This is a genomic window from Nonomuraea sp. B5E05 (assembly GCF_039880665.1).
GTDB lineage: Bacteria > Actinomycetota > Actinomycetes > Streptosporangiales > Streptosporangiaceae > Nonomuraea.
The window spans coordinates 225313-280018 of the sequence record NZ_JBDPMJ010000007.1 but is presented as its reverse complement, the minus strand read 5'-3'; the positions used below and the strand labels follow the sequence as shown (position 1 = coordinate 280018).

At 69.6% G+C, this 54706-nt stretch carries 58 protein-coding genes, 2 tRNA genes and 1 pseudogene (2 of these 61 running past the window's edge); 34 read left to right on the top strand and 27 right to left on the bottom strand.

Annotated elements, in window-relative coordinates:
- Positions 1-726, top strand: partial view of a glycosyltransferase gene (locus tag ABGB01_RS16075; protein WP_347774099.1) — the 3' portion only. It extends 3 nt beyond the left edge of the window; only the last 726 of its 729 coding nucleotides appear in the window; its start codon lies beyond the left edge, outside the window; its stop codon occupies positions 724-726.
- Positions 653-1957 (top strand): annotated as a pseudogene (gene mptB, locus ABGB01_RS16070) (polyprenol phosphomannose-dependent alpha 1,6 mannosyltransferase MptB); the annotation flags it as partial. The gene ABGB01_RS16075 and the pseudogene mptB, both read left to right, overlap by 74 nt.
- A gap of 262 nt (positions 1958-2219) precedes the next feature.
- On the opposite strand, the gene ABGB01_RS16065 reads toward mptB, so the two are convergent.
- Positions 2220-4544, bottom strand: coding sequence for a hypothetical protein (locus ABGB01_RS16065; RefSeq protein WP_347774212.1), 2325 nt, complete (start codon positions 4542-4544; stop codon positions 2220-2222).
- 496 nt (positions 4545-5040) lie between these two features.
- On the opposite strand from ABGB01_RS16065, the gene ABGB01_RS16060 reads away from it, so the two are divergent.
- The 4 genes from ABGB01_RS16060 to serS all read left to right on the top strand — a co-directional run bounded on the left by ABGB01_RS16060 (position 5041) and on the right by serS (position 9022).
- Positions 5041-6231, top strand: coding sequence for a glycosyltransferase 87 family protein (locus tag ABGB01_RS16060; RefSeq protein ID WP_347774098.1), 1191 nt, complete (start codon positions 5041-5043; stop codon positions 6229-6231).
- A 22-nt stretch (positions 6232-6253) separates the two neighbouring features.
- Positions 6254-6673 (top strand): DUF4446 family protein, encoded by a 420-nt coding sequence (locus tag ABGB01_RS16055; RefSeq protein WP_347774097.1) that lies wholly within the window; start codon positions 6254-6256, stop codon positions 6671-6673.
- Positions 6674-6740: 67 nt separating this feature from the next.
- A complete protein-coding gene (pheA, locus tag ABGB01_RS16050) occupies positions 6741-7661 on the top strand; it encodes a prephenate dehydratase (RefSeq protein WP_347617568.1) in 921 nt (306 codons plus the stop codon).
- A gap of 98 nt (positions 7662-7759) precedes the next feature.
- The gene (gene serS / locus ABGB01_RS16045) at positions 7760-9022 is read left to right on the top strand and encodes a serine--tRNA ligase (RefSeq protein WP_347774096.1); all 1263 of its coding nucleotides are present in this window, start codon (positions 7760-7762) and stop codon (positions 9020-9022) included.
- 9 nt (positions 9023-9031) lie between these two features.
- On the opposite strand, the gene ABGB01_RS16040 is transcribed toward serS, so the two are convergent.
- The 3 genes from ABGB01_RS16040 to ABGB01_RS16030 form a co-directional block, all read right to left on the bottom strand.
- Positions 9032-10207, bottom strand: coding sequence for an FAD-dependent monooxygenase (locus ABGB01_RS16040; RefSeq protein WP_347774095.1), 1176 nt, complete (start codon positions 10205-10207; stop codon positions 9032-9034).
- 60 nt (positions 10208-10267) lie between these two features.
- Positions 10268-11593, bottom strand: a complete 1326-nt coding sequence (locus ABGB01_RS16035) for a hypothetical protein (RefSeq protein ID WP_347774093.1) — start codon at positions 11591-11593, stop codon at positions 10268-10270.
- A gap of 160 nt (positions 11594-11753) precedes the next feature.
- The gene (locus ABGB01_RS16030) at positions 11754-11957 is read right to left on the bottom strand and encodes a cold-shock protein (RefSeq protein WP_043619750.1); all 204 of its coding nucleotides are present in this window, start codon (positions 11955-11957) and stop codon (positions 11754-11756) included.
- Positions 11958-12207: 250 nt separating this feature from the next.
- Here ABGB01_RS16030 and ABGB01_RS16025 point away from each other — a divergent pair, with 250 nt between their 5' ends.
- The gene (locus tag ABGB01_RS16025; protein WP_347774092.1) at positions 12208-12978 is read left to right on the top strand and encodes an HAD family hydrolase; all 771 of its coding nucleotides are present in this window, start codon (positions 12208-12210) and stop codon (positions 12976-12978) included.
- On the opposite strand, the gene ABGB01_RS16020 is transcribed toward ABGB01_RS16025, so the two are convergent.
- Both ABGB01_RS16020 and ABGB01_RS16015 read right to left on the bottom strand, forming a co-directional pair.
- Positions 12969-13487 carry a bacterial proteasome activator family protein gene (locus ABGB01_RS16020; RefSeq protein ID WP_132505806.1) on the bottom strand — a complete coding sequence of 173 codons (519 nt, stop codon included), beginning with the start codon at positions 13485-13487 and terminating at the stop codon, positions 12969-12971. The two genes, ABGB01_RS16025 and ABGB01_RS16020, sit on opposite strands and share 10 nt — an antisense overlap.
- A gap of 5 nt (positions 13488-13492) precedes the next feature.
- A complete protein-coding gene (locus tag ABGB01_RS16015; RefSeq protein ID WP_347774091.1) occupies positions 13493-14449 on the bottom strand; it encodes an NAD(P)H-quinone oxidoreductase in 957 nt (318 codons plus the stop codon).
- Positions 14450-14563: 114 nt separating this feature from the next.
- Between ABGB01_RS16015 and ABGB01_RS16010 the strand changes: the two genes are divergently transcribed.
- Together ABGB01_RS16010 and dnaE are read left to right on the top strand one after the other, a co-directional pair.
- A complete protein-coding gene (locus tag ABGB01_RS16010) occupies positions 14564-16675 on the top strand; it encodes an AAA family ATPase (RefSeq protein ID WP_347774090.1) in 2112 nt (703 codons plus the stop codon).
- 93 nt (positions 16676-16768) lie between these two features.
- Positions 16769-20320: a DNA polymerase III subunit alpha gene (gene dnaE / locus ABGB01_RS16005; RefSeq protein ID WP_347774089.1), complete on the top strand. Its 3552-nt coding sequence runs from the start codon at positions 16769-16771 to the stop codon at positions 20318-20320.
- 60 nt (positions 20321-20380) lie between these two features.
- Here the strand turns inward: dnaE and ABGB01_RS16000 are convergent.
- A tRNA-Ser gene (locus ABGB01_RS16000) sits at positions 20381-20470 on the bottom strand.
- 24 nt (positions 20471-20494) lie between these two features.
- Between ABGB01_RS16000 and ABGB01_RS15995 the strand changes: the two genes are divergently transcribed.
- Complete coding sequence (locus tag ABGB01_RS15995; protein WP_347774087.1) at positions 20495-20848, top strand: STAS domain-containing protein; 354 nt, start codon at positions 20495-20497, stop codon at positions 20846-20848.
- A 79-nt stretch (positions 20849-20927) separates the two neighbouring features.
- Here the strand turns inward: ABGB01_RS15995 and ABGB01_RS15990 are convergent, their stop codons facing one another.
- From ABGB01_RS15990 to ABGB01_RS15965, 6 genes are read right to left on the bottom strand one after another with little or no spacing between them, the layout of a single operon-like run.
- Positions 20928-21773 (bottom strand): NUDIX domain-containing protein, encoded by an 846-nt coding sequence (locus tag ABGB01_RS15990; RefSeq protein WP_347774086.1) that lies wholly within the window; start codon positions 21771-21773, stop codon positions 20928-20930.
- Between the two features lie 10 nt (positions 21774-21783).
- Positions 21784-22515, bottom strand: a complete 732-nt coding sequence (locus ABGB01_RS15985; protein ID WP_347774085.1) for a M15 family metallopeptidase — start codon at positions 22513-22515, stop codon at positions 21784-21786.
- 29 nt (positions 22516-22544) lie between these two features.
- Positions 22545-22985, bottom strand: a complete 441-nt coding sequence (locus tag ABGB01_RS15980; RefSeq protein ID WP_347774084.1) for a universal stress protein — start codon at positions 22983-22985, stop codon at positions 22545-22547.
- Positions 22986-23034: 49 nt separating this feature from the next.
- The gene (locus ABGB01_RS15975) at positions 23035-23271 is read right to left on the bottom strand and encodes a hypothetical protein (RefSeq protein WP_347774083.1); all 237 of its coding nucleotides are present in this window, start codon (positions 23269-23271) and stop codon (positions 23035-23037) included.
- On the bottom strand, positions 23268-23678 hold the full coding sequence (locus ABGB01_RS15970) for a hypothetical protein (RefSeq protein ID WP_347774082.1): 411 nt from the start codon (positions 23676-23678) through the stop codon (positions 23268-23270). The genes ABGB01_RS15975 and ABGB01_RS15970 overlap by 4 nt, the downstream gene beginning before the upstream one ends.
- Entirely contained in the window at positions 23675-25483 is a 1809-nt protein-coding gene (locus ABGB01_RS15965) for an MDR family MFS transporter (RefSeq protein ID WP_347774081.1), read from the bottom strand. Before ABGB01_RS15965 ends, ABGB01_RS15970 begins: the two co-directional genes overlap by 4 nt.
- A gap of 108 nt (positions 25484-25591) precedes the next feature.
- Here ABGB01_RS15965 and ABGB01_RS15960 point away from each other — a divergent pair, with 108 nt between their 5' ends.
- The 3 genes from ABGB01_RS15960 to ABGB01_RS15950 all read left to right on the top strand — a co-directional run bounded on the left by ABGB01_RS15960 (position 25592) and on the right by ABGB01_RS15950 (position 28706).
- On the top strand, positions 25592-26158 hold the full coding sequence (locus ABGB01_RS15960; protein ID WP_347774080.1) for a TetR family transcriptional regulator: 567 nt from the start codon (positions 25592-25594) through the stop codon (positions 26156-26158).
- A 138-nt stretch (positions 26159-26296) separates the two neighbouring features.
- The gene (locus tag ABGB01_RS15955; RefSeq protein WP_347774078.1) at positions 26297-27628 is read left to right on the top strand and encodes a glycoside hydrolase family 6 protein; all 1332 of its coding nucleotides are present in this window, start codon (positions 26297-26299) and stop codon (positions 27626-27628) included.
- 91 nt (positions 27629-27719) lie between these two features.
- Positions 27720-28706, top strand: coding sequence for an LLM class flavin-dependent oxidoreductase (locus ABGB01_RS15950; protein ID WP_347774077.1), 987 nt, complete (start codon positions 27720-27722; stop codon positions 28704-28706).
- 8 nt (positions 28707-28714) lie between these two features.
- Here ABGB01_RS15950 and ABGB01_RS15945 read toward each other — a convergent pair whose 3' ends face one another.
- The 3 genes from ABGB01_RS15945 to ABGB01_RS15935 all read right to left on the bottom strand — a co-directional run bounded on the left by ABGB01_RS15945 (position 28715) and on the right by ABGB01_RS15935 (position 30656).
- Entirely contained in the window at positions 28715-29152 is a 438-nt protein-coding gene (locus ABGB01_RS15945) for a hypothetical protein (RefSeq protein WP_347774076.1), read from the bottom strand.
- Between the two features lie 10 nt (positions 29153-29162).
- Positions 29163-30233 (bottom strand): DUF6745 domain-containing protein, encoded by a 1071-nt coding sequence (locus ABGB01_RS15940; RefSeq protein ID WP_347774075.1) that lies wholly within the window; start codon positions 30231-30233, stop codon positions 29163-29165.
- Positions 30234-30308: 75 nt separating this feature from the next.
- Entirely contained in the window at positions 30309-30656 is a 348-nt protein-coding gene (locus tag ABGB01_RS15935; protein WP_347774074.1) for a MarR family transcriptional regulator, read from the bottom strand.
- A 250-nt stretch (positions 30657-30906) separates the two neighbouring features.
- Here ABGB01_RS15935 and ABGB01_RS15930 point away from each other — a divergent pair, with 250 nt between their 5' ends.
- Positions 30907-31293 (top strand): STAS domain-containing protein, encoded by a 387-nt coding sequence (locus tag ABGB01_RS15930; RefSeq protein WP_347774072.1) that lies wholly within the window; start codon positions 30907-30909, stop codon positions 31291-31293.
- A gap of 33 nt (positions 31294-31326) precedes the next feature.
- Here the strand turns inward: ABGB01_RS15930 and ABGB01_RS15925 are convergent, their stop codons facing one another.
- Positions 31327-31788, bottom strand: a complete 462-nt coding sequence (locus ABGB01_RS15925; protein ID WP_347774070.1) for a VOC family protein — start codon at positions 31786-31788, stop codon at positions 31327-31329.
- Complete coding sequence (locus tag ABGB01_RS15920; RefSeq protein WP_347774068.1) at positions 31785-32372, bottom strand: DinB family protein; 588 nt, start codon at positions 32370-32372, stop codon at positions 31785-31787. Before ABGB01_RS15920 ends, ABGB01_RS15925 begins: the two co-directional genes overlap by 4 nt.
- 60 nt (positions 32373-32432) lie before the next feature.
- Here ABGB01_RS15920 and ABGB01_RS15915 point away from each other — a divergent pair, with 60 nt between their 5' ends.
- On the top strand, positions 32433-33416 hold the full coding sequence (locus ABGB01_RS15915; protein ID WP_347774066.1) for a YafY family protein: 984 nt from the start codon (positions 32433-32435) through the stop codon (positions 33414-33416).
- Here the strand turns inward: ABGB01_RS15915 and ABGB01_RS15910 are convergent, their stop codons facing one another.
- Positions 33417-33890, bottom strand: coding sequence for a carboxymuconolactone decarboxylase family protein (locus ABGB01_RS15910; RefSeq protein ID WP_347774064.1), 474 nt, complete (start codon positions 33888-33890; stop codon positions 33417-33419).
- Positions 33891-34135: 245 nt separating this feature from the next.
- On the opposite strand from ABGB01_RS15910, the gene ABGB01_RS15905 reads away from it, so the two are divergent.
- Both ABGB01_RS15905 and ABGB01_RS15900 read left to right on the top strand, forming a co-directional pair.
- On the top strand, positions 34136-34540 hold the full coding sequence (locus ABGB01_RS15905; protein WP_347774063.1) for a hypothetical protein: 405 nt from the start codon (positions 34136-34138) through the stop codon (positions 34538-34540).
- Positions 34541-34566: 26 nt separating this feature from the next.
- On the top strand, positions 34567-34881 hold the full coding sequence (locus tag ABGB01_RS15900) for a hypothetical protein (protein ID WP_347774061.1): 315 nt from the start codon (positions 34567-34569) through the stop codon (positions 34879-34881).
- Positions 34882-34891: 10 nt separating this feature from the next.
- Here the strand turns inward: ABGB01_RS15900 and ABGB01_RS15895 are convergent, their stop codons facing one another.
- A complete protein-coding gene (locus ABGB01_RS15895) occupies positions 34892-35842 on the bottom strand; it encodes a helix-turn-helix domain-containing protein (protein WP_347774059.1) in 951 nt (316 codons plus the stop codon).
- 71 nt (positions 35843-35913) lie between these two features.
- Between ABGB01_RS15895 and ABGB01_RS15890 the strand changes: the two genes are divergently transcribed.
- Positions 35914-36246 carry a cupin domain-containing protein gene (locus ABGB01_RS15890; protein ID WP_347774057.1) on the top strand — a complete coding sequence of 111 codons (333 nt, stop codon included), beginning with the start codon at positions 35914-35916 and terminating at the stop codon, positions 36244-36246.
- A 65-nt stretch (positions 36247-36311) separates the two neighbouring features.
- On the opposite strand, the gene ABGB01_RS15885 is transcribed toward ABGB01_RS15890, so the two are convergent.
- Both ABGB01_RS15885 and ABGB01_RS15880 read right to left on the bottom strand, forming a co-directional pair.
- On the bottom strand, positions 36312-36713 hold the full coding sequence (locus ABGB01_RS15885; protein WP_347617544.1) for a hypothetical protein: 402 nt from the start codon (positions 36711-36713) through the stop codon (positions 36312-36314).
- A 150-nt stretch (positions 36714-36863) separates the two neighbouring features.
- Positions 36864-38048 carry a helix-turn-helix domain-containing protein gene (locus tag ABGB01_RS15880; protein WP_347774056.1) on the bottom strand — a complete coding sequence of 395 codons (1185 nt, stop codon included), beginning with the start codon at positions 38046-38048 and terminating at the stop codon, positions 36864-36866.
- A gap of 173 nt (positions 38049-38221) precedes the next feature.
- On the opposite strand from ABGB01_RS15880, the gene ABGB01_RS15875 reads away from it, so the two are divergent.
- Together ABGB01_RS15875 and ABGB01_RS15870 are read left to right on the top strand one after the other, a co-directional pair.
- Positions 38222-38938: a hypothetical protein gene (locus tag ABGB01_RS15875; RefSeq protein ID WP_347774055.1), complete on the top strand. Its 717-nt coding sequence runs from the start codon at positions 38222-38224 to the stop codon at positions 38936-38938.
- Between the two features lie 207 nt (positions 38939-39145).
- The gene (locus ABGB01_RS15870) at positions 39146-39538 is read left to right on the top strand and encodes an SHOCT domain-containing protein (RefSeq protein ID WP_347774054.1); all 393 of its coding nucleotides are present in this window, start codon (positions 39146-39148) and stop codon (positions 39536-39538) included.
- A 57-nt stretch (positions 39539-39595) separates the two neighbouring features.
- On the opposite strand, the gene ABGB01_RS15865 is transcribed toward ABGB01_RS15870, so the two are convergent.
- The gene (locus ABGB01_RS15865; RefSeq protein ID WP_347774053.1) at positions 39596-40225 is read right to left on the bottom strand and encodes a GAP family protein; all 630 of its coding nucleotides are present in this window, start codon (positions 40223-40225) and stop codon (positions 39596-39598) included.
- A gap of 324 nt (positions 40226-40549) precedes the next feature.
- Between ABGB01_RS15865 and ABGB01_RS15860 the strand changes: the two genes are divergently transcribed.
- The 7 genes from ABGB01_RS15860 to ABGB01_RS15830 all read left to right on the top strand — a co-directional run bounded on the left by ABGB01_RS15860 (position 40550) and on the right by ABGB01_RS15830 (position 46306).
- Positions 40550-41374: an FCD domain-containing protein gene (locus tag ABGB01_RS15860; protein WP_347774052.1), complete on the top strand. Its 825-nt coding sequence runs from the start codon at positions 40550-40552 to the stop codon at positions 41372-41374.
- On the top strand, positions 41367-42095 hold the full coding sequence (locus ABGB01_RS15855) for an amino acid ABC transporter ATP-binding protein (RefSeq protein WP_347774210.1): 729 nt from the start codon (positions 41367-41369) through the stop codon (positions 42093-42095). Before ABGB01_RS15860 ends, ABGB01_RS15855 begins: the two co-directional genes overlap by 8 nt.
- Before the next feature lie 19 nt (positions 42096-42114).
- Positions 42115-42972 carry a transporter substrate-binding domain-containing protein gene (locus tag ABGB01_RS15850; RefSeq protein WP_347774050.1) on the top strand — a complete coding sequence of 286 codons (858 nt, stop codon included), beginning with the start codon at positions 42115-42117 and terminating at the stop codon, positions 42970-42972.
- Positions 42973-42975: 3 nt separating this feature from the next.
- Positions 42976-43731, top strand: a complete 756-nt coding sequence (locus ABGB01_RS15845; protein WP_347774049.1) for an amino acid ABC transporter permease — start codon at positions 42976-42978, stop codon at positions 43729-43731.
- Between the two features lie 2 nt (positions 43732-43733).
- A complete protein-coding gene (locus tag ABGB01_RS15840) occupies positions 43734-44375 on the top strand; it encodes an amino acid ABC transporter permease (RefSeq protein WP_347617536.1) in 642 nt (213 codons plus the stop codon).
- 32 nt (positions 44376-44407) lie between these two features.
- Positions 44408-45391 carry an arginase family protein gene (locus ABGB01_RS15835; protein ID WP_347617535.1) on the top strand — a complete coding sequence of 328 codons (984 nt, stop codon included), beginning with the start codon at positions 44408-44410 and terminating at the stop codon, positions 45389-45391.
- Positions 45392-45490: 99 nt separating this feature from the next.
- Positions 45491-46306 carry a class I SAM-dependent methyltransferase gene (locus ABGB01_RS15830; protein ID WP_347774048.1) on the top strand — a complete coding sequence of 272 codons (816 nt, stop codon included), beginning with the start codon at positions 45491-45493 and terminating at the stop codon, positions 46304-46306.
- A gap of 100 nt (positions 46307-46406) precedes the next feature.
- On the opposite strand, the gene ABGB01_RS15825 is transcribed toward ABGB01_RS15830, so the two are convergent.
- A complete protein-coding gene (locus tag ABGB01_RS15825) occupies positions 46407-47402 on the bottom strand; it encodes an aldo/keto reductase (RefSeq protein ID WP_347774046.1) in 996 nt (331 codons plus the stop codon).
- Between the two features lie 128 nt (positions 47403-47530).
- Here ABGB01_RS15825 and ABGB01_RS15820 point away from each other — a divergent pair, with 128 nt between their 5' ends.
- Together ABGB01_RS15820 and ABGB01_RS15815 are read left to right on the top strand one after the other, a co-directional pair.
- On the top strand, positions 47531-47701 hold the full coding sequence (locus ABGB01_RS15820) for a hypothetical protein (protein WP_347774045.1): 171 nt from the start codon (positions 47531-47533) through the stop codon (positions 47699-47701).
- 37 nt (positions 47702-47738) lie between these two features.
- Positions 47739-48212 (top strand): tetratricopeptide repeat protein, encoded by a 474-nt coding sequence (locus tag ABGB01_RS15815; protein WP_347774043.1) that lies wholly within the window; start codon positions 47739-47741, stop codon positions 48210-48212.
- Between the two features lie 75 nt (positions 48213-48287).
- Here ABGB01_RS15815 and ABGB01_RS15810 read toward each other — a convergent pair whose 3' ends face one another.
- Positions 48288-48743, bottom strand: coding sequence for a GNAT family N-acetyltransferase (locus ABGB01_RS15810; protein WP_347774041.1), 456 nt, complete (start codon positions 48741-48743; stop codon positions 48288-48290).
- A gap of 805 nt (positions 48744-49548) precedes the next feature.
- Between ABGB01_RS15810 and ABGB01_RS15805 the strand changes: the two genes are divergently transcribed.
- The 3 genes from ABGB01_RS15805 to ABGB01_RS15795 all read left to right on the top strand — a co-directional run bounded on the left by ABGB01_RS15805 (position 49549) and on the right by ABGB01_RS15795 (position 51745).
- Positions 49549-50256, top strand: a complete 708-nt coding sequence (locus tag ABGB01_RS15805) for an SDR family oxidoreductase (protein WP_347774040.1) — start codon at positions 49549-49551, stop codon at positions 50254-50256.
- Between the two features lie 299 nt (positions 50257-50555).
- Positions 50556-51203 (top strand): hypothetical protein, encoded by a 648-nt coding sequence (locus ABGB01_RS15800; protein WP_347774038.1) that lies wholly within the window; start codon positions 50556-50558, stop codon positions 51201-51203.
- A 143-nt stretch (positions 51204-51346) separates the two neighbouring features.
- Entirely contained in the window at positions 51347-51745 is a 399-nt protein-coding gene (locus ABGB01_RS15795) for a DUF6247 family protein (RefSeq protein ID WP_347774036.1), read from the top strand.
- Positions 51746-52184: 439 nt separating this feature from the next.
- Here ABGB01_RS15795 and ABGB01_RS15790 read toward each other — a convergent pair.
- Together ABGB01_RS15790 and ABGB01_RS15785 are read right to left on the bottom strand one after the other, a co-directional pair.
- A tRNA-Arg gene (locus ABGB01_RS15790) sits at positions 52185-52257 on the bottom strand.
- Positions 52258-52313: 56 nt separating this feature from the next.
- Positions 52314-52859, bottom strand: coding sequence for a hypothetical protein (locus ABGB01_RS15785; RefSeq protein ID WP_347774035.1), 546 nt, complete (start codon positions 52857-52859; stop codon positions 52314-52316).
- A 134-nt stretch (positions 52860-52993) separates the two neighbouring features.
- Here ABGB01_RS15785 and ABGB01_RS15780 point away from each other — a divergent pair, with 134 nt between their 5' ends.
- Together ABGB01_RS15780 and ABGB01_RS15775 are read left to right on the top strand one after the other, a co-directional pair.
- Positions 52994-54130: a histidine kinase gene (locus ABGB01_RS15780; RefSeq protein ID WP_347774034.1), complete on the top strand. Its 1137-nt coding sequence runs from the start codon at positions 52994-52996 to the stop codon at positions 54128-54130.
- 28 nt (positions 54131-54158) lie between these two features.
- Positions 54159-54706 carry the 5' portion of a response regulator transcription factor gene (locus tag ABGB01_RS15775; RefSeq protein WP_347774032.1) on the top strand. The gene runs 82 nt beyond the window's last position, so 548 of the gene's 630 nt are visible here — the first part of the coding sequence; its start codon is at positions 54159-54161; the stop codon falls past the right edge of the window.

Here is a 54706-nt window from a genome sequence, read left to right as displayed (position 1 = left end):
GGCGGTGACACGGCGGCCGTCATCCCGGCCGCCAACGAGGCGGACCGCATCGCGGCCACCGTCAGGGCGGCGGCGGCGCTGCCCGGCGTCGACCTCGTCGTGGTCGTCGACGACGGCTCGTCCGACCAGACCGGCCGGGTCGCCCGCGCGGCCGGCGCCCGGGTGGTGCGCCACAGCCGCAACAAGGGCAAGGCCGCCGCCATGGAGACGGGTGCGGAGTCCGTACGCCTCCTCGACGAGGACGCCGCTCCCCGGCATCTCCTCTTCCTCGACGCCGATCTGGGCGACACGGCCCAGGCCGCCGCCCCGCTCATCGAGCCCGTACGCGCCGGCGAGGCCGACATGACCATCGCCGTGTTCACCACCCGGGTGCGGCTCGGCGGCCACGGCTTAGTCGTCCGCCTGTCGAAAGAGGGCATCCGCCGGGCGACCGGCTTCGAGCCCGTCCAGCCGCTCAACGGCCAGCGCTGCCTCACCAGAGCCGCTTTCGAGGCGGCCAGGCCGCTGGCGCACGGGTTCGGCGTGGAGACGGCGCTGACGATCGACCTGTTGCGCAAGGGGTTCCGGGTCACCGAGGTCGAGGTCGACATGGCACACCGCGCGACCGGGACCGACTGGCGGGCGCAACTCCACCGGGCCGTGCAGTTGCGCGATGTGGCGCGGGCGCTGGCCACGCGGGAGCCACTTGTCACGCAAAATCTGGACAAACTCCGCTTCAAGCGCTGACCACCTGTCGTACGGGAAACGTTCCGGCTCGTGTGCGTGCTCTGGGGCGTGCGGAGGGCTGCCCCGTCCGTCCGGAACCACCTGGCGAATGTGCTGGAATCTTCCGGTGACTTCGCAATCGTGGCGCGACAAGGCACGAGGCCGGCTCGCGTGGGCGGCCACGGCGGCGATCGGCGCCTCGATCCTGCTGACGCTCACCATCGGCCTGCTCGGTCCTTCGCCGATGGTCCCCGCATTGACCGGCCCTGCCTGGCAACCGCCCTACTCCTTCGAGGTCCGGCCCGACCCCCATCTCACGATCGCCATGGCCGCCGCCGCCCTCGTCCTCGGCGGCCTCGGCCTCCTGCTCGCCCTGTCCCTCACCCGCGGCCCCCGGGTCCCCCCTGATCTCGCGCGCACGGCGGTCATGATCGGCTGCCTGGCGGCGGGCCTGCTGGCGTTCCTGCCTCCCTCGGGTTCCGGTGACCACCTCAACTACGCCGTCTACGGCCGCATGGTGACGCTGGGCGTCGACCCCTACACCCACGGCGCGGTGGATCTTCCCGGCGACCCCATCGCAGATGCGGTCGAGGAGCCGTGGCGGGAGGAGCCGAGCGTCTACGGCCCGGTGGCTACGGCTCTGCAGGCGGTGGCGAGCTGGGTGGGCGGCGACTCGCTCCGGCTGACGATGTTCGTGCTGGCCCTGTTCAACGCCGCCGCCTTCATCGTGACGGGCCTGCTCATCGACCGGTTCGCCCGTGGCGACCCGGCGAGACGCCTGCGCGCCGCGTTGTTGTGGACGGCCAACCCGCTCCTGCTCTACCAGTTGGTGGCGGGCATGCACGCCGACACCCTCGCCATCGCCTGCATGGTCGCGGCCCTGCTGTCCAGGGCCCGGCCCGCGGGTTCGGGTGTCCTGCTGGGCCTCGGCGTGGCGATCAAGATCAACGCCGGTCTCGTCGCCCTGGGCCCGGCCTGGGAGTTGCGACGGCGCCCTGCCCGGCTGGCGCTCATGGCCGGGTGCGCCCTCGCCGTGGTGGTCGCCGGTTACGCGATCGTCGGCACGGCGGCGATCGAGCCGATGACCCGCACCAGCAAGGCCATCTCGCACGCCTCGTTCTGGAAGCTCGTCCAGGGCTGGCTGCAATCCGTCGTGGGCACCGGCAGCGCCTACCGAGGGGAGATCCAGGTGGGCTCGCTCCTGGTGCTCGCGCTCGTCGCCTGGTTCCTGTTCCGCCTCGCATCCCGTACGGCATCGCGTGCCGGTTCGGTGGCCACGGATGGAGGAGGTCTGGACGCTCCCGTCGTGGCGGCCGTGCTGGTGGTGGCGTACGTGTTCGCGACCCCCTACATCCTGCCGTGGTACGACGGGCTGGCGCTTGGCCTGCTGGCGCTCGTCACGGCGTCGGCCCTCGACGGGTTCGTGGTCGCGCACCTGCTGGTCCTGTCGCTGGCCTACCTGCCCGCCAGGGTGGAGGGCCAGCCACAGGACCTCGTGTGGCTCAGCACGGTGCTCAGACCCCAGCTCGGGTGGGCCCTGCTGGCCCTGACCGTGGCGCTGCTGGTGTGGGCGTGGCGAGCTGCAGGGCGCGCACGCACGCGGCCAGCGTCAGCGGCACGGCTACCGTCAACGCCATAGAGGGGATGGCGATGCCCGAGTCGTTCATGAGGAAGGCGACGAACGCGCACGTGAGCGTACCGAAAAGGCCCGCTCTGAGCACCGGGGCCAGCGCGTAGACCTGGCCCAGCGCGGAGGCGCCCCAGCGTGATGGGCGGGCGAGCACCAGGAAGAGAAAGGCCAGAGCGACCACGGAGAGGAGGGTCAGCGACCAGTTGCCGACGGTCACGCCGACCATGGCGGTGAGCTTGCGCCCGACCACCGTCCACGCCTGGCCGTCGATGATCTGCTGCACGAAGGTGCCCAGGTGGGTGCGTTCAGGCTCGGGCCGCAGCCAGTCGAACACCGACAGCGTCCCCACGAGCAGCGCCCCCGCCAGGCCGACGAGCGCCAGCTTCAGCAGTGACACGCGCCGGCCCGACAGGAGGATGAGGAAGACGGCCAGGCCGATCACGAAGGCCGGCACGCCGCCGAAGTCGGCCCCCCACGACGGCCATCCGTCCGCGAAGACGGCCAGCCCTCCATAGACCGCGCACGCCGCGACGACCACGACCCTGGACACCCCCTTGCCGAGCAGCCACTGGGCCACCCCGGCCAGGCCGAGCAGGGTGCCGGTGGCGTAGACGGCGAAGGCGATGTTGCTGAAGCCGTAGAACCGTCCTCCGGTGACGGGCTCGTAGCCGGTCACGGCGTTCACCTGGAGCTTGGAGCCGGTCATGACGTCGAGGAGAAGCGCGAGCGAGGTGACGGCGGCGACCACGGTGAGAGGGCCGAGCACGTGGGAGCGCCACGGCCCCGCGAAGGCCGCGGCGGTGATCAGGGCGGCGATGGCGACGATCGTCACGATCACCGAAACCATCGGGACCGGCAGCGTCCACCAGGGCACCAGCTGGGCCAGGAAGGTCGACACGGGAATGGCGCCGCTGACGACCGCGACGACCTGGACGGCGACGAGCAGCCTGGACGCGCTCGCCAGGCCTGCGGCCGAGCCGTCCGGCGGCGGCACGACAGCGGAGGCGGCCGGTGTTTCCGGCGAGGCGGGGGTCGGCGGGGTGCGGGGCCGGCCGTTCTTGGAGCGGCGGCGGAGAGCCAGGGCGGCGAGGGCGTAGAAGAGGAGTTGCACCGTCACCAGGACGGTGAAGAAAGGGCCGCGTACGTCGCGGAGCACCTGACTGGCCAGGTCGGCGTCGGCCAGGTCCGTCACCGTGCCGGCCGGGTCGGGCGGGGCGGCGTCGCCGGACCGCCACGGGCGGCCGACGACCTCGCGGGGCGCCGGCAGGCCGAGGAGCTGGACCGCGGTGGCGGTGAGGTCGGTGATCGTGACCAGGGAGTCCTGGCGGGTGGAGGTGGCCGTGAGGCGGCCGTGCGGGAACGGCGGGCCACCAGGAGCCGACGGGCCGGCGGCGACGGCCACGTGGAGGTGGGCGTTGGGCGTCACATCGGAGACGCCGGCCAGCAGGACGGAGGTGCCGGCGGGCAGCTTGCCGAGCAGGGCGCCGATCTGCCGGTCGGCCCGGGCCACCGCCGCCTTTCTGGCCTCGGCGGGCATCGGGGTGGGGACGCCGTACTCGTCCAGGGGGCGGGCGGCCCAGGCGGTCGCCAGGTCCGCGGCTTCGAAGACGACGAGGTCGTAGGGGGCCAGGTCGGCGGCGGAGCCCAGGTCGGGGGCGTAGGTGGCGACGTTTCCCGAGGTGTCGGCCGCCGCGAGCGCGGCTCCGGGGCCGATCGCGGCCACCTTCCCCCCGCCGTCCCGCACGACCCGGCCCAGGGTGCCCAGCCGGGCGTCGAAGCCCGTCTCGCCCTGGTGGGCGCTCAGCGCCTCCCATCCTGGGACCGTGGCGCCCTCACCCGATTGCCGGGGTACGGGGACCGGGAGGCAGCCCTTGCCCGGCGTACCCGCTCGCTGGCCTGCCGAGACGGTCAGCCAGCCCGCCGTGGGGCAGGTGATGCCCCGGTCGGGGGGCGGCACCGTACGGGTGGAGAGCGAGGCGGAGGAGCCCTTGCCGACGAGGTCCCACAGGTGGGGCGTTCGTGACCGGTCGAGGTCGCTCCACTCCAGGCCGGGCACGCCGACCAGGGCCACGCGCCCCCTGACCGCCCGATCCTGCGCCGCCTCCGTACGGGCCTGCGCCGTTGCTGCCGGGGCGGCCTGCGCCGTCTCCGCGCGCGCCGCCGCGGGCACGATGGCCGTGGCCAGGGCGACGCCCAGCAGCAACGTCATCACGCGGTGGAGGGGACGGCCTGATCGCACACGCCGTCGGCCGCGCGACTCGTGCCCGCCGCCGTACGGGTCCGGCCTGGCGTCGTTGGGCATGTGCGGGAACTCCAGCGTCTTCGGGGAAGGATGTGCGTCCGATCGTAGATGCTGAGCGCAGGCGGGCTTCGGTCGTCGGCACGGCGCGTGGGCGCGCGCTGGCGCCTGAGCGTGCGGGCAAGCCGGCGGCGGGCAAGGCGTGCCCGGCACGGTACGCTGCTCGGTCATGAGGTCCGTGAGTACGTGCCACCCCGAGGGGGCGGGGCCTGTGCCAACCGTGCGGCGAGCAACACTCCGTTGACCCTTGGCCACGTCAAGCCCCGATCCAGAAGCGACTCCCGGCCCGGCACCCTCCGGCGGGCCGACGGCCACGCCTGCGCGATCGCCGGGGAAGACCAGCCGTGAGCGCCCTGTCGGCGACCCGTCTGCCCCGCGACGCGGGGAAAGCGACGGAGCAGGTCCGGTGACCGGGGCCGTGGGGCGGCGGCAGTGGTGGGCGTGGGCGGTCGTGGTGCTCGTCGTCGCGGCGGCCGTGACCCCGCTGGTGCACACATGGCTCACCAACGCGGACGATCAACGCCTGGTCGACCTGGACGTCTATCGCACCGGGGGGCAGATGCTCCTCGACGGGCGGCCGGTCTACGACTACTTCACCCCCGCGCCGCAGCTGCTGCCGTTCACCTACCCGCCCGTCGCGGCGATGCTGGCCGTCGGGCTCGCCGGCATGTCCTGGGGCGTCGCGCAGTGGGTGTGGACGGCCGGGATCTTCGTGGCGCTGGCCGTGACCGTGGGCTTCGCGTTCAGGGAGGCCCTCGGCACGTGGCGGAAGTACGCGCCGTGGGCGTTCGGCCTGTTCATGGTGGCCTGCGCGTACATGATGCCCATCCGAGACCAGGTGCGGTTCGGCCAGGTCGACATCCTGCTGGTCGCCCTGTGTGTGGCGGACTGCGTGGCCAGGAGGCCGTGGTGGCCGCGGGGGTTCCTGATCGGGCTGGCCACGGCGGTGAAGCTGACGCCCGGCGTCTTCCTGATCTACCTGCTGGTCACCAGGCAGTGGCGGACGTTCTTCATGGCGGCGTTCGCGGCGGCGGTGCTCACGCTGCTGCCGTTCGCGGTGATCCCGCAGGACGCGGCCGACTTCTGGTTCTCGGCGCTGCTCGATCCCGAACGCCTCGGCGCGAACGCGGCCACCACCAACCAGTCGATCCGCGGCATGCTCATCCGCCTCTACCTGCCCGACCTGCTGACGTCCGCGATCTGGGTGGTGATCGTGGCCGCCGTCGGCTGGTACGGGTTCCGCGGCGCGCGGGACGCGTACCAGGCGGGAGACTCCATCACCGCGGTCGCGCTCGTCGGCCTGATGGCCGTGCTGCTGTCGCCGGTCGCCTGGATCCACCACCTGGCCTACGTGGTCGTGGTGCTCGGCGCGATCGTCGGTGACGGCCGCGACCCGGTCAGGCTGCGGGTCGCGGCCGGGGTGTGGCTGTACTACGTGGTGCCCGTCCCGTGGTGGGGCGTGTCGCTGAAGGCGGCCGACATCCCGGGCGTCAGCCTGGTGTTCGGGAAGATCGTCCAGAACGGGTTCGGGCTGGGAGCGCTGGCCCTGGTGTGGTTGCTGGCGTCCTGGGTGCCGAAACGCCGGATGCTCGCTTGACCCGGCCATTACTCTTTGTGTCGTGCTCGTTACCGCATGGGTCTTCGTGGGCGTTCTGGCCGGGGTCAGCGGCGTGCTCATCGGCTGCCTGGCCCTCCGCCGGGCGCAGGCCACGGTGGAGGACTGCCGGCGGATGCTCGCCCGGCAGACGCACGAGGGCGGGCACGATCTCAAGGCCATCAGAGACGTGGCCGTCTGCCGGTACGACGCCCTCGCGGAGATGACCGGGCGGCTGTCGTTCTCGGTGGCGATGATCAACGGGCTGGGCGACGGCATCGTGCTGACCTCGATCAACGGGCGCAGCGAGACGCGTACGTACGTGCGGTCCGTGGTGGGAGGAAAGGGCGAGCAGCAGTTGTCGCCAGAAGAGGAGGAGGCCGTGCGCGCGGCCCGCCTGGGGCTGGGCCCGCTGATCAAGGCGCGGGCTTCGCGGCAGCTGTAGCCGGTCGTCCCCACGCGCTCGGCCGAATGGTCACCATGCGCTGCCCACCTGCGGATACTCTGGACTCATGCCCCGTCTCGCCTATCTCGGACCCGAAGGCACCTTCACCGAAGAGGCCCTGCGGCTCCTCGACCCCACCGCCGAGCGCCTGCCCTGCGCCAACGTGAGCGCCGCGCTCAACGCCGCCCGCGCGGGCGATGCCGACGGCGCCGTCGTGCCGCTGGAAAACTCCATCGAGGGCGCCATCACCACGACGCTCGACGAGTTCGCCTGGGGCGAGCCGTTGCTGATCACGGCCGAGCTGCTGCTGCCCGTGCAGTTCTCGCTGCTGGCCCGGCCCGACACCGAGATGGCCCACGTCAAGCGGGTCTACACGCATCCCGCGGCCATCACCCAGTGCCGCGCCTTCATCTCCCGCGAGCTGCCCGACGCCGTCGTGGTGGCCGCCCCGTCGACGGCGGCCGCGGCCCAGGAGGTGTCGCTGCCCGGCTCTCCCTACGACGCGGCCATCGCAGCCCGCATCGCGGGCGAGCACTACGGGCTGGTCGAGCTGGCCTCCGACATCGGCGACAGGTCCGACACGGTGACCAGGTTCGTCCGGGTGGGCCGCCCCCAGCCGCTGCCCGCGCCGACCGGTTCCGACCGCACCACGCTGGTGGTCTTCCTCGCCGACGACCACCCGGGCGCGCTGCTGGAGATGCTGACGGAGTTCTCCGTACGCGGGGTCAACCTGACGCGCATCGAGTCGCGGCCGACCGGCGACGGCATCGGCCGCTACTTCTTCCACTTCGACTTCGAGGGGCACATCGCCGACGCCCGTGTCGGCGAGGCGATCGCGGGGCTGCACCGCGTCTGCGGCGAGGTGCGGTTCCTGGGGAGCTATCCGCGCGCCGACGGGGTGACGCCGCAGATCAGGCGCGGCACGTCCGACGACGCGTTCGGCGAGGCGGCCGAGTGGCTGGCGCGGGTCCGCGCCGGCCAGGTCTGAGTGCGCCGGCACGCGCGACGGGGCCCGCGACGTGCGGCGGCGGCGACTCGGCGTAATAGAGGGGCGGGCCGCGGTCCGGCGCCGGTAGCCTTTTCCTTGTGATTGACCTGCGTACCCTTCGTGAGGATCCCGACCGGCTACGGGCGTCGCAGCGTGCCCGCGGTGAGGACGACTCCGTCGTCGACACGCTGCTCGACCTGGACGAACGCCGGCGTTCCGCGCTGACCGCGTTCGAGTCCATGCGTGCCGAGCAGAAGAGCATGGGCAAGTCGGTCTCCAGGGCGCAGGGCGAGGAGAAGGCCGCTCTGCTCCAGCGGGCCAAAGACCTCGCGAGCCAGGTCAAGGCCGCGGAAGCCGAGGCGGAGAAGCTGGGGGCCGAGCTCGACGAGGCGCTCCAGGCGGTGCCCAACATCGTCGATGAGGGCGCGCCCGAGGGCGGCGAGGACGACTACGTCGTGCTGGAGACCCATGGCGAGCCGCGCACGTTCGACTTCACCCCCAAAGACCACCTGGAACTGGGCGAGGCGCTCGGGGCCATCGACATGGAGCGGGGCGCCAAGGTGTCCGGCTCGCGGTTCTTCTTCCTCAAGGGCGTCGGCGCCCGGCTGCAGCTCGGCCTGCTCAACATGGCCATGCAGCAGGCGATCGAGGCGGGGTTCACGCCGATGATCACTCCGGTGCTGGTCAAGCCGGAGACCATGCAGGGCACCGGCTTCCACGTGGCCCACGACAAGGAGATCTACCGCCTCCCTGAGGACGACCTCTATCTGGTCGGCACCTCCGAGGTGTCGCTGGCCGGCTACCACGCGCAGGAGATCCTCGCGGCCGACGACCTGCCGCTGCGCTACGCGGGCTGGTCGTCGTGCTTCCGCCGCGAGGCGGGCTCGTACGGCAAGGACACCAGGGGCATCATCCGGGTCCACCAGTTCGACAAGGTCGAGATGTTCTCCTACGTGCGCCCCGAGGACGCCCAGGAGGAGCACCGGCGGCTGCTGGCCTGGGAGAAGGAGATGCTGGCCAAGATCGAGGTCCCCTACCGCATCATCGACACGGCGGCGGGCGACCTCGGCATGTCGGCGGCCCGCAAGTTCGACTGCGAGGCGTGGATCCCGACCCAGGGCCGCTACCGCGAGCTGACCTCGACTTCCAACTGCACCGAGTTCCAGGCGCGCAGGCTCGCCGTCCGCTATCGCGACAAGGACGGCAAGCCCCGGCACCTGGCCACGCTCAACGGCACGCTGGCCACGACCCGCTGGATCGTCGCGATCCTGGAGAACCACCAGCAGGCCGACGGCTCCGTGGTGGTCCCGCAGGCGCTGCGCCCCTACGTCGGCCTCGACGTGCTGGAGCCGGCCAAATAACGACCGCCGTCAGCGCCCGAACCCGAAGAGCCCTCCGATCCGCCCGGCGATCCGGTCGTACTGGTAATAGAGCGCCGGCGGGACGAGCGGCTGCATCGGTGAGTGCCGCTGGCCCAGCAGCGTGATCACCTGCATGGGCGAGCGGTCGATGTAGCGCGGGAGGTTCTCGAACCACCGGGCGCTGTAGCGGGCGGCCCGCTGCGGCGAGCGGAGCTTCGCCTTCGACTCGCGTTCGTAGGCGGTGAGGGCCGTTTCGAGGTTTTTCTGCTGGTAGAGCTCCTTGGCCAGGACGGAGGCGTCCGCCAGGGCCAGGGCGGTGCCCGCGCCGATGGAATAGTGCGTGGTGTGCGCGGCGTCCCCCACCAGCACGACGTTGCCGCGGTGCCACGTGCGGTTGGTCAGCGTACGGAAGTGCAGCCAGTGCGCGGTGCCGTCGGCCTGCGCCCGCCCGATCAGCGGGTGCCCGTCGAGGACGTCGGCGAAGAGCTTCTCCAGGATGGCCAGGCTGTCGGCCTCCTTCCCCTGGTCGAGCCCGAGCCCCCGCCACGTCTCGGGGGTGCACTCGATGACGCAGGTGCTGTGCTCCTTGCCGTACTTGTAGCCGTAACACCAGATCCAGCCGTGCTCGGTCTCCACGAAGGCGAAGACGAACGCGTCGAAGACCTTGGTGGTGCCGAGCCAGATGTAGATGTTCTGGCCGGTATGGAACTCGGGGCCGAAGTGCTCCGCGTGGCGGTCGCGCAGCCCGCTGTTGACGCCGTCGCCCGCCACGACGAGGTCGGCGTCGCCGAACTCGTCCTCGTCGGTGATCTCCCGCTCCCACTCGATGCGTACGCCGAGCGACTCGGCGCGTTCCGCGAGGATGCCCAGCAACCGGCGCCGGCTGATGCCGTAGCCGGCCTCCCCTTGCTCGACCGTCACCGTGGCGCGTTCGCGGATGTCCGCGACCCAGGAGTCCCAGCGGACCGAGCTCTCGCTGATGGCCCGAGCGGAGTCGGCGTCGGCCCGGTGGAGATCGTTGAACAGTTCGTCCCAGTAGGTCACGCCCCAGCCGTACGTCGAGCCGGCCGGGTTCCGTTCGTAGATGGTGATGTCGTGGGACGGATCCACACGTTTCATCAGGATCGAGAAGTACAGGTTGGCGGGTCCACCGCCGACGCAGGCGACTTTCACCAGAACCCCCATTGTGACGCAAAGTAATCAATCCATGTCACAGAGTAGCAGAGGGGGAGAGGTGGCCTGGGGTCACGGGCCGGAACGGCTCGCGTCCTTCCTGATGAGGGCGGCGCCCGCCACCAGCACCAGAACGGTGAGCACCGCGGCGATCGCGACGGCGACCTCGTACGCGTCGGGCGCGCCGCCGGCCCAGCCGTCGAAGGGCAGGTAGACGGCGGCGTAGACGAGCGGCGCGCCCGCGACTCCGACCGCGGCCGTCACGGGACGCGCCCGGCCCGCGAACGCCAGCACTAGGCAGACCAGGGTTCCGATCAGGGCCGCGACGACGCCGAGCGCGACCAGGCCGACTGCGTCGTGACCCGGAAGGGCGGCCTCGGCGACCATGGCGAAGAAGCCCAGGCAGGCGAATATGGCGAAGCCGGTGTAGACGCGGTGGAACTGGCGCAGCCCCGCCCCGACGCCGCCGAACAACATGCAGGCGGCCAGGAAGAGCGCCACGCCGCGCTCCAGGCTCAGGTCCAGGGTCACGGCCGGCTCCACGGCCGAGCCAGGCCAGCCCACCCGCCGCCACGTCCCCTGGACGTCGCGGACCAGGATGCCGTCCTGGCCGTTCGCGACGACCACGACGTGCCCGCCGGGCCGGGGCACCGCGGCCAGTCCCATCGTGTGGTGCTCGTGCTCACCGGAGTAGGTCCTGCGCAGCCGCTCGCGGTCGTCCTCGGAGGTGGGCCACGACGGCCGCCACGTCCTGCCGCCGTCGTCGGACTGCTGCACGGCCATCCGGTCCTGCACCACCCGGTAGCACCGGGTCGCCTGTCTGGGCACGCAGGCGGCGCTCTGCGGGCGTCTGGGCTCGTCCGCCGTCACCGCGTCGATCTCCGACCAGGTGGCTCCGCCGTCGCGGGAGATCTGGTCGGGGTCGCCCGAGACGTGCACGACGATCCGGTCGCCGTCCACCTCGACGGACTGCGCGGCGGGCATGTGGTCGGCCGACGTGGCGGCCACGGCCAGCACGGTCAGCGGCATCGCCGCGATGATCCGCCATCTGGAGGAGTGTGTGCGGAGGCTGCTCCCGCGTACCCACCAGGCCAGCGCGAGCGCAGGGAGGGCCAGCAGGTCCGTGGGATCGGCCAGGACGCGCGACGGGCCCGCCACGAGGCTCCAGGCCTGGGAGGCGACCTCAGCGCCCGTCTCCGTCGATTTCACGAGGGTGAACAGCGCCCCGGTGAGGACGGTGGCCGCCAGATCGGCCCGCCGCCAGAAGAGCAGGGCCAGCAGGGCGGGCGCCACCACGAGCCCTGCCACGTCGCTGAGCTTGCCCGTGACGAACCCGGGCCAGGCCTGCTTGAGCAGGTGGTCGTTGACCAGTAGTACGAAGACCCCGGCGACGGTCACGGGGTGACATGACCACGCATACCTCATATAGAGGTCGATGTATCAGAGGGTCCGGCGGTTCAACGGCTGGGTGAGTCGAGTCTCAGCCGTGACCTAGCCGACACATGCGAAGACCGGAGCCCGCTGGAATGCGGACCCCGGTCTCTCTCGCTGCTACAGGTCAGATGGCTCGGACCTGCGAGGCCTGCGGCCCCTTCTGGCCCTGCGTGATCTCGAACTCGACCCGCTGGCCGTCTTCAAGGCTGCGGTAGCCGTTGCCGACGATCTCGGAGAAGTGCACGAACACGTCCGGCGCACCGCCGTCCGGGGCGATGAAGCCGAAGCCCTTCTCGGCGTTGAACCACTTGACGGTTCCCTGAGCCATAAAAGCTCTCCCTCAGGATGTGAATCTATGGGACCCACACCTCGTGGATCCCGGTGTGTCGTACAGCAAGCACCCGGGGTGGCTCAGACAAAGTCATGCTGGTTTTCACTACGGGATCAGCTAATACAACGCCATCACATCTAACACCATTCTGGCGCGTTGGTGTTCCCGTCCCTAGGAAGATTTCTGTCAGGCGGCATCACCAGGCAAACTGGAACCTGTTATGCAGAGCCTTCCCACACCCCGTCTTGTGGCCACCGACCTCGACGGCACCGCGTTGCGCACCGACGGAACCGTGTCTCCCCGCACGGTCGCGGCCTTCGCCAAAGTCGAGGAATCGGGGGCTGCGCTGGTGTTCGTGACGGGGCGGCCGCCGCGCTGGATGGGCGGGGTCGCGGGTGCGGTGCGTCACCACGGGCTCGCCATCTGTGCGAACGGGGCACTGATCTACGATCTCCATACCGAACGGATAGTGGAATCTCACCTGATCACGGTGGATGTACTCGAGGAAGTCGTGGCTCAGCTAAGAGCGAACGTGTCCGACCTCGCATTTTCGGTCGAGTATGAAGCCGGTTTTGCGCATGAGTCGGATTTCCTCCTCGGCGCCCTCGACAAGGCCAAGGGGACCGCCCGCGCCGACTCCCTCACGGCACGTCCGTGCGCCAAGCTGCTGGCCCTGCACCCGGGCATGGGCCCGGACGAACTCCAGGCCACCGTGCACGAGCTGGTGGGGCACCTGGTGACCGCCACCCACTCCAGCCGCAGAGGCCTGATCGAGATGAGCGCCCAAGGCGTCACGAAGGCCAGCGCCCTGGCGGCGCTGGCCGCACAGCACGAGATCGCACCCGCGCAGGCCGTGGCGTTCGGCGACATGCCGAACGACCTGCCCATGCTGAGCTGGGCAGGCACGGCGTACGCCGTCGCGAACGCGCATCCCACCGTGCTGGCGGCCGTCGATCACGTGACCGCGACCAACGACGACGACGGCGTCGCGCAGGTGATCGAGAAGCTCTACAGGTAGGGGCCGGAACCACCGGGCGGCCGCGGCTGCGGCTCCTCACCGTGCGGCACCCCGGGCAGCGCCCTGCGCATCTGCTCAAGCTGGGCACGGGCGGCCATCTGCTGCGCGAACAGCGTGGTCTGGATGCCGTGGAACAAGCCTTCGAGCCAGCCGACGAGCTGGGCGTGCGCGATGCGCAGCTCCGCCTCGCTCGGCGGCGTGCCGGTCTCGTCGGTGAACGGGAGCGACAGGCGTTCCAGCTCGTCGACCAGCTCCGGCGCCAGGCCGTCCTCGAGCTCCTTGATGGACGACTCGTGGATCTCCTTCAACCTCTTACGGCTGGCCTCGTCGAGGGGAGCCGCGCGGACCTCCTCGAGAAGCTGCCTGATCATGCTGCCGATGCGCATCACCTTCGCGGGCTGCTCGACCAGGTTGGTGACCGACCGATCGTCCTCGCCGCTATCGCCCTGACCTTGGAAGTCGGGGCCCACCACCACGATGTGGGGGGTGTTGTTGTCCTCAGCATTCATAACTCTCACCGTACTAGCAGGATCTTGCCGACGTGCTCCCCGGAATCCAACATTCGGTGAGCTTCGGCGGCGTCCGCCATGGGCACCTCCGCGTGGACCACGGGACGCACCGCACCGGCTCCGACCAGCGGCCAGACGTTGTCGACGACGCTGCGGACGATGGCGCCCTTCTCATCCACGGGACGCGAGCGCAGCCCTGTCGCGTGCACGGAGGCGCGCTTGGCGAGCAGGGCGCCCAGGTCGAGTTCGGCCTTGCGGCCGCCCTGGAGCCCGATGATCACCAGCCGGCCGCCGGTGCGCAGCGCCTTGACGTTGCCTGCCAGGTATTTCGCGCCCATGATGTCGAGGATGACGTCGGCGCGTACTTTGTCCGCGAAGTCCTCCTCGCGGTAGTTGATCACCTCGTCGGCGCCGAGTGCCTTGACCCGCTCGGCCTTCTCCGCCGTGCCGACCGTCGCGACCACGTGGGAGCCGAGCGCCTTGGCCAGCTGCACCGCGAACGTCCCGATCCCGCTCGCGCCGCCGTGCACGAGCAGCGTCTCGCCCCTGCGCAGCCGCCCGATCATGAACACGTTGGACCAGACGGTGCAGGCCACCTCGGGCAGCCCGGCCGCCTCGCGCGGCGACACCCCGTCGGGCAGCGGCATGACCTGCTGCCAGGGCACGGCTACGCGCTCGGCGTAACCGCCGCCCCCGAGCAGCGCGCACACCGCGTCGCCGGGCTTGAACTGCTCGACGTCGGCGCCCACCGCGGCCACCACGCCCGAGGCCTCCAGCCCCGGGTAGGGCGACGTTCCTGGAGGAGGGTCGTAGAACCCCTGACGTTGCAGGACATCGGCACGGTTGACCGCGGAGGCGGTCACGTCGATGAGCACGTCTCCGCGCCCTACCTCCGGATCCGGCACCTCGTGCCACTCCAGCACCTCGGGGCCGCCCGGCTCGGTGATCTCAATGGCTCGCATGCGAACCACGGTAGCCGGGCAAAGAAGTTCTGGGTTGGCGGGCTGCGTAGGAGCGGGTGGCGTTAACCTGCAAGGTATTTGCTGCCCCTTTAGACCCACCCGAGGGGGAACACGGTGGCAAGACACGATCGAGAAGAATCTCTCGAGGAACAGCTGGCCTGGCTTGACGCGATCAAGGAGACGGAGGAGACCCCCGTCTCTGTCAGCGTCTCGACCGCGTCTGCCGACGAGCCGGTCGCCTCGCCGTACCCCCAGGACCCGTGGTCGCTGGTGCCCCAGCAGCACGAGACGCCGACCCCGCCGCTGTTCCGCGCGGCCGTCGACTCCGTGTACGGCACGGCAGCGGCCGAGGACGTACCCGAAGGGGAGAGCGAGGCCGGGGAGTGGCTCGGCGAAGCCGGAGCCGCCAAGAAGGAGGAGCCGGCCGCGCCGCCCGCGGACGACCCCTTCAACACCCCGCTGAAGCCGCTGCCGCGCCCCGACGACACCGAGACCTTCACGCTGTCGTTCGCGCCGCCGGAGACGGCCGGCAAGGACAAGACGGCGGAGCCGGCGGACGATCCGTGGCCCACGCCAGCCGAGTGGCCGCCGCCCGCGGAACCGTCCGCGTCGTCGGCGTCCCCGTCCCCGTCCCCGTCCACCCAGCCGGCCGAGGCTGTGGAGGATCCGCTGCCGGCCCGGCAGCCGGCGGCGGCCGAGGAGACCGCACGCTCGGAGGAGACCTCACGCGCGGAGAAGCAGGCGGAGGAGAAGCCGGCCGACGAGCAGCAGCCCGCCTGGGAGAGCACGCTCCCCAAGAGCGAGCCTCCGCAGTGGTCCTCCGGATCCGGGCAGACCCTTCCCGGAAATGAGGCCCCGCGGTGGGCCGGTTCCGACGAGACCCTGCCGCGGAACGAGCGCCCGCGATGGGCCGACTCCGGGCCGCAGTGGGCCGGTCCCGAGCAGCGGGCCGATTCCGGGCCGCAGTGGGCTGACTCCGAGCAGCGGGCCGAGCAGCAGCAGCCGGAGGAGCGTCCGCAGCCCGATGAGCGCTCTCCGTGGGCCGAGCCGGTCCAGGAGGACCGTCCTCGGCACCAGGACCGTCCCATGCGGCTGGAGCGGTCCCAGCGCCAGGACCGCGCGCCCCACGACGACCCGCGGCGGGAGCCTCCCGCCGAGCAGGAGGGTTCTCCGTGGGCCGACCAGCACGAGTGGCGCCCCGCGGGCCGGGACATCCCGCCGCCGACGCCGCGCCGCCGCCCCGCCCCGGCGCCCGTCTTCAGCGCCCCGCCCAGACCTCCGGTGACCGGGCGGCCGACGGCCGAGAGCCTCGACCCGGAGTCCCTGCTCCGCGGACGGCGTAACGCTCCCTCCAAGGGGTGGCGTCGCGTGGTCTACAAGGCGTCGGGAGGCTGGATCAAGCCGGGCGAACCCCCGGAGGTGCGCCGCCGCCGCGATCTCGTCACCAGGGCCCGCACTCCGGTGACCGCCGGGCACCACCGCGTGGCCGTGCTGAGCCTCAAGGGCGGAGTGGGCAAGACCACGACCACGGTCGGCCTGGGCGCCACCCTCGCCCAGATCCGCGGCGACCGCGTCATCGCCGTGGACGCCAACCCCGACAGGGGCACGCTCTCCGACAAGCTCGTCCTGGAGACCTCGGCCACCGTGCGTGACCTGCTCAACGAGCGCGACCAGGTCAAGCGCTACGTCGACATCAGGGCGTTCACCTCGCAGGCGCCGTCGCGGCTGGAGGTGCTCGCCTCCGACCGTGACCCGTCGGTCTCCGAGGCGTTCAGCGGCGACGACTACCAGGACGTCTCCCAGGTGCTGGAGAACTTCTACTCCATCTGCATCACCGACTGCGGCACCGGCCTGCTCCACTCCGCCATGGGCGGCGTGCTCGGGCTCGCCGACCAGATCGTGCTGGTCAGCTCCCCGTCCGTGGACGGCGCCAGGGCGGCGTCGGCGACGCTCGACTGGCTGGAGGCGCACCATTACGGCGATCTGGTGAAGAACGCGACCGTGGTGCTGTGCAGCGTCAGGCCGCGCTCGAAGTCGGCGGTCGACATCAAGAAGCTGGAGGCCCATTTCGCCGCCAGGTGCCGGGCGGTGATCCGGGTGCCGTACGACCCGCACCTGGAGGAGGGCGCGGAGATCGACCTGGACCGGCTCCAGGAGCCCACCAGGGACGCCTACCTGCAGCTGGCCGCCAGCGTGGGCGACGGCTTCGCGGGCGTCCCCGAGTGATGCCGCGGGCGCCGGCCTAGCGCAGGCGTCATCCGTCCCGCGAGACGCAATAGGCTCAGGCGAAAGGTCGGGCGAAGTGGGATCGGGGGACGGGTGAGCAAGTCGTTCGTGCACCTGCACGTGCATACCGAATACAGCATGCTGGACGGTGCGGCCAAGATCAAACCGCTGTTCAAAGAGGCAGCGCGGCTTGATATGCCGGCCATCGCCATGTCGGATCACGGCAACATGTTCGGTGCGTACGAGTTCCAGAAGGTGGCGAAGGACAGCCCGGTCAAGCCGATCATCGGGATCGAGGCGTACGTGGCGCCCGGATCCCGGTTCTTCAAGAAACCGGTCTTCTGGGGTTCTCGCGCGGAGACCGGTGTCGCGGACGGCGAGGGCGGCAAGGACGTCTCCGGCGGCGGCCGGTTCACCCACATGACCATGTGGGCGAAGGACGCGGACGGGCTGCGTAACCTGTTCCGGCTGTCGTCGCTGGCCTCGGTCGAGGGTTACTACGGCAAGCCCCGCATGGACCAGGAGCTGGTCTCGCAGCACGCGGCCGGGATCATCGCCACCACCGGCTGCCCGTCCGGCGCGGTGCAGACGCGTCTGCGGCTCGGCCAGTACGACGAGGCCGTCAAGGTCGCCGGCGAATACCAGGAGATCTTCGGCAAGGAGAACTACTTCCTGGAGTTGATGGACCACGGCATCGACATCGAGCGGGAGGTGCGGGCCGACCTGCTGCGGCTGGCCAGGCAGCTCGACATCCCGCTGCTGGTCACCAACGACTCCCACTACGTCACCGAGGACCAGGCCGACGCCCACGACAGCCTCCTGTGCGTCGGCGTCGGCAAGAACAAGGACGACCCCAACCGGTTCCGGTTCAACGGCTCGGGCTACTACCTCAAGCCCGCCGACGAGATGTACGCGCTGTTCTCCGAACTCCCGGAGGCGTGCGACAACACGCTGCTCGTCGCCGAGATGGTCGGCGACTACAGCGACGTGTTCGCCCAGGTGGACCGGATGCCCGACTACCCCGACGTGCCCGAGGGCGAGACGCAGGAGTCGTGGCTTCGCCAGGAGGTGGAGCGCGGCCTGGAGGTGCGGTACGGCGCCCCGGTCCCCGCCGAGGTGATGGAGCGGTACGAGACCGAGATGAAGGTCATCGGGCCGATGGGCTTCTCCTCCTACTTCCTCGTGGTGGCCGACATCTGCCGTTACGCGCGGGACAACGGCATCCCGGTCGGTCCCGGTCGTGGCAGCGCCACCGGATCGATCGTCGCCTACGCCACGCGGATCACGGAGCTCGATCCGCTGGAGCACGGCCTGCTGTTCGAGCGGTTCCTGAATCCGGAGCGGATCAACCCGCCGGACGTCGACCTCGACTTCGACGACCGCCACCGGGACCGGATGGTCAACTACGTCACCGACAAGTACGGCAGCGCGATGACCGCGCAGGTCAACACGTTCGGCACGATCAAGGCCAAGGCCGCCGTCAAGGACGCGTCGCGCATTCTCGGCTATCCGTTCGCCGTCGGCGACAAGATCACCAAGGCGATGCCGCCGGACGTCATGGGCAAGGGCGTCCCCCTGGCCGACATGTTCAACGAGGACCACCCGCGCTACAACGAGGGCGGCGAGATCCGCGCGCTGTACGAGAGCGACCCGGACGTGAAGAAGGTGATCGACACCGGCCGGGGTATCGAGGGACTGATCCGCGGCACCGGTGTGCACGCGGCCGCGGTCATCCTGTCCTCGGCGCCGCTGATGGACCTGATCCCCCTGCACCGGCGGGACAAAGACGGTGTGATCATCACCGGGTTCGACTACCCGTCGTGTGAAGACATGGGCCTGGTCAAGATGGACTTCCTGGGGCTACGCAACCTGGGCATCATCGACCACGCCATCAAGATCATCGAGCAGAACCGGGGCATCACGCTCGACACCCTGACGATCCCGCTCGACGACGCGAAGACGTACCAGCTCATGGCGCGCGGGGACACCCTGGGCGTGTTCCAGCTCGACGGCGGGCCGATGCGCCAGCTCCTGAAACTGATGGAGCCGACCCGGTTCGAGGACATCGCCGCCGTACTCGCCCTGTACCGGCCGGGCCCGATGGCGGCCAACGCGCACACCAACTACGCGCACAGAAAGAACGCCCGGCAGGACATCGAGCCCATCCACCCGGAGCTCAAGGAGGCCCTGGAGCCGATCCTCGGCCCGACGTTCCACCTGCTCGTCTACCAGGAGCAGATCATGGCCGTCGCACGCGAGCTGGCCGGCTACACCCTGGGCGGCGCCGACCTGCTGCGCCGCGCGATGGGCAAGAAGAAGAAAGAGATCCTGGACGCGGAGTTCGCCAACTTCCAGAAGGGCATGCGCGGCAACGGCTACAGCGACGACGCCATCCAGGCCCTGTGGGACGTCATGCTGCCGTTCTCCGGCTACGCCTTCAACAAGTCCCACACCGCCGGATATGGCCTGGTGGCCTACTGGACGGCGTACCTGAAGGCCAACTACCCCGCCGAGTACATGGCCGCCCTGCTGACCTCCGTGGGAGACGACAAGGACAAGGCGGCCGTCTACCTCGCCGAGTGCCGCAAAATGGGCATCCAAGTCCTGCCCCCGGACGTCAACGACAGCCAGCTCGACTTCGTCGCGGTCGGCGACACCCAGGTGCGGTTCGGCATGGGAGCGGTTCGCAACGTCGGTGAGAACGTCGTCGAAGCGATCGTGAAGGCCCGCACGGAGAAGGGCCTCTACCAGGACTTCAACGACTTCCTCGGCAAGATCCCGCTGGCCGCCTGCAACAAGCGGGTCATCGAATCGTTGATCAAGGCAGGGGCGTTCGACTCGCTCGACCACCCGCGCAAGGGCCTGCTCATGGTTCACGAACAGGCCGTCGACCAGGTCAGCGGCATCAAGAAGCAGGAAGCGCACGGCCAGGACTCGCTGTTCGGCGGGCTGGCCGACGCGGGCGCCGACGACGCCTTCACCGTCACGGTCCCCGACACGGAGTGGGACAAGAAGACGAAGCTCGACTTCGAGCGGGAGATGCTCGGCCTGTACGTCTCCGATCACCCCCTGGCCGGCACGGAACGGCTCCTCGCCAGGAACCGCGACACCACGATCGCCGACCTGCTCGAATCCGGCCGCGACGACCGCGGCGACGTCAGCGTGTGCGGCCTCGTCACCAAGGTGGACAAGAGGGTCAACAAGGCCGGCAACCTCTGGGCGATCGCCACGGTCGAGGACATGGACGCCGCCGTCGAGTGCCTGTTCTTCCCCAAGAGCTACGTGTTGTACGCCGACTCGCTGCGTGAGGACAGCGTGGTGGCCGTCCGCGGCCAGATCAACAACCGGGACGGCGCCATCAGCATCTTTGCGACGGATCTCACCCTGGTCGACGTGTCCGGCGTCAACAGTGACGGCGCCCCGATCACCCTCCTGCTCAGGGAGGAACGCGTCACCCCGCAGTTGCTGGAGGAGCTCCGGCAGGTGCTCAAGCTGCACGAGGGCAAGGTGCCGCTGCACATCAACCTGAAGCGCCCGGCCGGGAAGACCATGGTGCTCGCGGTGCCGGATTTCCCCGTCAACGCGGAGCCCAGCTTCGCCGCCGATGTGAAGGCGCTGCTGGGGCCGGAGGCGATCACGCTGTGAACCAGCGGGAAACCCCCGAGCCCGTGGGTTGGGGGGTTTCCGATGTCCTGGGACATCACCTGGCGGAGGGTGTGGGATTCGAACCCACGAGGCCATCGCTGACCTGGCCGCTTTCAAGGCGGCTGCACTCGTCCACTATGCGAACCCTCCTGTGCGGAACCCACGATAGCGGCTGTGGTGGCAGGGGTGTACGTTCAGGAGGTGGCGGATCTCGACGTCGAGGTGGAGCGGGGGCCGTGTCGCGCGCTGGTGCGGCTCGACGGCGACCTCGACAAGGTCACGGCGCCGCTGCTCAAGGAGTGGCTGGTCAAGCTCTACACCGAGGGCTTCGTGCGGATCGTCATCGACACCTCCAGGCTCGAGTTCTGTGACTCCAGCGGGCTGTGGGTGCTGGTGGAGCACCGGCGCAGGGTGGCCGGGCACGCGGGGTCGTTACGGCTCGTCGGGGTGCACGGTGTGCTGCAGCGGGTGCTCGACGTGACGCGCCTCAAGGCCGCCTTCGACAGTGTCGCGTCCGCCGACGGCTGACGCGCCTCAAGGCCGCCGTCCACAGTGTCGCGTCCACCGACCGCTGACGCGTCTCACGCGCCCGGGCCACTGGCGGGGTCTACGTGCCGAGCTGGGCCAGCAGCCACTTCGGGCCCATGGTCTCGGCGCCCAGCGCGCCGGCCCGCTCCTTCAGCCCTCGGTCGGCGGTGACGACGACCACGCGCTCCCACGGCCTGGCCCTGTGCACGACGTCGACGATCGCGTCGTCGCCGCTGCCGGTGGCCGCGACCACCTGGATGCCCGGCACGTCCGGCGCGTTCCTCGCCGCGCCTTCGACGACCGCCACCATCCTGGGGAACCACTGGTCCAGCACCGGATGCGCCAGCCGGTGCCGGGAGACGTCCTGGAGCAGGCGGGTCGCGGCGCCGAGCCGGTCGTTCCACCAGCCGTGCTCGGCCCGCGCGCCGACGATGTTGGCCACGTCGAGGACGATGATCTCGGGTTTGATCGCCGCCTGCACCTCGCCCCAGGTCGCGGCGAAGCCCGGATGGAGGTTCCTGCCGGTGACCTCGGGCAGCGGCAGCCAGCGCAGCTCGTCGCTCTCGGCGTTGGCGGGCGCCGCGGCCAGCAGCTCGGCCGACTCGGCGATCACCGTCTCGAACGCCCACCCGCCGTGGTCGTCGAGGTAGACGCCCTGCACGCGGAGCGCGTCGCCGGCGAGCGCGGCCTCCTCGCGGGCCTCGCGCAGCGCGCTGGTGACGGCGTCCTCGTGGCTGTCGCGGGCTCCGCCCGGCAGGCCCCACGTGCCGCCGTGGTGGCTCCACACGGCGCGTTTCTGCATGAGCACGTGCGGGACGCCGCGGTCGTCATGGTGGACGACGAGAAGCCCAGACGCGCCGTGGATGCCCCAGTGGCGATGCCCCAGGGCGCATTCGGTCCAGCCGTCGCCGTCTCTGGCCGTCATGACGTGATGCTCAGCCTCCGCCCTTGGAGAAATGCTGGTAGTCCTTGGTGCCCGACCAGTAGCCGCCCCACTCCCAGCCGACCCGGGCGAACGCCTTGACGACCTTGTCACCAGGATTTATCACACCTTTACCCTTAGTTGGGCGCTTAGTGAACTTTTTCGCATTCTGGTGTGCGGTGTTGCCACTGGCGGTGACATATGGGTTCTCGCGGGGATTGATGTCTATCGCTTCCCCGTAGGCGTGATTGGACCAATTGCTCGATCCGGTGGCCCGGCGGCAGTTGAAGGCCGAGGTGTTGTCGGCGTCGATCGAGTCGTAGTCGTCCGCCTTGTACGCGTCGACCAGCTTCATCTTCCGGATCGGCCAGCGCTGGTCGTACAGCTTCTCGAAGACCGTCACGATGTCGTCGGTGACCGTCTTGCGCACCACCAGCTCCCCGGTGTGCGGCTTGTCGTCGAACCCCCAGTACGTCAGCGTGACCAGCCGCAGGTCGCGGTAGGAGACCGGGCAGCCGGCCTTCCAGGAGTACGGCAGGCGGTCGCGGGTGACCCGCGAGACCTTGGCGCTGAACGGCGGCGGGCCTGTCGGCGTGGGCGTGACGGCCACGGGCCTGGACGTCTCGTGTGCCGGATCGGACGCGGGAGGGACGGGCACGGAGGTCGCGGGCGAGGCGCCCTGCTCCTGAGCCCCACACGAAACGGACGCGAGCACCACGAACGCCATGGCGGCAGTACGTTTCATCTGGCCACCATATGCGACGTCGGAGCAGGTCAGGGGACGATCAGCACCGTACGGCGAGCCCGTTTGGCCAGCTTGGCCGCCACCGAGCCGCCCAGGCGGGAGCGCGAGCGGCCCACCACGATGGCGTCGGCCCGGTAGGCGCCGGCCAGCGTCTCCAGCTCCCGTGCCGCGTCACCGCGGACGCTGACGAACCGCCAGGGGACGCCCGCGCTCTTCAGCTCGTCCCTGAGGTCCTCGGTCAGGTCGGCCGCCGCGTCGGGGATGACGGGCGACCCGTAGAAGAACCACAGTGACGGGCTGTAGAGCGACTCCACGAAGGCGACGACCAGCGCGGCGTCGTCTCTCCTGGCGATCCCGGCCGCGTACGCGAGCGCGTTGCGGCTCGGGTCGGATCCGTCGTATCCCACGACGAGAAGGCCGGCGCCGTCCTTGCCGATCTCGAACCGCCCTGCGGGGAGCCGGCCTTCCAACGGCTCCCCGTGAGGGTCCGTGCCACTGCCGAACACGGCTGGTCTCTCGTCAGGTGTCGGCGTGCTTGCCGCGGCGGGTGAGCTCGCGCAGCGCGTCGGCCGCGTAGAACACGAGGGACACGAACGCGAGCGCGGCGATCGAGCCGCCGAGCCACAGGTCGTTGACGGTCGCGTCCGCGTAGGCCGCGCCGCGGGGCTGGTAGCCGACGACGAACGGGGCCGCGACGAGCCACAGGCCGCCGAGGAACAACAGGACGAGGGCGGATACGCCCAGCTTGGCCTTCACCGGTTCTCCTCCACTCCGACCAGGGAACCCTTGCCGTTCGGGCGAGGCGTGTTGTTCAGGTCCTCGCGCAGCGCCTCGACGAGCGGGGCGAGCAGGGTGGCCAGTTCCGCGGACGACGCCTGCGGCGCGGGCGCCGGCACCGGCTCGGGCGCCGGCTCGGGGGCGCGCTGCTTGACCTCCACCAGGCCGCGCGCCACCAGGTCCGCGTGGATGGCCAGCGCGAACGCGATCGCGCCCGCCAGGCCCACGACGGCCACGCCGAGGCCGGTGAAGAACTCGGAGCGGGTGGCGTCCGTCCAGTCGCCGGCCTCCGGCTGGGTGCCGAGGGCGAAAGGCGCGATCATCAGCCACAACCCGGCCAGGGTGGCCAGGGCGGCTGTGACGGCGCCGACAAACTTGCGAATCATTGCGAGATTCCTCTCGTGACAAGGTCTTTCTCCGGTGGCGCGGCCTGCGCGATCAGAGCTCGCGAGGTGGGCCGCAACACGTCCTGGGCGACCGACCTGGCCCGCTCCCGCTCGGAGCGGCCGTCCGGCGGCGCCATCCTCGCGACCGCGGTGAGCAGCGCGGAGCGCTCGCCGTTCGTCCGCTCGATGCGCTGGGCCACGAGCTCCAGCAGCAGCCCGGCCAGCACCAGGTCGTCCTTGCTGAGCGGCTTGGGCTCGGGCGGCGCCGCCATGGCCGACCCGCGCAGCGGCAGCTCCTTGAGGAAGATCGTGGCCACGAACCCGAGCAGGGCGATGGGCACGCCCACCATGAACACGGTCTCCAGGCCGCGCGTGAACGACTCCAGCACGATGTGCTTGATCGGCTCGGGCAGCCGCTGGATGGCGTCAGGGCTGCCGAGCTTGACGTCGGAGCCGCCGGGCAGCACGATGTTCGCGGCCCTGAGCATCTCGGCCATCTCGTCCTTGAGCCGGTTGGTCAGGATCGCGCCGAACGCGGCCACGCCGACGGCGCCGCCCAGCGAACGGAAGAACGACACACCCGACGTGGTGGAGGCCATGTCACGCGGCTCCGAGCCGTTCTGGGCGGCCAGGATGAGCATCTGCATGGACAGGCCGAGCCCGGTGCCCAGCACCGCGACGTCGAACCCGATGAGCCACTCGCTGGAGTCGACGTGCAGTCTGGACAGCAGGAGCAGCCCGGCGGCCACCACCAGCAGGCCCGCGACCGGGAAGAGCTTCCACCGGCCGGTCCGGGTGACGACCTTCCCGGAGATCACGCCGGACACGAACAGCGCCGCCACCATGGGCAGCGTCATCAGACCCGAGTCCGTCGGGCTGAGGCCCTTGACGATCTGCAGGTACTGCGGCAGGTAGATCATCGCGCCGAACATCGCCACGCCGACGAACAGCGAGGCGAGGCTGGTGAGCACGAACGTACGGTTGCGGAACAAGCGCGGCGGGAGGATCGGGTCGCGCGCGGTCCGCTCGGACAACACGGCGAGCGCCAGCATGAGCAGGGCGATCGCGGCGAGGAAGTAGGTCCACACCGAGTTCCACGCGAATTCGTTGCCGCCGAGCGTCAGCAGCAGCATGAGCGCGCTCGCGCTGGCGGTGATGGTCGTCGCGCCCCAGATGTCGACCGAGGTCTCCCGCTTGACGACCGGAAGTCTCAGCACCTTCTGGATCACCAGGAAGGACACGATGGCGAACGGCACGACGACGTAGAAGCACCAGCGCCAGCCCAGCCAGTCGGCGTCCACGATGAACCCGCCGAGCAGCGGGCCCGCGACCGTGGAGATCCCGAAGACCGCTCCCATGTAGCCGGAGTAGCGGCCGCGCTCGCGGGGCGAGACGATGTCACCGAGGATCACCTGGGACAGCGCCGACAGGCCGCCGACGCCCAGCCCTTGCACGGCCCGCGCCGCGATGAGCTGCCCCATGTCCTGCGCCATCCCGGCGATGACCGACGCGGCGACGAACAACCCCAGAGCGGTCTGGAAGAGCAGCTTGCGCCCGAACAGGTCGGACAGCTTGCCCCACAACGGCGTGGAGACCGTCATCGTCAGCATGGTCGCGCTCGCGACCCATGAGTACTGATCCTGGCCGCCGAGTTCCCCCACGATCGTCGGCAGCGCGGTGCCCACCACGGAAGTCGAGATCATCGACGTGAGCATCGCGAGCATCAGCCCGGACATGATCTCGAGGATTTCGCGGTGGGTGTACTGCCGCTTCGTGGGGGGCGCGGTATGTGCCTGGGCTACCAAGACACCACATCCCCCCTGAAACAGTCGTGACCCAGTGGAGTATACGCCCGTTTACTAGCCGCGCGGCAAGTGGGCCGCCGCTCGCGCGCCGCCGACTAGAGTTCTGGTATGGACGCCCAGGCAACGGAGGCGGGAGCCAGGCCGCGCGACCGCGAGGCCACGCGCGAGCGCATCCTGCAGGCGGCCCGCACCCTGTTCGGCGAGCAGGGCTACGAGACGGTGACCGTCCGCATGATCGCCGCGGCGGCCGAGGCCAACGTCGCCCTGGTGGGCCGCTATTTCGGCTCCAAGGCCGGGCTCTTCCACGCTGTCCTGCAGGGCGAGCCGACGCTCAACACGTTGTTCGAGGGGGACGCGGAGGCCCTGCCGCGCAAGCTGGCCGAATACGCCGCCGAGCGCATGCGGCGACCGCCGGACAGCCCGATCCTGCGGGCGCTCGAACGTTCCGCGGCCCACCCCGAGGTGCGGGCCGTGGCCCGTGAGCGCCTCATCACCGCCGTGCTCAATCCCATCGCCGAGCGACTCGACGGCCCCGACGCGCAGGTCAGGGCCCGCATGGCCACCTCGGTCTTCCTCGGCATCGGCGCCACCCGCCGCCGCCTCGGCCCGCAGGAGCCCACGCCGGCCGACGTCGACCGCCTCACCGCGGTCTTCGAGGCGTGCCTGGCCGGTTGAAAGTTTCAGCTCCCGAGGCGCTCTGGCCTGGGGTGATGGCGTGGCGATCGATCCGATGTCTTGGTGCGGGCGGTGATGGCTACCTACCATCCGGTGTGCCGGTGGGAGCGCTCCCACATGACGGACGGAGTAAAACCCATGTCTCGCAGGAAGCCCCTGTTGGGGGTGCTCCTCGCCGCGGCCGCCACGGTCGCCGCGGGGGCGGTCGTCCTCTCCTCGTCCACAGCCAGGGCCGCCGACTCCGCTTTCTACGTGGATCCCCAGACGAACGCCGCCGAATGGGTGGCCGAGAACCCGGGCGACAGCCGTACCCCCGTGATCAGGGACCGGATCGCCGCCGTGCCGCAGGGCAGGTGGTTCGCCACCTACAACCCCTCGACCGTGCGCGGCCAGGTCGACGCGTACGTCGGCGCGGCAGCGGCGGCGGGCAAGAACCCCATCATGGTCGTGTACGCCATGCCGAACCGCGACTGCGGCGGCCCCAGCGCGGGCGGCGCCCCCGACCACTCCGCCTACCGGGGCTGGATCGACCAGATCGCCGCTGGGCTCGGCGGCCGGCCGGCCACCATCGTGCTGGAGCCCGACGCGCTGGCGATCATGTCCAACTGCATGAACAACTCCGAGCAGGCCCAGGTCCAGGCCTCCATGGCGTACGCGGGCAAGAAGTTCAAGGCCGCGTCGTCGCAGGCCAAGGTCTACTTCGACATCGGGCACGACGCCTGGCTGTCCCCTTCGGAGGCCGCCGGCAGGCTGAACGGCGCCGACGTGGCCGGCAGCGCCGACGGCATCGCGGTCAACACCTCCAACTACCGCTCCACGCCCGGCCTGGTGTCGTACGCGAAGAACGTGATCGCGGCGACCGGCGCGTCCGGGCTGAAGGCGGTCATCGACACCAGCCGCAACGGCAACGGCCCTTCCGGCAGCGAGTGGTGCGACCCGCCCGGACGCGCGACGGGCATCTGGAGCACCACCGAGACGGGTGACGCGGCGATCGCCGCCTTCCTGTGGGTCAAGCCGCCCGGCGAGGCCGACGGGTGCATCGCGACCGCCGGGCAGTTCGTGCCGCAGCGGGCGTACGACCTGGCCATGGCCGCGCCCTCGCCCACGGTCAGCCCTACGGTCACGCCGACCGTGACCCCCACCGTGACGCCTACGGCAGGCCCCGGCGGGTGCACGGCGACGTACAAGGTGACGAGCGAGTGGCAGGGCGGTTTCCAGGGCGAGGTCACCGTCACGAACACGGGCTCGTCCCCGATCGGCGGCTGGCAGGTCGGCTGGACGTTCCCCAACGGGCAGACGATCTCGCAGCTCTGGAACGGCACGCTGTCCGGCGGCGGCGGCTCCGTCTCCGTCACCAACCTCGGCTGGAACGGCTCCGTGGCGGCGGGCGGCAGCACCACGTTCGGCTTCCTCGCCTCTCACAGCGGTCAGAACGGCACGCCGTCCACCCTCACCTGCACCACCTCCTGATCATTCGCCGGGCCCACCGGGCCCGGCGAAATATCCGCGCCCCGCACGATGTTGCACAGAGCCATCCGCACTCCTCGAAAGGCGCGTACCCATGGCTCTGCCGCTGTCCATTCTTGATCTTGCGCACATCGGCGAGGGCGAGACGGCGCGCGACAGCTTCACCGCGAGCGTGGCGCTCGCCCAGCGCGCGGAAGAGCTCGGCTACCAGCGCATCTGGTACGCCGAGCACCACAACATGCCGAGCATCGCCTCCTCGGCGACCAGCGTGCTGATCGCCCACGTCGCCGCGCACACCAGCACCATCCGCCTCGGCGCGGGCGGCGTCATGCTCCCCAACCACGCGCCGCTGACCATCGCCGAGCAGTACGGCACCCTGGAGACCCTCCACCCCGGGCGCATCGACCTCGGCCTCGGCCGGGCGCCGGGCAGCGACCAGCAGACCTTTCGGGCCCTGCGCCGCAGCCCCGCCTCGGCCGACTCGTTCCCGCAGGACGTGCTCGAACTCCAGGGCTACCTGACGGGCGAGTCCCGCATCCCCGGCGTCGAGGCCACGCCCGGCAAGGGCACCGACGTGCCGCTCTACATCCTCGGCTCCTCCCTGTTCGGCGCCCAGCTCGCGGCGGCGCTCGGCCTGCCGTACGCGTTCGCCTCGCACTTCGCGCCCAACGCGCTGGAGGAGGCCGTGGCCGTCTACCGGCGCGACTTCAAGCCGTCCGCGCAGCTCGACCGGCCGCACGTCATCGCGGCGCTCAACGTGATCGCCGCCGAGACGACGGAGGAGGCCGAGGAGCAGTTCCTGGCCTCCAAGCGGCTCAGGGTGACCCGGTTCCTCGGCCGGGGGCGCACGTTCACGCAGGAGGAGGCCGACATGATCCTGGAGTCGCCGGCCGGGCAGCAGATCGTGCAGATGGCCAAATACTCCGCCGTCGGCAACCCGGCCGAGGTCGAGGCGTACGTCACCCGTTTCGCCGAGCACGCCCAGGCCGACGAGCTGATCGTCGCGTTCTCCGCGGTCGACAGGAAGGCCTGGATGCGCTCGGCCGAGCTCCTCGCGGAGGTTCACGGGCTGCGCGCCTGAGCGCGGAGTCAGTCGGCGACGAGGCGCATCCTGGGGCCTTCGCGCTCGCGCTGCCGCCGCACCACGTACGTGCCGGGCGCGCACCCCGTGCCTCCATGCTCGGGGTGCAGCAGGTAGACGGTGGCCCGCGCCTGGAACATGCCGATCGCCAGCCGGTCGGAGTCCAGCACCTGGTCCGTCCACAGGCACGTGCCGGGGTCGGCGACGAGCGTGTGCGGGTTGCCGCCTGCCTCGCCGCGCAGCAGCTCGGCGCCCGCCGACGGCACGGGTTCCCACTCGGCGCCGGGCCGGGCCCTGACCGAGCCGGCCACCATCGCGAGCGGGATGACGATGAGGTCGCCTTGGGCCTGGAGGCCGTCGACGACGGGGATGCGGACCGACTGCTCGAGGTGGTCGAGCACGGTGAGCCCGGTCCGCCGGGTCAGGGATGCAAGAGTCACGTTCATGGTCATCACCTCAGGTTCTGCGCTGGAGCAGGGAGTAGTGCTCGGCGGACAGCCCGTAGGTCCAGCCGGCGGCGGCGATCGGGTCGTCGAAGGCCGGCACGGTGAGCCCGTAGCGGCGCCGGTGGCCGTCGCGTTCGACGGATCCGTTGACGGCGAGGAGCACCCTCGTTCCCCCTCGCATGTCGTAGAGCCGCAGTTCGTTACCGGGATTGCCGGGGTCGGGCGCGGTGGAGACGAGCCGTAGCCCGGCCTGGTCGACGTACGCGGCCCACCCCATGTGCTCGATCGCGCACCGCCTGACCTCGACGTTCGGCTCGTCCGCGATCCGCCGCACGCTCGGATCCGTGATCACCCAGGCGGGTACGGGCATGCCGTGCCAGGCGTGCAGGTCCCAGCCGTCCGCGTACCGCACGGCCGGGCCGTCCGCGCGGTGTGGCCGGACCTCGCCGTTCTCGCCGCACACCTCGGTGTGCAGGGCGACGGGACGCTCGGAGACCACGCACGTGTCCTCCCTGGGCCACCACCAGCCGCACAACGTGGTCGCGGCGGTCCACAGGCCGAGGTGGCGTCGTTGCTCGCCGGTGAAGACCGCGCCGGCGGCACGGCGCAGCGCGTCGTACTCGGCGATCCAGGAGACGTACAGCGTGTCGTACCAGAAGCGCCGGAGCACCGGCGACTCGTGCGCCGCGTTGAGCGCCGGGACGAGGGTGCTGGTGACGGACCGCTGGAGCGGGAAGAACGTCGTACGGCGGATGAGCCGGTCGAGCGGCTGCAGGCGCGGTCTGGCCCGCGCGTCGAGCTCGTGGCGCAGCGTGCTCGCCAGCGTGGACAGCCGTCTGGGCACGGGCCACTCGGCCAGGCGGTCGATGCTCTCCCAGGCGCGGGTCCCCGGCGGCACGGTCGCCAGGGCCTTGGCGGGCGAGGAGACCCAGTGGAAACGGGGTGGGGGCAGGCCGATCAGGCGGTAGAGCCCCGTGATGGCGGCCTCTGCGGCCGGACGGTCGGCGGGCCGCGTCGACAACGCCCGGCCCTGCCATGCTTCGCGGATTGCGGCAGCTTCCCGCTGCGCGTGGACGCTCACCGGATGCGGGTGGCGTCGTCCTTTCTCACGATCATGGATGAATGGTGACAGATCGGCGTCGGCCGTGTCCAGCGGCTAACAGGCCTGGCTCTGCTCCTTGCGCGCGGGGGTGCTGCCATCGGGCAGATCGCGGTGGGTGAAGATGTCGATCAGCACCTGCACGGGCATGTCGGCCTCGGTGTGGTGGCGGAAGCTCAGGCCGGGCAAGATCTGGTAGTGGTTGCGGCGGCCGACCCTGTTGCGCTGGATGTAGCCGGATTCCTCCAGGTCGGAGACGATGCTCTGGGCCGCGCGCTCGGTGATGCCGATGGATGCGGCGATGTCGCGGACCCGCACCTGAGGGTCGGCGGCGATCGCCAGGAGCACCCGGGCATGGTTGGTCAGGAACGTCCACGCTGCGCGACGTGCGCCCTCGTTGTCCATCCCTGTGCGACTCCTTCCCGGCGTTGAGCTGACCAGCAGCATACGCTGGCTCTGCACCTCGTTGCACGAAATTTGAATGCAGAAAAGCTATTCCGGTATCGTCCTCACTAGTTTACCGTTGAGGCGTCCAGCCCGCCCAGGCTCGAAGCCCATGATGATCAGGGGGGATGCGATGTCGCACACGACGATGCACACCGTCAAGCCGCGACCGGCTTCTGGATCGCGTCGCCCGACGAACGCGGCTTCGCAGGTGCGCCGAGACCATAACGCCATCGTCGACACCTCGTGCGCCGATGAGGGCGACATGGTCTTGTCGGCGCCTCCGCCCACGCCGGAGCACCTGTTGTACATGGACCGCATCCTGCAGGTCACCTGCACCGTCAACGCCGGGCCCTCCGTGGTCCGCCTCATCGGGGAGATCGACCTCAGCAACAGCGGAGAGGTCCTGCGCACGCTGAACAAGGCCCGCTACATCGACGATCACCTGATCATCGACCTCAGCGGGGTCTCCTTCGCCGACGTGTCGGCCGTCCGGGCCCTGCAGTCCTTCGCCTCCGGCGGCTCAGCCGTCATCTGCAACGCTCAGCCGCAGCTGAGCCGCCTGGAGGGCCTGCTCGGCCTGACCCTTTTCACCTGACGCGCCGTCCCCCCCCGTTCCGGCGGGGGCGGGTCAGTCCAGACAGAACTCGTTGCCCTCGGGGTCGGTCATCACGATGAAGCCGGCGCTCATCGGCAGGTCGGGTTCGTGGCGGCGCACGCGCGTCGCGCCCAACGCGACGAGCCGGTCGCACTCGGCCTCCAGCGCCGCCATCCGCTCGTCTCCCTCCAGCCCGGGAGCCGCACGGACGTCGAGGTGGACGCGGTTCTTGGCCACTTTGTCCTCAGGCACCTGCTGGAAGAACAGCCGCGGTCCCCGGCCGTCCGGATCCTCGACGGCCGACGCCGTGTTGCGCTGGTCCTCCGGCACGCCGGTGCGCTCGAGAAAGTCGTCCCACGCGGCCAGCGGGTCGGCGCCCTCGGGCAGGTCGGCCCCGGGCGGGCCGGGGTGGACATAACCCAGCACGTCACGCCAGAAGGTCGACAGCGCCTTCGGATCGTGGGCGTCGAAGGTGACCTGGATCTCGCGGCTCATCGGGCGGCTCCGTTCGGGGCGTTCCGCGTGTGCTGGTAGAGATCGCGCAGCAGGCAGACCTCGGACAGATGGTGGATCAGCTCCCGGTGGATGTGCAGCACCAGGTCGGCCATGGGCGCGTCGGGGTAGGGCTCCTTCTCGCCGACCGGCACCAGGAGCCCGTCCCCGCCGAGACCCCGCACCCCGGCCAGCCAGACGTCGAGCTGGGTCTCGAGCTGGTCGAGCGCGGTGGCCGCGTCGCCTGCGTACTCCCAGGTCTCGTACGACGCCGCCGGCGCGCCGAAGTGCGCCGCGTTGCGCATGGCGAGCACGCCGACGATGACGTGGCCGAGTCGCCAGGCGATCGTGGTGAAAGGTGAGGGGGACGGCTCGGGAAAGGCGTAGTCGATCGTGAAATTTCCGGCGCCGGCCTGCACGGGTGCCGTCGAAGTCCCGCGGGGCCGCACGCTCCAGGCGTCCGGCACAGGGGACCAGAGGTATTCGTCGTCGGTGAGGCCGTCGAACCGGGGCCTGAGGTGATGGTTCCAGTGCCACTCCGCCTGCTCGCGCAGCGTGCGGTTCCAGTCGAGTGCGTGTTCGTCCATGGAGTCAGTGTCACCCCTCTAGCGGACAGAAACGGTCCGCTATCTGGCAGGCTGGACGACATGGATGTGGCGAACGGTGACGAGCGGGGGACGACCGAGCGGGTGCTCACCCTGCTCGGGCTGCTGCAACAGCGCCAGGTCTGGACCGGCCCCGAGCTCGCCGAGCGGCTGGGGGTCACGCCGCGCACGGTGCGCCGCGACGTCGAGCGGCTGCGCACGCTCGGATACCCGGTGCACGCCACCCAGGGCGTCGGCGGCGGCTACCGCCTCGGCCGCGGGCAGGACCTGCCGCCGCTCCTTCTCGACGATCAGGAGGCCATCGCCACCGCGGTCTCGCTGCTGGCCGGCGCGGGCGGCGCGGTCGCCGGCGCGGGCGACGCCGCGCTGGGGGCGCTGAGCAAGCTCGACCGGGTGCTGCCCACCCGGCTGCGGCACGAGATCCGCGCCCTGTCCGGCTCGGTCGAGTCGTTCGGCGGTGGCCGCACGCCGGTCGACCCCGAGGTGCTCATGACACTGGCCCGAGCCTGCCGCGACGAGGTCGAGGCCGGCTTCGACTACCCGTCAGGCGACGAGGTGCGACGGCGGCGGGTCGAGCCCTACCGCCTCGTCGCCTCCGACCGTCGCTGGTACCTGCTCGCCTACGACCTCGACCGCGACGGCTGGCGCAGCTTCCGCGTCGACCGGATGGCCGGCGTGTCGGCGAGGACCTGGCGCTTCCGCCCCCGCGCGGCGCCCGACGCGGCGGCGTACGTGCAGGAGAGCGTGGCGAGCCGGGTCTACCCGCACCAGGCGCGCTTCCTCGTGCACGCCCCGGCCGGCACGGTGCGCGCGCAGGTCCCGCCGTCGGCGGCCGTGGTGCGGCCGCGTGGAGACGGGCGGTGCGAGGTGCTCAGCGGCGGCGGCAACCTCGACCTCGTGCTCATGCACGTGCTCCTGCTGGGGCACGGCTTCGAGGTGCTCGAGCCTCCGGAGCTCGTCAGGCGCTGCCGCGAGCTGGCGGAGAGGCTGCTCGCGGCAGGCGCGGCCGACGCCGGACCGGTGTGATCATCCCCACTGGCCGGGCTGGTAGGCGCCGGCGGGCTGCTGGGTGATGACGTTCAGGCGGTTGACGGTGTTCATGATGGCGATGAGGGACACCAGGGCGGCGAGCTGGTCCTCGTCGAAGTGCTTGGCGGCGTTCGCCCAGGCCTCGTCGGTGACGCCGCCGGCCGCGTCGGCGACGCGGGTGCCCTGCTCGGCCAGCTCCAGAGCGGCCCGCTCGGCGTCGGTGAAGACCGTCGCCTCCCGCCACGCCGCGACCAGGTTGAGCCGCACCGAGGTCTCCCCGCGGTGCGCGGCGTCCTTGGTGTGCATGTCGACGCAGAAGCCGCAGCCGTTGATCTGGCTGATGCGCAGCGCCACCAGTTCCTGCGTCGCGTCGGGCAGGGGAGAATCCTTCACGACCTTGCCCGCGGAGAAGACGTACTTCGAGAACTTCGCCGCGACAGGGTTGTTGTGGTAGTCGAAACGGGCGTCCATGGGTGGCCTCCTTGCCGTTCACGTGGTTCCACCGCATCGACGACGTGGTCCGGCGAGATGTGATGTGATCTGCGTCTCCCCATCGCGAGCCATGGTCACGGCCGGCTGACTTTTCCACCGGTAAATTTTCTGTAGCCGGCTCTCACGGAAACTCCGCCAGGGTGCCGACGCCGTTGTCCGCGTTTTGCGGGTGACCCTACGCTCGGCGGCGACGGTAAGTGCCTGACCCGAAACCGGAGGCGTTAGTGGGGCTTTTCGCGAGAAATGCGTTGCGGCTGGCGGCGGTCGTGGTGGCCGGTTGCGGCGTGGTGCTGGCCGGCGCCGTCAGCGCGGTGGCACAACCGCGGCCTCCTTCCCAGCTTGCCCAGCTGTCCGGCGCCGACCTGGGCACGGTCATCACCATGGTCCCCAGCTTTTTCTGCGGAAATCGGCTGGTCGCCTACAACTCTCCTTCGTCCAACTCGCCCACGAAGTGCGTCAACGGCGCTGAGAACAGCGGCAACTCTACCAACAGCGGGAATTACCACAATGAAGGCGATCCCATCAACAGCGGCAACTTCGCGAACGGGAACGGCTCCACGGACAGCAACAACGCGACCAGCAGCGGAAACGCGGCCAACGGATCCCAGACCCATTCGGTGCGCCGATGACGCACCACGCGCGGACCTTCGGGAGGATGGACAGGATGAGCGGGGCCGGACTGATGATCGCCGGTTGCGGGCTGGCGGTGCTCGCGGCCGGCACACCGGCTTCTCCAGGCAAGCAGGTGCTCATGGCGGATTCCTCGTCCTTCGCGGCGGAGACCGGAAATATCCGGCCCAGAGGAAATGCCAAGAAAACGGGAAACTACTGGAGCAAGGGTCGGTCCGTCAACAGCGGCAACTTCTCCAACGTGATCGATTCCTACCGGTCCAACAATTCGACACGCGGCAGCGCCAACACCGTCAACGGCCCGCAACGGCTCATCGTGAAATCCGGCGGCAGCAAGTGAGATCGCCGCGTCACCGTGGTTCGGCCCGGAACGCCCGGCGATAGGCGCCGGGCGTGGTGCCCAGGGCGTTGAGAAAGCGCCTTCGGAGGTTGGTGGCCGAGGAGAGACCGACGCGGCGGGCGACGGCGTCCAACGGAAGGTCGGACGACTCCAGCAGGCCCCGGGCGGTCGCTATCCGCTGGGCGAGCAGCCACTGCCCCGGGCTGGTGCCGAGCTGGTCGACGAACCGCCGGGTGAGCGTACGCGCCGACAGGCCCGCGTGCGCGGCCATGCTCTCGATGGTGACCGCTTCGCCGAGCCTTCCGGCGACCCACTCCAGCAACGGCGCGAGCGTGCCGTCGATCTGAACGGGGTGCGGCGGCGCCGCGTACTGCAACTGCCCGCCCTCGCGGTGCGGCGGCATGACCATGGTCCGTGCGATGTGCGCGGCATACCAGGCGCCCTGGTCGTTGCGGACCAGGTGCATGCACAGGTCGATGCCGGCCCCGGCGCCTGCGCTGGTCGCCACGTCGCCATGGTCGACGTACAGCACATCCGGGTCGAGCCGGACCTCCGGGAAACGCGCGGCGAGCTTGTCCGCCAGCGCCCAGTGCGTGGTCGCCCGCCGCCCGTCCAGCAGTCCGGCGTACGCCAGCGCGAAGGCGCCGGAGCAGATGCTGACCACTCGCGTTCCGCGGGAGTGCGCCCGGCGCAGTGCCTGAACGACCGCGGGCGTGGGCGGATCATCGGCGGGCAGCCAGCCCGGGACGATCACGGTGTCGGCACGGTCGAGCGCGTCCAGCCCGTCGGTCACGAGCATGTCGTAGCCGGCGTGCGTCGCGACCGGGCCGGGACGCTCGGTGCACACGCTGAAGGTGTAGCGCATCGGGAGCCCTGGCCGCTCGATTCCGAACACCTGGGCGGCGCAGCCGAGCTCGAAAGCGGACTGCGGAGGGCGGATCAGCGCCGTCACCCGATGCATGGCGCAAAAGTACCGCATGATGTCTTTCCTGACACTCGGCGGGGGCCATGACCGGCCGCCAGGCTGGGCCTATGACGACAGAACAGAGCACCTCTGCCTATGTGTGGGCCGCCGTCCAGGACGCCCCGGTTCGCGAGCTCTTCCCGGGCATCCGGGCGCGGATGTTGTGGACCGGGGACAACGGCGCGAAGGCCTGTGTGCTGGAGATGGACGCCAACACCTGCTGGCAGGGGATCGACGTGCACGAACCCGGACCCGAGGAGGTCTTCGTAGTCTCCGGCGTCTTCAACGACGGCGACCGGGACTACCCGGCCGGCTCCTTCATCCACGCCCCAGCGGGCTCCTCGCACGTGCCGCAGACGGTGACGGGCTGCACGTTGTTCCTCTTCTACCCGGAAGGCTGACCGTCACCGGGGGGATGAAAGAGCCACCCGGCGGTCCCGGGTGGCTCAGGCGACGGATGTCCCGGTCAGAACACCTGCTCGACGTTCGTGGTCCGTACGGTCCACGGCGGCCCGCACGTGCCGCGCCCGGTGAACCGGTAGCCGGCGAAGATGATCGGGCTGGCGAACTGGTAACCGTCGGAGCAGATCACCACGACCCTGATCGCCCCACTGAACACCGAGCAGTCGATGTCGACGTAGTACGCCGGGATGGGGACGCTGCGGGAGCACGAGTAGGTGGCGGCCGGGGACACCACGCCGTCCTTGCCGGCCCGGGCGCCCGGGGCGTCGGAAAGCTCGGTCGACTGGTCGGTGAACCCGCGTTCGGGCGCCGCGGCGGCCGAACCCGTGTGCAGCGCGACAGACAACAGCAGCGCCGCGATCGCGGCCAGCACGCCGATGAGCGTTCTTCTCGCATGTACAGTCATGTGATCGAACCTCTCGCTGGGTTTCCTGGCGGCCGGCCGAGCCTTGTCAGTGCTACTTTCGCCAAGCGTTGAGCGCCGGTCATCGTCACTTTCCGCAAATCTGCGCCGCGGCGGCCGGGGGAGGGTTGTCACTGGTGTCAAAAGGCGCGGTCAGGCCAGGCCGTGCTCGGTCCACGCCCCTGCCAGCATCCGCGTGACGGTGGTGCTCAGCACCCGTACGCCGTGCGTGGAGCCCGGCTCGATCCCCACCAGTTCCCGCACCCGCCGCAGCCGGTAGTCGAGGGTGCGGGGGTGGATGTGCAGGGATTCGGCCGTACGCAGGCGGTTCATGTCGTTGCGGTAGTAGGCGTCCAGCGTGGGCACCAGTTCCGGCCCGTCGCCGAGCCGCTGCGCGGTCTCCCGTAACCACTGGTCCACCTGCGGCGTCTCCATCGCGCCGAGCTCCGCGAACACGTCGGCCACCCCGTACGACCGGCGCGGCACCCGCTCGATCGGCGCCACCCGGCTGACCTTCCGCGCCAGCGCGGCCGCCTGGACGAGCGCGCGGCGGCGCCCGTGGGCGATGCCGACGGAGCACGGCCGTCCCACGCCCTCCGCGACCGCCTGCGCCAGCGCCAGTCCTGACCTCTCCGCGGCTGCCCGGTGCTCCGGCCGCGTCCCGTGGTACGGCACGAGCGCCACGAATTCGTCCGGTTCTTGCCACCCGAACGGCACGCGGTGCCGCTGCAGCAGGGTGCGCACGACCTCCTCCCGGCACTCCTTCGGCGGCGCCGTGGCCACCCGGACCACCGTGACCAGGTAGTGCTCGGCCACCGGCACCCCGAGGCTGCCGGCCAGCCCGCCGGCCATGGGGTCGTCGTGCAGCACCATGGTGGCCAGCAGGTGGACGCGCGAGGCGGTCGGCAGGAAGCGCTCATATCCCCGGAAGTAGCCGCGGGTGTAGACCGCCTGCGCCGCCGCGCCCTGCTGGGCCAGCCAGTCGATCATGCGCATCGTGTCGGTCAGGTCGCCGGGCCCGGCCGCCTCGGAGATCTCCCGCATGGTGAAGGCCGCGTGCAGCGCGAGCGCGCCGCGCTGGCAGCCCGGAGCCACGCCCTGCAGGCCGCGCTGCTCGCCGACCGACTCGATGAAGGCCAGGTCGCTTTCCAGCAGCGGCTCGCCGGAGGCGGCCAGGTCGGCCGTCCGCTGCCGTACGACGACCGCGAACTCCATCATCGACGCCCGCGCTCTCGGCTCGATCGTCTGGAAACCGGCGAGCTCGCCGACGCAGGCGTCCACCACTCTCCTCGCGTTGTCGTCGACCCGGTTTTTGAGCATGCCGAAGAGGTCGCCCATGAATTCTCCCCGTGACGTCGCCATTGGTCGTGTCTCCCTGAAACGCGCGTCCGGTATTCGTCGGCCGGGTGCTTTCGTATCAGTGGATTTTCCGGAAAGCGGCGCGTGACCAGGTGGGGAAGGTGGACATCTCCATTATGGACGTGGGGTCAGGTGAAAGTTTCATACGGCCGGTGATTCGTGACGACCGAAATCGTAACGGACGATCACGAGGTGGATGCATTCCGCTCGGCGCGCTCGGCCGGGCCTGGCGGCAATGGCCTGCCCAAGGATTTTCCACGGGGCTGTACGTCGTCCTCGCCGACGGCGCCACAACGGATCTCACCCGGTTCGCGGGCCACCGCACCCCCGAACTCGACCTCGTCATCGTCTCCCTCGCCGAGTTCCGTACGGTCGGCATGCCCGGCTTCGAGCGCTACGCCCTCGCCCGCGCCAGGATCGTGCTCGACCGCCTCGACGGAGGCATCGCCCGGATCCTGGCTGCCAAGGGGCGGCTCGGCGCCGACGAAGCGTTCCGCGACTGCGGCGAATGGCTCGACGCCTACGCCAACTCGCTCTACCGCTCCGTCAAGAACGACCGCGACGGACACGCGTTCGCCGCCCGCCTCGACGCCGCCGACAGCGTCCGGTTCCTGCTGGAGCTGCTCTTCGCCATGGACCGCCGCCCCCGCCCCTACAACAAGTACCTGGCATGGGAACTCGCCCGGTATCCGCTGCCGGGCTGGGGCACCGGCATGTTGCTGGACGCCGTCGACCGCATTTCGGCAACGGGCGACGTACGTCTGCAGCGGCGCCTCTTCGCCCAGGTCGAGGCGGCGGCCCGGCACGCCGGGCACGGCGCGGTGCTGGACGCATGGGGCGAGGACCTCGACCTGATGCGGCCGCAGTAATCTCCTGTGACTGCCGGAGAAAAGTCGAGGTGATCCATCTTAAAATTTCATGCTATTTCGCGCGTTTTCTTAATTGGCGATTTGCCCGCGGTGGGAGGGTTTTCGTAGACTGCGGCTATAGGTGAGGCTGCAGAACTGACGATTCCATGGCTCTCCGGTGACGGATCCAGAAACGCCAGGCAGGCTAGCTGGAAGGGGCGAGGGTCAATGGATGACTATCCGTTGCTCAATATCTTCCTCACGATGATGTGGTTCTTCCTCTGGGTCCTGTGGCTGATGCTGCTCTTCCAGATCATCATCGACATCTTCCGCGACGACAGGCTGAGTGGCTGGGGCAAGGCGGGTTGGTCGATCTTCGTCATCGTGCTGCCGTTGCTGGGCGCCTTCGTCTACCTGATCGCTCGCGGCAAGGGGATGGGCGAGAGAGAGCTCGCGGTGAGGGCCGGACGCGAGTCCCGCTACTACGAGGCCGTCGAACACCGCCTGGGACGGACGACCGGCCAGGCCGACGAACTCACTCGTCTGGCCGATCTCAAGAACCATGGTGAACTCACCGCGGAGGAGTACGAGCACGCCAAGGCCAAGGTCTTGGCGAGGTGAACGGTGGGTCTCGCCGCTTGGGCGGGTCGGCTGGCGTGCTCGCTCCCGTGAGAGCTTTCACGTCAGAATGAGGACGATGAACAGCAGGCACGCGCAGATGTTGATCAACCAGCCGCGGGAGTTCATCCAGTCCCGGATCTTCGGCATGACCGTCTCCGCCCGGCGCCGGAAAAGCAGGTAGCCCAGGAGCGGCAGAGCGGCCAAGGCGAGTGTGGCCAGCATGAAGGGGATGGCTGCGGCAGGTGGCGATCCGGTCTGCTCGAGGTGCACGCTGACGGTGGTCATGGTCACGATGTCGGTGGGCATCAGCAGGATCAGGAGCAGCCCGACGACGAAAGCTCGGCCGGGTCCGGCTTCGAGGAGCGTGCTGAGCCATGCGGGGGCTTCGGACGTCGCGCGTGTCCGGAAGTTCTTGACCGCCATGGCCATCAGAAGGCCGACCAGAACGAGCTGAACGACCGAGCCCAGCGAGCCGGTGTCGGCGGGGTCGCCCAGCGAGATGCTCTCACTGAGCAGTGCGACGACGTGGCGGGTCAGCGCCACGCCCACGATCATGGCCACCGTGACGCCTGCCAGGTATGCCAGTGACATCCGTACCGCCTGCCTGTGCGTGACGAGGATGATCGCCGACATGATCTGAGGGCCCGCCATCATGGTGATGGCCAGGGGCAGCAGTTGCAGATCCATCACGCCTCCCCCCTTCAGGGTCATGGTGGTGCCGGTAAACCCATAGCTACCCGGGAGACCTCGTCTTCTGCCGGCTGGAGCCGAGTCGTCGTACAGGTGCCTGGAAGGGCGGAAGGCGATCGCAACGCCAGGAGCGGTGTGCTTCGGCGCTGTCCGACTCGGCGACTCGCCGCTTGCGTAACACGTTCTTTATCGAAATGCACCATGTCTGTAACCCATGACGGACGCCTGTCAGATTTGACTGATGTACCAACACGGCAAAGAGGCACAAAACGGGATGTAACGGACATTTAGGGCTCTTGGTGGTCCGCCGGTGGGAGTGGTGTGGTGAAGGTGGAGGAACGCTCGGCTGACGCCATCCTCGAGGTGCTCGCTGGAGCGCCGGAACCGCTGGGCGCGCGGCAGGTGCTGCAGGCGCTCAAACTGGGCACCGACCTGGAGATCAGCGAGGCCACGGTCGCCCGGCGGCTGCGACTGCTGGACCGGCGCGGGCTCACCGTGGCCGCGGGCTCCAAGGGCCGGCTGCTCACCTCGTCCGGCCGCCAGCATGTCGCCGCCGTGCTGCGCGGGCGCACCACCGCGACCCGGTTCCTGGAGGGCACGCAGGTACGTACCTCTGAAGGGCTGATCAACCTGCTGCGTGCGCGGCGGACGGTCGAGCCCGAGGCGGCCAGGGAAGCGGCGCTCTGCGAGGACAACGCCGCTGCGGCACAGGCGCTCACCGGGCTGGTCGCGCGGCACGGCAGGCATTTCGCCGACGTTCAGGGAGTGCCGCGGGACATCGCGCTGACCTTCCATCGCCGGGTGGCCAGGTGTACCCGCAATCCGATCGTGAAGGCCATGCTCGACGTCGTCCTCGATCCGGCGCTCGACCGCCTGGAGGCGGCCCTGGACGTCGTGCTCGACTCCCACCGTTCCGGCGAGGTCACGGTGATCGAGCACCAGCGGATCGCCGACGCGATCGCCGCGGGCCGGGCGGACACGGCGGAGGAGGCGATGCGCGCCCATATGGATCGATTGCTGGACGAGGCCGGCCGCTTCCTCACCGAGGAGACCGCCCCCATCGTCGAGCGGCTGCTCACCTGGGGCATGCCTGGACCTACCGGACACGACACGCGCGGAGGGCCTGAGCCGGATGCCGATCATTGAGTTCACCGGCGTACAGAAGTCGTACGGCGACCTTGAGGTGCTGAACGGCATCGACCTGTCGGTCGCCGAGGGCGAGGTGGTGGTTCTGCTCGGCCCGTCGGGATCGGGCAAGAGCACGCTGCTGCGCTGCATCAACGCCCTGGAGGACGTCTCCGGCGGCACGATCGTGGTCAACGGCCGCGATCCGCACAACAAGGCCACGAACCTGAACGAGCTGCGGAGCGGAGTGGGCTTCGTCTTCCAGCACTTCAACCTCTACCCGCACATGACGGTGGCGCAGAACATCATGCTCGCCCCCGTCAGGGTGAAGAAGGTCTCGAAGGACGTGGCCCGCCGCCGGGCGATGGACCTGCTGGAACGGGTGGGGATACCGGAGAAGGCCGACAGCCTGCCCACGCAGCTTTCCGGCGGGCAGCAGCAACGGGTGGCCATCGCCCGCGCGCTGGCCATGGACCCCGCGATCATGCTGTTCGACGAGCCGACCAGCGCCCTGGACCCCGAGATGATCCAGGAGGTCCTGGAGGTCATGGTCGACCTGGCCGGCAGCGGGATGACCATGGTCGTGGTCACGCACGAGATGGGTTTCGCGCGCAAGGTGGCCGACCGGGTCGTGTTCATGGACGGCGGTCGGGTCGTGGAGTGCGCCGCGCCCGAAGACTTCTTCGCCAGCCCGTCGACCGAGAGGGCCCAGGAGTTTCTGCGCCGGGTCTCACATATCTGACAGAGAGGTGTCTGTACGGATGAAAGGGATCGTGTGCCTGGCGCTCGCGCTGCTCCTGCTCACCGCCTGCGGTGACCGCCCGAGGGCGGGGCTGTCCCCGGTGGCAGGGACCAAGGGCGGGACCGGAGTCAACTCGATGGAGAAGATCAGGAAACGCGGGGAGATCGTGTTCGGAGTCAAGTTCGACACCCCGCCGTTCGGGTCGATCGGGCAGGGCGAAACCGAGCCGCAAGGCTTCGAGATCGACCTCGTCACCGAGGTCGCCAAGCGGCTGAAGGTCAAGCCGAAGTTCGTCGAGGTCAACCCGAAGAACCGGGTGGCCAACCTGGACAGCGGGAAGATCGACGTGATCACCGCGACCATGATCGCGACTCGGGCGCGTGACAAGGCGATCGACTTCTCCGAGCCGTACTTCGAGGACGACCAGCGCCTGATGGTGCGCGGCGACTCCAAGATCTCCAGCGTCGACCAGCTCGATGGCAAGACGGTGGCGCTGGTCCAGGGCTCGACGGAGGAGAGCGTGCTGCGGGAGAAGGCGCCGGGCGCGAAGATCCTCAGCTTCCAGTCCTGGCCCACGGCGCTGCAGTCACTGCTGCGCGGCGACGCCGACGCCGTCAGCACCACGGTCGGCATCCTCACCGGCCTGAAGTCGGCCGCCGACAAGGCGGGCGAGCAGGTCAAGATCGTCAGCCCGGGGATCGCGCAGGGACCGCTCGCCATGGGGTTCCGCCAGGGCGACGCCGCCCTCCGCGACGAGGTCAACACCGCACTGATGGGCATGGCCGAGGACGGCACCTACGACCGCATCTACGCCAAGTGGTGGGGCAAGGTGCTGCCCGAGCCGTACAAGATCCGTGTCCTTCCCTCGGGGTCCTGAGCCATGTTCAACGACCTCAGCTGGTCCGTGGTGCTCGAGGATCCGGGCAGGAGCTTCCTGCTGCACGGCGCGTGGGTGAGCCTGCAGCTCGCCGTGCTCGCCATCATCGGATCCACGGTGGTGGGCACGCTGGTGGCGCTCGGCCGCGTGTCGACGGCGCCCGCGCTGGCGCCGCTGCGCTGGCTGCTCTCCGCCTACGTCGAGTTCTTCCGTAACGTGCCGCTGCTCGTGCAGCTGGTCTTCTGGAGCTTCGGCATGTTCAGCCTGGACCTCGTCAGGGCCGCCGCCGCGCCGCTGAACCCGGTCTACAGCAACCAGTTCCTCGCCGGGCTGCTCGGCCTGACGATCTACACCTCGGCGTACGTGGCGGAGGCGCTGCGCAGCGGGATCCAGTCGGTGCCCAGGGGGCAACTGGAGGCGGCCAGGGCCGGCGGCCTCGGCTACTGGACGGCGATGCGCGCGGTGGTGTTGCCGCAGGCGTTCACGCTGGCCTTTCCCGCGATCGGCAACCAGTACATCAGCGCCACCAAGAACACCTCCGTGGTCATGGCGATCGGCGTCACCGACCTGGTCTTCCAGGCCCAGCAGATCGAGTCGGCCACCTTCGCCGCATTCGAGGCCTACACCGCGGCGCTCGTCATCTTCATCGTGCTCTGCCTGGCCGAGTCCGCGCTGCTGGCTCTGATCGTCCGGGGAATGCTGACCAAGATCCGGCCCGGCGCCAGGACCGCGGCCCCGACGCCGGCGTTGGAGTCGTGACCATGGGTGCGATCATTGACAACCTCCCGTTCATGCTGGCCGGGCTCTGGGAGACCGCGAAGCTGGCGGTGCTGGCCATCGTGCTCAGCTCCGTGCTCGGCGTGCTGGCGGGCGCGATGCGCTCGGCCCGCTCGCGGCTCGTCCGGTGGCCGGCGATCGGCTACATCCAGCTCATCCGCAGCGCGCCGCTGATCGTTTTCATCCTCTACTGCTATTTCGTCCTGGCGGACCTCGGGCTCGACCTGACCCCCTTCTGGGCGGGTGTGGTCGCGCTGGGCGTGTTCACCAGCGCCTATCTGGCGGAGATCGTCCACGCGGGCATCGCCTCCGTGCCGCCCGGGCAGTGGGAGGCCGCGCGCGCCTCCGGCCTGTCCCAGGCGAGCACGATGCGGGACGTGGTGCTGCCTCAGGCGCTGCGCCGCATGGCCCCGGCGCTGGTGTCGGAGTTCATCAAGCTGATCAAGGACACCTCGCTGGTCTCGATCATCGGGGTCTTCGAGTTCTTCCACCGGGTCGAGGTGACCAACTCCCGGCTGTTGACCGAGCCGTTCGCGGTGCTCGGCTTCGCCGCCGTCTGCTATTTCCTGCTCAACTATGGCCTCAGCCGCGTCGCTCGCCGTCTTGAGCTGCGGCTGGATGCCTGACGCATCACCTACAAGAAGGAAAATCACGCAATATGTCGGATCTACGGCTCAACCTTCCGTTCGTTGGCATCCCGAGCTTCCAGCGGTCGCCCATCGTGAGCGACCTCTCCCAGCTGGATGCCGACCTGGCCATCCTGGGAGTGCCCAACGACGAGGGCTCCCCCTGGTACCCGGGCGCGCGGATGGCACCGCGGGCGATCCGGGAGCAGTCGGTACGGTACGCCGGCTACGGCCGCATGCAGGCCAGGTCCGGATATTTCGACATTGAGGAGGACAGGCGCTTCCTCGAGTACGAAACCGCGAACCAGCGCATCGTGGACTGCGGCGACGTCGACATCATCTACTCCAACCCCGAGCAGACCTTCAAGAACATCACCCACAGCACCGCCCAGATCCTGGAAGCCGGGGCCGTCCCCATCGTTCTCGGCGGTGAGCACTCGGTCACCTACGGCGTGGTGCGGGCCTACGAGGAGCCGATCTGCGTCGTCCACTTCGACGCGCACCTCGACTACCGGCCCTTCATCCACGGCGCCGAGTACGGCAACGGCAGCCCCATGCTCAAGATCGGGAAGCTGCCGAACGTCGAGAAGATCGTCCAGATCGGCAGCCGCGGCATGCGCGCCGCCCAGGACGACCTCGCCGAGAGCCGCGCCAACGGCAACGACGTGTTCACCATGAAGGGCTTCAGGAAGGCCGGCATCGACGACGTGCTCGCGACCCTGCCCAAGGGCAGGAAGGTGTACGTCAGCGTCGACATCGACGTGCTCGACATGCCGCTCGTGCCCGGATGCGCCTCCGCCGAGGCGGACGGCATGTCATACGAGGAACTCCGCCAGACGATCTTCGCGATCGTCCGCGAGCACGAACTCGTCGGCTTCGACGTCGTGGAGATCAACCCGATGCTGGACGTGGCCTCCAACGTCACCTCCCAGCTCGGCGCCCAGCTGGCCATCGAGACGATGGCCCGCGCCGTCGAGAACCCCGAATACCTGCGCCGCAAGGGACGCCTGTCCTGACACCCGGTCCCGCGCGGGGACATGACCGGCGCCCCGCGCGGCGACCTCGTGGAGGGTCGCCTCGGACCGTGCAAGGCGCGGGGGCGTAGCGTAACGTCCATGCAGAAGGTGCAGCTGAGTGGTGAGAAGGCGACGATGCTCGCCACTCTGTACGGCCGGGCCGTGGACGCCGAATCCCCCACCCCCATCCTGGGCGACACGATGGCGCTCGAAGCGATGCGCGCCATCGACACCGACTTCACGAAAGTCGGATTGAGGCGCGGCGACGCCGTGACCGTCGCCATGCGCGCCGAACACCTGGACGACTGGACGCGCGACTTCCTCGCCGAGCATCCGGCGGCGATCGTGCTGCACCTGGGGTGCGGCATGGACACCCGGGTCCACCGCGTCGATCCCGGGCCGGGCGTGCACTGGTACGACGTGGACTTCCCCGAGGTCATCGACCTGCGCGAGCGCCTCTACCCGGCACGCGACCACCACACCGTGATCCCCTCGTCGGTCACCGACCTGGCCTGGCTCGACCGGGTGGAGGGCGATCTTCCCGTACTGGTCGTCGCCGAAGGCCTGACCATGTACCTCAAGGAGGACGAGGGCCACGCGCTGTTCCGCGCGATCATCGACCGGTTCCCCTCCGGCCGGTTCGTGTTCGACGCGTTCAGCAGGCGCGGCATCAAGTGGCAGAAGATCAACCGGGTGGTCCGGCTCGCCGGCGCGACCCTGCACTGGGGAGTGGACAACCGTGCCGACCTCGAGGCCATCGACCCCCGGTTACGCGTCGTCACCGAGCTGAGCGCGTTCGACCTGCCGGGATACGAAAGGCTCAAGCCCGGCTATCGCGCGCTGGTCGCGGTGGCGAGAACGTTGCCGTTCATGCGCAGGATGGCCGTCTTCTACCGCCTGGACTTCCCCGCGTGACCGCCGCGGTGAGCTGGGTCCCTGATGGCATCCGGGTCAATGGCATCACCCCCGGCGGCACCGGCGCCTGAAAGGGCACGCGGCGACGCCGCCGGAGGGCTCAGTTGCCCACGCCGAGGCCGGCCATGAACGCGGACGGGTACCTGTCGCCGCGGGCCGCGTTCGGCGGCACCGCCTTCTCGATCTCCGCGAGGTCGTCCGCGGTGAGGTGCAGGTCCATCGCGGGCAGCGCCTCGGACAGCCGCTCGCGGGTACGGGCGCCGACCAGCGGCACGATGTCCTCGCCCTGCGCGGCCACCCAGGCGATGGCCAGCTGGGCGACGGTGCAGCCCTTCGCCTCGGCGACCCGGCGCAGGGCCTCCACGAGGGCGAGGTTGTGTTCCACGTTCTCGCCGGAGAAGCGCGGGCTGAAGCCACGCAGGTCGCCGGGGCCGGCGATGCGGTCGGTGGACCAGTGCCCGGAGATGAGGCCGCGGCTGAGCACGCCGTAGGCGGTCAGGCCGATGCCGAGCTCCCGCAGCGTGGGCAGGACCTCCGCCTCCACCGCGCGGGAGATCAGTGAGTACTCGATCTGCAGGTCGGCGATCGGGTGCACGGCGTGCGCCCGGCGGATCGTCGCCGCAGTGACCTCCGACAGGCCGATGTGCCGTACGTATCCGGCGTCGACCATGTCCTTGATCGCGCCCACCGTCTCCTCGATCGGCACCGCCGGGTCCAGCCGGGCGGGGCGGTAGATGTCGATGTGGTCGGTGCCCAGCCGGGTCAGCGAGTAGGCCAGGAAGTTCTTCACCGCCTCGGGACGGCCGTCCTGCCCGCCGAACGCGTGGCCTGGCCCCCGCAGGGCGCCGAACTTGACGCTCAGCCGGTAGCTGTCGCGGTCCCGGCCGCGCAGCGCCTCGGCGAGCAGCAACTCGTTGTGACCCATGGCGTAGAAGTCGCCGGTGTCGATCAGCGTGACGCCGCTGTCCAGCGCGGCGTGCACCGTCGTGATGCTCTCGGTACGGTCGGTTGCGCCGTAGGCGTCCGACATCCCCATCGCACCCAGGCCCAGCGCGGAAACGGCCGGTCCTGTGCGGCCCAGGGTTCGTCGCTGCATCATGTTCTCCCTCGTCGTCGATGTCGCCACCCATGCTGGGCCTGGGCCGGGACGCGCGGAAGCGGAGCGTGCATCATGGGATAGCCGCTCCCTGGCTCGGCCGGCGCCCCGCGAGGCAGGATGAAGGCATGCAGCGTGACCAGCTCGCCGACTTCCTCCGCCGCCGCCGCGAGGCGATCCGGCCGGCGGAGGCGGGACTGGCCGACAGCCCCCGCCGCCGCACCGCCGGCCTGCGCCGGGAAGAGGTGCTGCTCGTGCTCGGCATCGAGGAGTTCCCCACGGGATCAACCGTGAAATGATCCGATACACGTTTGCATCCCGCCGATCGGAGTGACCATGATCACCGACCCCACGCTCACCCGGATCGGCCAGGCGGTGGAGCTGCACCACCACCAAGGCCAGCGTGAGGCCGCCCGCGACCTGTTCGCACAGATCTGGGATGACATCGGCGGCGAGCAGGGCGACCCGCTGCACATCTGCGTCCTTGCCCACTCGATGGCCGACGTGCAGGACGACGTGCAGCAGGAGCTGCTGTGGGACCTGCGAGCGCTCGCCGCCGCCGATTCGATCACCGATGAGCGGGTGGCGCACGCCGGGATGGCGCTTCCGGTGGCCGGCCTCTACCCGTCGTTGCACCTCAACCTCGGCGAGTGCTACCGCAAGCTGGGTGATTACGACCGCGCCCGCGAGCACCTCGAGCACGCGCAGGCCACGATCGGCGCACTCGGCGACGACGGCTACGCGCGGCTCATCAAGGGCGGCCTGGACCGGCTGACCGAACGACTCGGCGATTCGACGTCGCCCGCGTAACCGCATCGAGCCCCGCCTTCAGGCCGCCGAGTTCATCCCCGCCTTCATGCCCGACCCGCCGGAACACAACGGACCTCAGCGGAGGCTGTCTGGATCCTCCGGAGCGGCAAGCGGCTTGACCCAGCGGGACCACTGCGGTTGAGGGGCATAGCCGGCGGCGTTCCAGGCTGGGTGGGCGAGTGTGTTGTCGTGAAGGACCATGGCGTCGGCTCGGAAGGCGCCGTACTTGGTGAAGTGCTCCTCTGCCCTCGCCAGTAGTGCGGTGGCAATGCCCTTGCGGCGATGGGAAGGGTGGACGGCGAGGCGGTACAGGTGGGCTCGCCAGCCGTCCCAGCCCGCGATGACGGTCCCTGCTATTTCGCCGGCGCACTCCGCTATCAGCAGAGCCTCGGGGTCGCGGGCCAGCAGTGCGGCTACCTTGTCAGGAGAGTCGTGCCGGTCCGTACCTTCGGCGGCCAGGAGCCAGAACTCCAGCACAGCATCCACGTCATCCGGGCTGCCGGTTCGGATGGTGACCTTGGACTCGTGCACGGTTCACCAATCTAGCTAGTGCACCACCGTACTTCTGACCTCCAGCGCGCCCCCGGCCGCGAGCACACCGCCCTTCTGCCAGAAGACGTTGAAAGTCCTGGCATGCCGGCGTTTCGCGGGCCCGACCGCCGTACCTCGGCCGGTGCGATCTTCTCCGCGACCAGCAACGCGGGGACCGCTCCGAAGCCGTCATCCTCGGAACTCACTCGTGTCGTCGATTTTCTGGCCAGCCATAGCTCTCCAGCCGCTGACAGGCTCGCCCCGGGCGGAATTCCTCTCGGCGTCGTAGGTGTGCGTGGCTCCACGCTCCGATACGACGACTTGGCCGCATCCGAGAACATGAGGGTGTAAGCGAAGCATTTCCGCAGGTGGGCAAGCCGCCCATGCTGCGTATCGGCGTACGCGTGGATCTGATCACCACATCGGTGCGACCGGTCTGAGCGCTGTACGCCGTGAGGTCGATCGCGCGTCCGGCCAGGACATCCTGCAAGTTCCCCTTCGAGGCCGAAGCCGGTAGCGCTGAGAATTCCTGGAAAACCTTGGCCGCCGTTTCCTGCACGCGGCCCTCTGCCTCACGGCGTTGTACCTGCTCCCATTGCGAGTTGCGGTGCACTATCCAGCCGAACCCGACCAGCGCACCTACGAAAAGCGCAACAGGAGCGACCATGAAGAAGAGCGCACCGATGGAGCTTTCATCCCCGTCGGTCCTTGCTCTGGCCGATGACTTCATGACGGCTCCACCCGCGCCGTGACTTCCATCACCAGGCTTGCCTCTGACATCTATGTGAGGTTTTAGCGTATCCGCATGCAGATCAACGGAGCACATGTGCTGGTCACCGGGGCCAACCGGGGCCTGGGCCGACAATTCGTCCTGTCCCTCCTCGGCCGCGGCGCCGGCAAGGTGTACGCCACCGCCCGCCGGCCCGACCTCGTCGACGTACCGGGGGTTGTCCCGCTGCGCCTGGACATCACCGATCCGGCATCGATCGCCGCCGCGGCGGAAGCGGCACCTGACGTCAAGATCGTCATCAACAACGCGGGGATCTCGACCGGGACAAATCTGGTCACCGGGGACCTGGACACGGTTCGCCGCGAGATGGACACCCACTTCTACGGCACCCTGAACATGATCCGCGCCTTCGCGCCCCAACTGACCGACGGCGCGATCCTCAACGTCATGTCCGCGATCTCGTGGCTCGCCGTCGACGGTGCAGGCGCATACCACGCCGCGAAGGCCGCCGAGTGGGCGCTCACCAACAGCGTTCGCCTGGAGTTGGCCGAACAGCGCACCCTGGTGACGGGCCTGCACCTGGGCGCTGCCGACACCGACATGATGGCCTGGTACCACGGCGACAAGAGCGCCCCCGAGGTGATCGTCAAGGCAGCCCTCGACGGGATCGAGGCGCACCGGCCCGAGGTCCTCGCCGACGACTGGAGCCGCCAGGTGAAGGCATGGCTGTCCGAGGACCCGGAAGTCATCTACCGGGAAGCTGCGGCCGCCCTCACGGCCTGACGCGCTGCTCCTGTAGGCCACGCCTGCGGCCGTGACCTCGAACAGGTCGCCTTCGCGCGGCAGCGGATGCCGCGCGATCCGCGCCGCGGGAGCCTCAGCGGCCGATGCATTCGCTCAGTCCATCAACGATCAGGAGCCGGGTGTGAGCAAGATCGCGAGATTGTCCTGCAAACACGAACGCCCGCTCCAAGGTCCCTGGACGCAACCACGGCCTGCACGACCCATCTGGACAACTCACACGGTCACCTGATCAACTTCGAAGTCCGAACGCAGCGACCCGAGAGATGACCTCCCGAGCCATGACCCTGATCACCCTGCGGCAAGCTGCCGTCCGCTTCAACCTCTCCCACGACGCTCTACGAAGGATCGCGGCTGCTGGTCTGCTTCCTGCGGCGGGTCAACACGGCAACAGGCTGGTCATCCCTACGGACGTGGCACAACGAATCGAGGCTCGCTCCGCTGTAGCGCTACGTCACCTTCTGCCAACGACAACGGGCACCACCACGATGGCAGTGTTGCGCGTCGACGCAGCGAAGCCTGTCCTGAATGAAGATCGCCCCTTCATCGGCTTTCATGCTGACCTGACACCTGAGGATCTGTTGGAGGCGCTGCGCGGATGGTGGATGGGCAGGCCGGAAAAGATCGTCAAGGCTGGCATTCTCCCGGTGACGCTCGGCGGCTTCGTGGTCGCTGTACTGACGGGACTGAGCAACTGGGACACCAAACTGACCGACAATGGCCGGGTCCGCCATCGTTTCGACGCGCGACTCGCCGGCTACATCAGCGACCTCGACGTACCCATCAACATGGTCACGATCGGCACAGCCGATGACCGGCGGATCGCCGAGTTGCTTCTCGGCAAGCGACTCACATCCACGGCCGGCGGCCCGATTGCCTACGTGACCGTAGCCGCTGATCGACCTGCATCCGGGATCAGCGACCACTGATCCCTGCAGGGTGGTGACATCTGTGCCAAAGGCGCCTCGTCGTACAGCAGAGGTCTATTCTGATGATTAGGCGTTCCAGACCCGCCGCCAGGGACACGAGGACACCGGCCACCTACATCAGGGCTTTGAACTGCAGTTCAAGGGTGGAAGGGATCGGCCGTACCGGTAGCGTGAAGGCGAGGTCAACGATGTCCACCCCACATCAAGCCAGCGAGGCACTGATCCCTCGCCCGCCACTGACCACCGCAGCCCTCAGGGCGGCAGTCGCCCAGATCGCTCCGGCCTACCTCAGCCAGTTCGTCGACCACCTCGACCAGGCGACCGAGCAGGCGGCGCGGCAGAGCACCGTGGCACCTCTGCAGAGCTTCCTGCAACAATGGGGTGAGTTCGTGGCGATTCAGCGCTACCCCACCCGAGCAGCCCGCCTGCACGCATTGGAGACGAAGGTCGCCACCACGACCGACAGAGTCACATTGGACTCGGCCTTGGCCGAAATCAACGAGATCACGACATCCGCGCGCCGAGAGGCCATCGGTGAGTGACGCCTGGACCTGGGAGTATAACCCCGACGCCGAGCATGTCATCGCTGGGCTTCCGCCGACCGTCATCCTTGAGGTTGAGCGGCTTGCCGGCCAATCCTCGGCAGAGATGCGGTCCACGCCGGCAGAGGTTCGTTGCATGGGGCAGGTCTTCGGACGCTCGATCTGTTCGGCGGTCGCGGGTTCCTCAATTTCATCGTCGCGGAGCATCTGCGCCTTGTGCTGATCGTTCGCATTACCTGGATAGATTGACGCGACCTCATCCGCCTTCCCGCTGAAGTGGTGGATACGGGTCGATGCCATGTGATCACATGATGCGGTGTTGCTGCGGACATCTTCGCCGAGGCCACGGCGGACATGCTGTTAGCAAGATCGCGAGATTGTCCGGACAAGCACGAAGGCCCGCTCCAGGATGTCCCTGGTGGCGGGCCTTTCGACTGTGCGCGGCCGACAGGAGTCGAACCCGTAACCTTCTGATCCGTAGTCAGATGCTCTATCCATTGAGCTACGGCCGCTTGTTGCTAGACCAGCATAGCGGGTTCTTGGGAGTGCCTCGAACCACATGCCGCAATCATGAGCGCGCCGACTCCACCTTGCGGGGCCACAGCGTGTAGCTGAGCGGCCAGAGTACGGCGATCAGCGGGATCTTGAACAGCCCTCCCATGAAAGCGACCAGGCCCTCCGTACGCGCCGGGTCGTCGACGAGCCACACCAGGCCGAGCAGCACGACGCAGGCGATCCCGTACGCCAGGACGATGCGCAGCCACATCGCCCATTCGTAGCGGGCTCTGGCCATGCCCCCCGCGGGCGGTTTCCAGGGTGGGGGGCCGCCGGCGAAGCGGTGGTGGAAGTTGGCGTCGGCCCAGCGGATGGTGCGGTGGCCGAAGACGATCGAGTAGGCGAGGTACGCCGCTGCCAGCCCGTGCCGGACGTCGCCCGTGGCGCCGCCGCGCATGTCGATGACGGCCGCCGCCAGGAGGATCACGTCCAGGAGGGGGACGGCGAGCAGGAGTACGGTGCTCAGCGTGCGGCGGTGCCAGAGGTAGCGGGAGGCCAGTCCGAGGGCCAGCAGGATCCAGAAGCCGATTTCGCAGCCGATGATGATGGCGACAATCACGTTTTCCAGTCTCCGGCTGGATACGGGCCGGCACATCGTCAGTGAAAACGAGTCTGTGGATACATCGAAGGGTGTATCCACAGGCGGTCGCGCAGCAGGAGGGAACCGGGTCAGGAGGGTGGTGGGATGAGGTCATGAAACGGGTGGCGTTGGGTGCCGGGCTCGCGTTCGCGACGGGGCTGGTTCTGATCGCGGGCGGGGCGCACTTCCAGCGTGGCCTGCCCGAGTGGTGGCTTGCCGGGCCGCTGGCGTTGACCTGTGCTGCGGTGCTGGTGCGGCGGCGGGCGCCGCTGCTGTGCCTGGGGCTGGGGGTGGCGGGGACCGCTCTCGACGTGGTGGTGGGTCCGTCGCTGGGCACGGTTCTCGTCTTCACCGACAACCTGTACGCCGCGGCGCTCTACGGGCCGGCCAGGCTGGCCCGGTGGCTGCTCGGCATCAGCACGGTGCTGGCGGTGGCCGTGGGGGCGGTGACGGGGTTCGTCGAGGGGGGCTGGCGGGTGCCTGCCGTCATGGCCATCCAGGCGGGGCTGGTGCTGGTCACTCCCATCATGACGGCGATGGTGGTGCGGGAGCAGCGGGATCGGGCGGCGGCCGAGCGGGAGCGGGCCGAGCAGGTGGCGCGTCTGGCCGAGCTCGACCGGCAGGCGGCGGTGGCGGCCGAGCGCGCCCGGATGGCTCGCGAGTTGCACGACATGATCGCCAACCATTTCAGCGCCATCGCCATCCAGTCCACGGCCGTGCTCTCGCGCAAGGACCTCGATCGGGCGACGGTGCGGAAGGTCATGGAGTCCGTACGCGAGAACAGCCTGAAGGGCATGGCCGAGATGCGGGCGATGATCGGGTTGCTGCGGCAGGAGGGAGATGAGGCGGAAGAGGCGACCCGGCCGCGGCTGGCCGATGCGGAGAGCCTGGTCGACAGGGCCCGGCGGGCGGGCATGGAGGCGGAGTTCCGGGTCGAGGGCGAGCCGCGCGAGGTGCCCGCGGCCGTCGATCTGGCCGGCTACCGCATCCTGCAGGAGGCGCTGACCAACGCGCTCAAGCACGGCGACTCGCTGGTGGAGGTCGTCCTGTCCTACGGCCCCGAGCAGGTGTCGTTGACGGTCGACAACCCGGTCCATGGGAGCGAAGCGCGGCTGCCGGGGGCCGGGGCGGGGCTGATCGGGATGCGGGAGCGGGCGTCCCTGGTCGGGGGATCCTTCGAGGCGGGTCCTCAGGGAGACGGATGGCGGGTGGCCTCGGTGCTTCCCGCGGCTCCTGATGAGAAGTCGTGAGAAAGGGTGACGTGGTGGAGGTGCGCGGGTGAGCATCAGGGTGCTGGTGGCCGACGATCACGCGGCGGTCAGGGCCGGGATCGTGCTGATCCTCGACGGTGTGGACGACATCGAGGTGGTCGGTGAGGCGGCCGACGGGGAGCAGGCCGTGGCGATGGCCAGGGAGTTGCGGCCGCATGTGGTGTTGATGGACGTACGCATGCCCCGGCTCGACGGCATCTCCGCCACCAGGGAACTGTCGGGGGTGTGTGATGTGCTGATCCTGACGACGTTCGATGTGGACGATTACGTTTTCGGGGCGCTGCGGGCCGGGGCCGCCGGCTTCCTGTTGAAGAACACCGACGCCGATGCGCTGGTCGAGGCGGTCCGGCTGGTGGCGCGGGGTGACGGGCTCATCTCGCCCGGTGTCACGCGGAGGCTGATCGCCGCTTTCGCGGATCAGGCGCCGCGCAGGGAGCCGCGCCCCGGCCCGGAGATTCTGACGCCGCGGGAGCGGGAGGTGCTGGCCTGCGTCGGGCGGGGCCTGTCCAACGCCGAGATCGCCAGAGAGCTCGACATGGCGGAGGCCACGACGAA

What these genes read in the sequence shown, in the direction of transcription:
- ABGB01_RS16065 (WP_347774212.1), bottom strand. Translation starts at nt 4,544, where the DNA reads ATGACGTTGCTGCTGGGCGTCGCCCTGGCCACGGCCATCGTGCCCGCG.
- pheA (WP_347617568.1), top strand. Translation starts at nt 6,741, where the DNA reads ATGCCCCGTCTCGCCTATCTCGGACCCGAAGGCACCTTCACCGAAGAG.
- ABGB01_RS16040 (WP_347774095.1), bottom strand. Translation starts at nt 10,207, where the DNA reads ATGGGGGTTCTGGTGAAAGTCGCCTGCGTCGGCGGTGGACCCGCCAAC.
- ABGB01_RS16030 (WP_043619750.1), bottom strand. Translation starts at nt 11,957, where the DNA reads ATGGCTCAGGGAACCGTCAAGTGGTTCAACGCCGAGAAGGGCTTCGGC.
- ABGB01_RS16020 (WP_132505806.1), bottom strand. Translation starts at nt 13,487, where the DNA reads ATGAATGCTGAGGACAACAACACCCCCCACATCGTGGTGGTGGGCCCC.
- ABGB01_RS16015 (WP_347774091.1), bottom strand. Translation starts at nt 14,449, where the DNA reads ATGCGAGCCATTGAGATCACCGAGCCGGGCGGCCCCGAGGTGCTGGAG.
- ABGB01_RS15990 (WP_347774086.1), bottom strand. Translation starts at nt 21,773, where the DNA reads ATGACGGCCAGAGACGGCGACGGCTGGACCGAATGCGCCCTGGGGCAT.
- ABGB01_RS15985 (WP_347774085.1), bottom strand. Translation starts at nt 22,515, where the DNA reads ATGAAACGTACTGCCGCCATGGCGTTCGTGGTGCTCGCGTCCGTTTCG.
- ABGB01_RS15970 (WP_347774082.1), bottom strand. Translation starts at nt 23,678, where the DNA reads ATGATTCGCAAGTTTGTCGGCGCCGTCACAGCCGCCCTGGCCACCCTG.
- ABGB01_RS15960 (WP_347774080.1), top strand. Translation starts at nt 25,592, where the DNA reads ATGGACGCCCAGGCAACGGAGGCGGGAGCCAGGCCGCGCGACCGCGAG.
- ABGB01_RS15955 (WP_347774078.1), top strand. Translation starts at nt 26,297, where the DNA reads ATGTCTCGCAGGAAGCCCCTGTTGGGGGTGCTCCTCGCCGCGGCCGCC.
- ABGB01_RS15950 (WP_347774077.1), top strand. Translation starts at nt 27,720, where the DNA reads ATGGCTCTGCCGCTGTCCATTCTTGATCTTGCGCACATCGGCGAGGGC.
- ABGB01_RS15945 (WP_347774076.1), bottom strand. Translation starts at nt 29,152, where the DNA reads ATGAACGTGACTCTTGCATCCCTGACCCGGCGGACCGGGCTCACCGTG.
- ABGB01_RS15935 (WP_347774074.1), bottom strand. Translation starts at nt 30,656, where the DNA reads ATGGACAACGAGGGCGCACGTCGCGCAGCGTGGACGTTCCTGACCAAC.
- ABGB01_RS15925 (WP_347774070.1), bottom strand. Translation starts at nt 31,788, where the DNA reads ATGAGCCGCGAGATCCAGGTCACCTTCGACGCCCACGATCCGAAGGCG.
- ABGB01_RS15920 (WP_347774068.1), bottom strand. Translation starts at nt 32,372, where the DNA reads ATGGACGAACACGCACTCGACTGGAACCGCACGCTGCGCGAGCAGGCG.
- ABGB01_RS15915 (WP_347774066.1), top strand. Translation starts at nt 32,433, where the DNA reads ATGGATGTGGCGAACGGTGACGAGCGGGGGACGACCGAGCGGGTGCTC.
- ABGB01_RS15910 (WP_347774064.1), bottom strand. Translation starts at nt 33,890, where the DNA reads ATGGACGCCCGTTTCGACTACCACAACAACCCTGTCGCGGCGAAGTTC.
- ABGB01_RS15900 (WP_347774061.1), top strand. Translation starts at nt 34,567, where the DNA reads ATGGACAGGATGAGCGGGGCCGGACTGATGATCGCCGGTTGCGGGCTG.
- ABGB01_RS15895 (WP_347774059.1), bottom strand. Translation starts at nt 35,842, where the DNA reads ATGCATCGGGTGACGGCGCTGATCCGCCCTCCGCAGTCCGCTTTCGAG.
- ABGB01_RS15890 (WP_347774057.1), top strand. Translation starts at nt 35,914, where the DNA reads ATGACGACAGAACAGAGCACCTCTGCCTATGTGTGGGCCGCCGTCCAG.
- ABGB01_RS15885 (WP_347617544.1), bottom strand. Translation starts at nt 36,713, where the DNA reads ATGACTGTACATGCGAGAAGAACGCTCATCGGCGTGCTGGCCGCGATC.
- ABGB01_RS15880 (WP_347774056.1), bottom strand. Translation starts at nt 38,048, where the DNA reads ATGGGCGACCTCTTCGGCATGCTCAAAAACCGGGTCGACGACAACGCG.
- ABGB01_RS15870 (WP_347774054.1), top strand. Translation starts at nt 39,146, where the DNA reads ATGGATGACTATCCGTTGCTCAATATCTTCCTCACGATGATGTGGTTC.
- ABGB01_RS15865 (WP_347774053.1), bottom strand. Translation starts at nt 40,225, where the DNA reads ATGGATCTGCAACTGCTGCCCCTGGCCATCACCATGATGGCGGGCCCT.
- ABGB01_RS15850 (WP_347774050.1), top strand. Translation starts at nt 42,115, where the DNA reads ATGAAAGGGATCGTGTGCCTGGCGCTCGCGCTGCTCCTGCTCACCGCC.
- ABGB01_RS15845 (WP_347774049.1), top strand. Translation starts at nt 42,976, where the DNA reads ATGTTCAACGACCTCAGCTGGTCCGTGGTGCTCGAGGATCCGGGCAGG.
- ABGB01_RS15840 (WP_347617536.1), top strand. Translation starts at nt 43,734, where the DNA reads ATGGGTGCGATCATTGACAACCTCCCGTTCATGCTGGCCGGGCTCTGG.
- ABGB01_RS15835 (WP_347617535.1), top strand. Translation starts at nt 44,408, where the DNA reads ATGTCGGATCTACGGCTCAACCTTCCGTTCGTTGGCATCCCGAGCTTC.
- ABGB01_RS15830 (WP_347774048.1), top strand. Translation starts at nt 45,491, where the DNA reads ATGCAGAAGGTGCAGCTGAGTGGTGAGAAGGCGACGATGCTCGCCACT.
- ABGB01_RS15825 (WP_347774046.1), bottom strand. Translation starts at nt 47,402, where the DNA reads ATGCAGCGACGAACCCTGGGCCGCACAGGACCGGCCGTTTCCGCGCTG.
- ABGB01_RS15820 (WP_347774045.1), top strand. Translation starts at nt 47,531, where the DNA reads ATGCAGCGTGACCAGCTCGCCGACTTCCTCCGCCGCCGCCGCGAGGCG.
- ABGB01_RS15815 (WP_347774043.1), top strand. Translation starts at nt 47,739, where the DNA reads ATGATCACCGACCCCACGCTCACCCGGATCGGCCAGGCGGTGGAGCTG.
- ABGB01_RS15805 (WP_347774040.1), top strand. Translation starts at nt 49,549, where the DNA reads ATGCAGATCAACGGAGCACATGTGCTGGTCACCGGGGCCAACCGGGGC.
- ABGB01_RS15800 (WP_347774038.1), top strand. Translation starts at nt 50,556, where the DNA reads ATGACCCTGATCACCCTGCGGCAAGCTGCCGTCCGCTTCAACCTCTCC.
- ABGB01_RS15780 (WP_347774034.1), top strand. Translation starts at nt 52,994, where the DNA reads ATGAAACGGGTGGCGTTGGGTGCCGGGCTCGCGTTCGCGACGGGGCTG.